Origin of the sequence: Staphylococcus sp. GDY8P57P, assembly GCF_017892585.1 — a bacterium.
Lineage (GTDB): Bacteria > Bacillota > Bacilli > Staphylococcales > Staphylococcaceae > Staphylococcus > Staphylococcus borealis.
In genome coordinates this window covers 55,616-109,008 of sequence record NZ_JAESLK010000009.1, presented here as the reverse complement: position 1 = coordinate 109,008, position 53,393 = coordinate 55,616, and the positions used below count along the sequence as shown (strand labels likewise).

Below are 53,393 nucleotides of genomic sequence, written 5' to 3'. Positions count from 1 at the left end.
GATATCGAGACCGTAAGGTCTTTTTTTATGCTTAAAATTAAAATGAAAATTTAATGATATAAATGTATAATGCTTTACGAAGAGAAAGCGTTTGAAGCTGATGAGTTGAGAAAATTGAGAAGCGAGTTTAGTAGAGCTAAAAGAGCAAGCAATTTTAGAAAAGGAAGAAAGATGTGAGCGCTTGCCTCGAAGTAAAGTAAGGTTCTTAGCGCCGATGGTAGCCGATTTACGTTCCGCTAGAGTAGGACGTTGCCAGACAAATCGTAAGGATGCGATGAGCCGATATCGAGACCGTAAGGTCTCTTTTTTTATGCTTAAAAATCAAACCGAAGGTTTAATGATATATATATAATGGCTTAACGAAGAGAAAGCGCTTGAAGCTGATGAATTGAGAAAATTGAGAAGCGAGTTTAGTAGAGCTAAAAGAGCAAGCAATTTTAGAAAAGGAAGAAAGATGTGAGCGCTTGTGTTGAACTAAATGTACACAAATAACACTCCCATACAGATCAATGGGAGTGTTATATCATTAAATTAAAAGTGAATACAGCATCTTATTTTCATTAATATAAATATTTGATGGATCAAAATTATGAACATTAGATTTGAGTTGATTAAGGTCATCGTGATTTTTCAGCTGAATGCCAATAATAACAGTACCCGTATTTTGAGAAGTTTTCTTTAAGTATTCAAACTTAGTAATATCATCTTGTGGTCCTAAAACATCATTTACAAATTCTTTGAGTGCACCAGGACGTTGAGGAAAGTTAAGTATAAAGTAATGTTTCATTTCCTCATAAAGTAATGAACGCTCTTCGATTTCTTTCATACGATTAATATCGTTATTACCACCACTAATGACGCATACTACAGTCTTACCTCGAATTTCTTTTTTATAATTCTCTAATGCTGCTACACTTAATGCACCTGCAGGTTCTGCAACAATGGCTTGTTTTGAGTACATATCTAAGATAGTTGAACAGACTGCTCCTTCATCTACTTGAATATAGTCGTCAACATATTGCTTAGCAATATTAAATGTGATATCACCTACACGTGCTACAGAAGCGCCATCTACAAATTTATCAATATGGTCGAGTGTAACAACTTTATTTTGTACAACTACTGATTCATACATGCTGCTAGCGCCAGTAGGTTCAACACCAATTATTTTAGTTTGAGGGCTATATTGATTTAAATACGTACTTATACCTGAAATCAAACCGCCACCACCAATTGCAGCGAATAAATAGTCAAAAGTGATAGCATCATGATTTGACTGATTCAAAATTTCTTTTGCAAGCGTGCCTTGACCAGCGATTGTGTTGACGTTATTAAAAGGATCAATGAAGGTCATATGATTTTGTTTAGTATAAGCTAAAGCTTCTTTTAAACAATCATCAAAGGTGTCTCCAGTTAGCACTATTTTAACATTTTTTGAACCAAAGAATTTAACTTGATTAACTTTTTGAAGAGGTGTGGTCACTGGCATAAATATGACTGCTTGTAAATTTAGTGCTTTAGCAGTATATGCCACACCTTGAGCATGATTTCCGGCACTGGCACATGTAATACCTTTTTCTTTAGCCTCATCAGTTAATACCGAAATGGCATTATATGCACCTCTAAGTTTAAATGAACGTACCCATTGTAAATCTTCTCTTTTTAAATAGACGTTACAATCATATTTTTGCGAAAGATAGAGATCATATTGTAGTGGTGTCTCTTTAACAACATCTTTAATTCGTAAATATGCATTATCTACATCTTTAGCATTTACTGTTGTCTTTACAGTCATAGTATCTCAACCTTTATTTTTATTTTCATATTGTTCTATTAAATCTTCATACGCCAACGTAATGGCGATATCATCTAGTCCATTTACTAATTTATGTTTCCACGTTTCATCGATTTTAAATTTGAATGATTTATTATTTGCTGAAACTGTCTGTTGTGGTAAATCCACTGTAATTTCTTTCTGAGATGCTAAATATTTTCTTTCATCTTCATTCAAAGTTATCGGTAGCATGCCATTTTTTGTACAATTCATATAAAAGATGTCACTAAAACTTCCAGCTATAATAATATTAAATCCATAATCTTTTAAAGCCCATGCAGCATGTTCTCGACTTGAGCCACAACCAAAATTATCTCCAGTTATTAAAATAGAAGCACCTGCATATTCAGGTTTGTTTGGATTAAAATCTGGATTATCTGAACCGTCTGGTAGATATCGCCATTCATCAAACGCAAATGGTCCAAATCCACTTTTAGTAATGCGTTTAAGATGAGCTTTAGGAATAATTTGATCGGTATCTATATTGTCGTTAAATAATGGTACAACTTTACCTGTGTAGGTTGTAATAGGTTGAATATCCATTGTTAAACAACCACCTTTCTAACATCTACAAATTTTCCTTTGATAGCGGCAGCAGCTGCCATAGCAGGGGATACAAGATGCGTTCTCGCACCTTTACCTTGTCTTCCTTCAAAGTTACGATTACTTGTAGAAGCACAATGAATGCCTTCTGGTACTTGGTCAGGATTCATACCTAAACACATTGAGCAACCAGGTTCTCTCCATTGGAATCCAGCCTCTTTGAAGATTTTATCTAAACCTAACGCTTCAGCTTCTTTTTTAACAGAACGAGAGCCTGGTACAACGATTGCAGTAATCTTAGGATGAACTTGATTACCTTTAACGATGTGACTAGCTTCTATTAAATCCGATAGTCTTGCATTTGTACAAGAACCTAAGAAGACATAACCTAAATCAATATCTTCTGCTTTTTGGCCTGGTTTAAGACCCATGTATTGGTAGGCACGCTCATCATTAATATTTTTAATTTGTGGAAAAGGTGTATTAAAACTAACACCCATTTCTGGATTTGTGCCCCATGTCACTTGTGGTTCGAGATGTGTGACATCGAGTTGAATAACTTTATCAAATTGAGCGTCTTCATCAGTATATAATTTACGCCAATCATGAATAGAACGTTCAAAATTTTGAGCATACCTTCTACCTTTGACGTAATCGAATGTTGTTTCATCTGGTTGCATTAATCCATATTTAGCGCCAGCTTCTATAGCCATATTGCAAATCGTCATTCTAGCTTCCATGGATAACGCTTTGATTGTTTCACCCGTAAACTCTATAGCATAGCCTGTGCCAAAATCCACACCATATTTACTAATAAGATACAAAATAATATCTTTGGCGTAGACACCTTTTGGTAGTTGACCTGTGACATCTATTTTTAAGTTTTTAGGTTTCGTTTGCCAAAGCGTTTGAGTAGCAAATACATGTTCTACTTCACTTGTTCCTATGCCAAAGGCGATTGCACCAAAAGCACCATGTGTAGCAGTATGTGAATCACCACAGACAATTGTTTTTCCTGGTTGAGTAAGACCAGTTTCTGGACCAACCATATGAACAATACCTTGTTCGTCTGAACCCATGTCAAAGAGGTGAACGCCAAATGCTTTTGCATTTTTTTGAAGTGTTGTGATTTGTTTATTTGCAATTTCATCTTTAATATTAAAAATATCAATGGTAGGAACATTGTGGTCTAACGTTGCGAATGTTAAATCAGGACGTCTTAATTTACGGTTCTGTAGTCTCAATCCTTCGAAAGCTTGAGGAGAAGTCACTTCATGAATTAAGTGCAAATCTATATATAATAATTGAGGCTCACCTTCATTACCGGTTAAAACATGTTTATTCCAAACTTTATCGAATAACGTTTGTCCCATAAAAGTACTCCTCCTTATTCATAATTCTTTTTTAGTTCGTTAAAAATATCTGACGTAGTATATTGGCCATTTAAATCTGGTGTTGTTTTTCCTTCTTTAATTAACTGATATACCAATTGTTCTAGTTCTGATGCGGCATCTTCAAAGTTAAAGCTTTCACGCAAACACATTGCTAAAGAAAGAACCATACCAAATGGATTAGCTATATTTTGATTTGCAATATCAGGTGCTGTACCATGAATAGGCTCATATAATCTTGGCCCTTCTAAACTAAAACTAGCAGAAGGGGATAAACCTAGAGAACCAGGTATAGTAGAAGCTTCATCACTTAAAATATCTCCAAATAAATTTTCGGTTACAATTACGTCGAAATCGGTAGGTCGCGTAATTAAGTGCATACTACACGCGTCAACTAATAAATGGTTTACTTCTACTTCTGGATAATCCAAGCTAACTTCATCGATTGTTTGACGCCAAAGCTTACTCGAAGATAGTACATTTTCTTTATCAACTGATGTTAATTTTTTCTTTCGATTTAATGCTAATTCAAATGCAACCTTCGCAATACGTTGAATTTCATCTTTAGTGTAAGTTAATGAATCTAATGCACTAAGGTCATCAAGATGTCGAGGTTGACCGAAATATAATCCGCTAGTTAACTCTCTTACTATAATAAGATCAGTTCCTTTGACACGTTCTTCTTTAATTGGAGAGAAGTGGCTTGTACCGTCTGTAACTTTAGTAGGACGTATGTTAGCGAATAATCCTAATGATTTCCGCAATGCCAATAAGCCTTGTTCAGGTCTATTTTTAGGGTTTGTCCATTGTGGACCACCTACAGCTCCCAGTAAAATTGCATCTGCATTTTTACACGCTTCTAAAGTATCATCTGGTAGGGGAACACCCTGCGAATCTATGGCTGCACCACCAAAGTCATACGACTTCAACTGATACTCAAATTGATATTTTTTACTTATTTGTTCTAATAGTTCTAACGTTCCACTTAATATTTCTGGACCTATGCCATCACCGGGTAAAGCTACTATTTTAAAAGGCATGATGATTACGCTCCTTATTTTGAATTTCACTCGCATATTTTGCATGCGCTTCTACATGGCATATAATACATCATGGTCAATACCGATACCATTAACGGGATGACCCTCTATATTTAATGACACATGAACTTCAGCTTGAGCATCAGTACCTTCAGTGACTGAATCAATTCGATATTCAATGAGTTCACTCTTATGCTTGAAAATTCGATCAACTGCATTATATATAGCCACAATTGATCCCGTACCAATACTTGAATCTTGATATAACTTACCATGTTTATCTTTGATAACGACGACAGCACTTTGTAAACCGTTTGACACAAATTGTAATTGCAGTGTTTCGACTTGATATATTGCATTTTGTTCATGTTCAGAACCTTGAATCAGTGCGTGTATATCACGATCTGTAACACTTTTCTTCTTATCAGCTATAGCTTTAAATTGTTTAAATAATTCAACTTGATTTTGAGGTTCAATATCATATCCTAATGATTTTAATTTTTCAGCAAAAGCGTGTTTACCTGATAATTTGCCAAGCGGTAAATCATTTTTACGTATACCAACAAGTTGTGGTGTCATAATTTCATATGTTTCTGGATTTTTTAGAACGCCATCTTGATGAATACCAGATTCATGACTGAAAGCATTTTGACCCACAATGGCTTTATTTCTTGGTACACGTATACCAGCATAGCGTGATATAATGTCGGATGTGTTTTTGGTTTCTGATAGATTTAATCGCGTTTCATTACCATAATGGTCTTTTCGTACATATAGCGCTAACGCTAATTCTTCTAGCGCAGTATTGCCTGCTCGTTCACCAATGCCGTTAACTGTTCCTTCTATTCGAGTAGCACCATTTTCAATTGCAGCTAAGCTATTTGCAACTGCCATTCCTAAATCGTCATGACAATGTGCACTATAAATAATGTCTTGGTTCGTCTTTATGTGCTCAATTAAGGTTTTAAAAATTTGACCATATTCATTCGGATAACTGTAACCAACAGTGTCTGGAATATTAATTATCGTTGCACCAGAGTCAACTGCCATTTGTACACATTTGATTAAGAAATCTGATTCTGTTCTAGTCGCATCCTCTGGTGAAAATTGAACGACATCGAAGTATTGTTTAGCATACGTAACATGTTCTTTAATTGATTCCAATACTTGTTCTTGAGTCATTTTGAGTTTATGCGTTAAATGAATAGGTGAGGTAGCTATAAACACATGAATTACTGGTTTTACAGCATCTTTCGTAGCCTCATAAACAGCATCAATATCTGATTTCTTACAGCGCGCTAATCCACATACAGCTGTTTGAGTTAATGTATTTGAAATTGCTTGAACAGACTTAAAACTACCAGTACTAGAAGCGGGAAACCCAGCCTCTAGTATATCTACACCCCATGTCTCTAACTGTTTAGCTATTTTTAATCTTTCATCAAAAGAGAAATTAACGCCTGGTGTTTGTTCACCATCTCTTAAAGTCGTATCGAAAATTTGAATATGGCTTTCCATCTTTAACAACCCCTTAGCTATTATTTTTGAATGCTTTTAGATTTAATGAATGGCATCATTTTTCTTAACTCACGACCAACAGCTTCAATTTCATGACCGTGTTGTTGTTCGCGTAATTTATAAAATTCTTTAAAGCCATTTTCATTATCTTTAACAAAACTATTTGCAAAATTACCATTTTGAATATCTTTTAATACAGCTTTCATATTATCTTTGACATCCGGTGTAATGATTCTAGGCCCTGAAACATAGTCGCCATATTCTGCAGTGTTTGAGATTGAATAACGAACGTTTTCCATTCCGCCTTCATACATTAAATCAACAATTAATTTCATTTCGTGTAATACTTCGAAATAAGCTAATTCTTTTTGATAACCCGCTTCAACAAGTGTTTCAAAACCGCTTTGGATTAATTTATGGATACCACCACAAAGTACAGCTTGCTCACCGAATAAATCAGTTTCTGTTTCTTCTTTAAATGTTGTTTCAATGACACCCGCACGCGTAGCACCAATACCTTTTGCGTAACTTAAAGAAATATCGCGTGCTTGACCAGTAGCATCTTGTTGTACACCGAATAATGCCGGCACTGCAGTTCCTTCAACAAATGTACGTCTTACTAAGTGACCAGGTCCTTTAGGTGCTACTAGGAAGACATCGACATCTTTCGGTGGTTTGATAACTTCAAAGTGAATGTTAAATCCGTGTGCAAATGCTAAGGCATTTCCTGCTTCTAAATTAGGTTCAATTTCGTTTTTATATACATTGCCTTGAATTTCATCTGGTAATAATACCATGATGACATCAGCTTGTTTAACGGCTTCTGCGACTGGATATACATCAAATCCGTCTTCTTTAGCTTTGTCAAAAGAATGACCAGGGCGGATACCTACAATAACGTCATAGCCATTGTCTTTAAGATTTTGTGCATGTGCATGTCCTTGTGAACCGTAACCTACAATTGCGATTTTTTTACCTTGTAATGCATCTTTCTCAACTGATTGATCATAATAAACTTTAGTCATAATACATTCCTCCAAAAATTTAAAATTTCAATATTTTGAATATTCTCAAAATTATAGATATACTATTATCTATAAAATGTGATGTTAGTCATGTTTTGTTTATTTGTACTAGCGCATCAATGTAGAATTTACTTTATTGCTGGTTGATAACTTGAACTTCTAATACACTGACTTGTTTTTTTAATTTGGCTACTAATATTTTAAAAATTGCTTCATCTTCAATATCAGCAATAATTTGCATATTAGAAATGCCGTTGTCTTCTGATGGCTTAACTGTCAGTTCGTTTATATTATATTGTAGTCGAACGAAGGCGCTCGTGATTCTATTTAACGTACTTACTTGGTCTGTGACTTTTAACTGTAAAACGCGTTTCATTCTAATCCCTCCATTTCATGGTTCGCTTTGCCACTTGGAATCATAGGATTAACTGGTTCGGTAGGTGAGATTCTAACTTCAATTAATGCAGGCCCTTGATAATTAAATGCTTCATCAAGTGTCGCTGTTAATTTATCGGGATGATCAATTAAGTAACCTTTGACACCATAAGCTTCCGCCATTTTCATGAAGTCAGGTTGATCATTAAATACAGAATGAGAGAATCGATGGTTAAAGAATTTGTCTTGCCACTGTTTGACCATACCTAAGGTTCCGTTATTAATAAGAACGATCTTTACATTAAGTCCGTATTCAGGAAGTAATGCCATTTCCTGATTCGTCATTTGGAACCCACCATCACCAACGAAACAGATAACAGTTTTGTCGGGTTCAGCTAATTGAGCACCAATCGCAGAAGGAATACCAAAGCCCATCGTACCTAATCCGCCACTTGTAACCCATTGACCATGATGTTTGAAAGGATAGAATTGAGCCGCCCACATTTGATGTTGCCCAACATCAGTAGTAACGATGGCTTCACCGTGTGTAATTTGCCCAATATATTCAATCGCCTTTTGGGGCTTACAAAATGTGTCATCAGCCACTGTATATTTAAAAGGATGTTTGCTTTTATTTTCAAGACAATGTTGAACCCATTCATCATGAGAAGTTTCATTTTTAAACTTATGAGACAAAGCTGTCAATACCTGTTTACAATCAGCTACAATTCCCAAATCAGTGGCAATTACTTTATTGATTTCCGATTCATCAATATCCACATGAACAACAATAGCATTCGGTGCAAATTCATCCGGTTTGCTTGCAAGTCTATCATCGAATCGACTACCCAAATTAAGTAATAAATCACATTCAGTTAAAGCCATATTGCTAGCGTAAGATCCATGCATACCCCCCATACCTAGAAATAATGGATTATCGTATGGAATCGCACCTAAGCCTAATAGTGTAGTTACTACTGGAATTTGATGTTTCGTTACAAACTGCGTTAATAAATCGTTGGATTGCGAATGATTTATCCCTGCACCTGCTAAGACTACTGGTTGTTTGGCCTTAGATAGATAATGAACTAATTGATCAATGTCTTTATTCTGAGGTTCTTCAGTAACTTTATAGGCTGGTAAATTCACGTCACTTACAAGTGGTGCAGTTGTTTTTAGCACACCCATATCTTTAGGGAAATCTATAACGACTGGGCCTTTACGACCTGAATTAGCTAAGTAAAATGCTTCATGAATAATTCTAGGAATATCGTTTACATTTTTAACTTGGAAATTCGCCTTCGTGATTGGTGTTGTCATAGAAAGTAAATCTGCCTCTTGAAAGGCATCTTTACCAATACCTGGCGTTGCTACTTGTCCTGTGAATACCACCAAGGGGAGGGAATCACAATAAGCATCTGTAATTCCTGTAATTGCATTTGTAGCGCCAGGACCACTTGTAACTACGACTACACCAGTTTTGCCAGATACTCTAGCATAGCCTTCAGCAGCATGTGTCGCACCTTGCTCATGTCTTGCCAAAATGTGTTTAATTTTACCATCATAAAACGTGTCGTATAAAGGTAAAACTGCACCACCAGGGTAGCCGAAAATAAAGTCAACATCTTCATGTAATAGGGCTTCAACTAAAAGTTCTGAGCCAGCTCTTAGTGTGTGATTCTCGTTACTATTGACGTCTGCTTTCAGATTAGATTGATTTGAATGTGCCGTAGTTGATGAACTAACGACGTTACTTTCCATTTTATTTGCCATGATGAACAACTCCTTTAGTTAGATAAGATTTTCGGGAACTTGCATTATGCCACCAGTGTTCGCACTCGTTACCAAAGCGGTATATCTCGCTAGATAACCTGATTTTACTTTTGCTTTAAAAGGTTGTAGTGCTTTTTTGCGTTGATTAAGTTCTTCTTCAGTTTGATTAACATCTAAAGTGCGATTGATTAAATCAATCGTAATTTCATCACCGTCTTTAATGAGGCCAATAGGACCACCTGATGCGGCTTCTGGTGAAATATGTCCAACAGCAATACCTCTTGTTGCTCCAGAAAATCTACCATCAGTAATTAATGCAACGTCTTTACCTAATCCTCTACCTACAATTGAAGAGGTAGGTGCTAACATTTCAGGCATTCCTGGTCCTCCTTTAGGTCCTTCGTAACGTATAACAACGACGTGACCTTCACGAACGATTTTGTTATCAATGGCCTCGACTGCTTCATCATGTGAGTTGAAACAGATTGCCTTACCAGTGAATGTTTTGATAGAAGGGTCAACACCACCAACTTTAATTACGGCACCTTTAGGCGCAATATTTCCGAATAAGATAGAGAGACCACCTTGTTTATCATATGGATTGTCAAGTGAGTGAATGACCTCAAAGTTTTTAATCTCTTTACCTTCATTATTTTTACGAAGTGTTTGTCCAGTCACTGTAAGTCTATCCGGGTGTAGAGTGCCTTCTTTTTTCATTAATTCATTTATGATAGCTGGACAACCACCAGCTTCGTGTACATCGTGCATTGAATATGATGAACTTGGTGCAATCTTAGATAAATAAGGTGTTCTCTTAGCAATTTCATTGATACGCTCTAAGTCATAATCAATGCCAGCTTCATTTGCTATCGCTAAAGTATGTAATACCGTGTTAGTGGAACCACCCATTGCCATGTCTAGTGCGAATGCATCGTCAATTGCTTCTCTAGTCACAATATCAAGTGGCTTAATATCCTTTTTAATATTATCAACTAATTTAAAGGCCGCTTCACGAATCATTTCTCTTCTTTGTTCACTAACTGCTAAAGCTGTACCGTTATAAGGTAGTGCTAAACCTAACACTTCCATTAGGCAATTCATTGAATTTGCTGTAAACATGCCTGCGCATGAGCCACAAGTAGGGCAAGCATTTTGTTCCATATCTAAAAATGCTTCTTTCGAAAGTTTACCTTCTTTAAAAGCACCAACTGCTTCAAACATGGATGATAATGTTAATGCTTTCCCTTGTGCAGATAATCCAGCTTTCATAGGGCCACCTGAACAGAATATTGCTGGTACATTGGTTCTTACGGCAGCTAATATCATACCAGGTGTGATTTTGTCGCAATTAGGAATGTAAAATACACCATCGAACCAGTGCGCATTAATAACAGTTTCAGCAGCATCTGCAATAAGTTCTCGAGAAGGGAGTGAGTATCGCATTCCAATATGTCCCATAGCGATACCGTCATCGACACCAATCGTATTAAATTCAAAAGGAATTGCGCCTGCCTCACGTATTGCTTCTTTCGCGATGTCAGCCAGTTCTCTTAAATGGACATGTCCAGGTACAATGTCGATATAAGAATTACAAATCGCTACGAAAGGTTTATTCATATCTGTTGGATTTTTAAGTGCGCCCGTGGCGTGTAAAAGACTTCGAGCAGGTGCTTGTTGATCACCTTTTTTTATCATGTCACTTCTCATAAATAATTCCCCCATAAAACACATTAAGTTTGTTACACATAAAAAGACGTCCCAATTTGTGATTGGGACGTCTACAAGTCCCATTCAATGAGAAATAGGACTTAAACATTTAGTAATTGAAAGATACTAAAGTTCCAGCCCTTGAGAGTATAATAAAATAATTAAATTGTCAGTTGGATTATATGCTTGATGTGTCATTGTAGTCATTTTAATATACTCCTTCCTTGAATGGTTATATTTAAATAGTTAGAATTGTTTAAAAATTCGATAAACTTAATTTACTACACAGTGTTTATTAAGTCAATATAATTTTTAAGAATTTTCTAACATCAATCCTTTTTCAAATTTATGTTCCTTATAGGGAAATTGCTAGAGGAATTTGTTATACTTATTAAGTTAAATTGTTATGGCTTAATTCAATTGTGTTAGGAAAATTAAGTCATTTAAAATCAAAAATATAGCAATATAATTTAGTTAATAAAATAAGTAGAGAGAGTGGGACTAATGATAACGATTAATAACTTGGATGAATTAGATCAATTCGCTAATGTGTTAGTTCGACACTTAAAGCCTGGTGATGTCATTTTATTAAATGGTGATCTTGGTGCAGGTAAAACAACGCTAACTCAATTTATAGGTAAACATTTAGGTGTTAAACGTAATATTAATTCTCCGACATTTAATATTATAAAATCTTATAGAGGTAGTCATTTAAAGCTACATCATATGGACTGCTATCGTTTGGAAGATTCAGATGAGGACTTAGGTTTTGAAGAATATTTTCAAGATGAAGGCATCACTGTTATTGAGTGGAGTCAATTTATTTATGATTTATTACCTGAAGAACGATTAATCATTAATATAGAGACTGTTAACGAAACGCAAAGAACGATTGAATTAAATGGCATAGGGACACATTATTTGAACGTTAAGGAGGAAGTTGAAAGTGAATTTATTACTGATTGATACATCAAATCAACCGATGTCAATCGCAATCATGCAAGATCATACCGTATTGTCTGAAATGACTACCGAAAATAAAAAAGATCATTCTAGTCAACTTATGCCTGGTATTCAACATTTATTTGAAGAAGCGAAAATTGATAAAAGCGAGATTGATGGTATTGTAGTTGCTAAGGGGCCAGGTTCATATACAGGTGTAAGAATTGGTGTTACAACTGCTAAAACGTTAGCATATGCATTAAATGCAAAATTATATGGCGTATCGTCTTTATTAGCATTAGCTGCCACAATGGATGAAAGCGACCAAAGGTTATTGGTTCCTATTATTGATGCACGTCGAGAAGCGGTTTATACAGGTGTTTATCAATATGAAGAAGGAAAATTAAAGACAATTTTAGAAGATCAATATTTACCAATTCAAGAATTAAAACAACAATTGACTGATTTCAAACAACCATTTGTCTATATTGGTAAAGATGCTGATAAATTATCAAACTATCTTGATGGAGAAATACAAAGTCACTTACCATATGCACCTGCAATGAAACCACTTTTAACTGAAAGTGAAGATATTCATACATTTGTTCCAAATTATATTAAATTATCAGAGGCAGAAAGAAATTGGCTAAACCAACAGAATCAGAATTAACAATTAGAGCGATGCAAGTTGATGATGTTCCTAATGTATTTGATATAGAACGTGACAGTTTTAATGATAGTTCATGGACGATAGATGCATTTTATCATGAATTAAATGAAAATAACTTTGCGAAATATTTTGTAATTCTTTTTGAAAATGAAATTATCGGATATCTAGGGCTATGGATTGTTATTGATCAAGCTCAAATAACAACGATAGCTATTCGTAAAGATTACAGAGGATATGGGCTGGGACAATTATTGTTAAAATATGTTATGGATTATGCTAAGCATACATGTGAAGTAATGAGTTTAGAAGTTAGAGTTGATAATGTCATAGCACAACACGTTTATACTAATTTGGGTTTTCAATTTGGTGGTAAACGTAAAAATTATTATGGAGAAGGCGAGGATGCAATGGTTATGTGGGTGAACTTAAATGAATAAAGAAACATTAATATTAGCAATTGAAACAAGTTGTGATGAAACAAGTGTAAGTGTCATTAAGGATGGCAACACAATTTTATCCAATATTGTACTTAGCCAAATTGAGAGTCATAAGCGTTTTGGAGGTGTTGTGCCAGAGGTTGCCAGTCGACATCATGTGGAAGGTATTACAACAACTATTGATGAAGCGCTAATATCTGCAAACATCACGATGCATGATATAGATGCAATAGCTGTAACTCAAGGTCCAGGATTAATTGGGGCATTGCTGATTGGTATTAATGCAGCAAAAGCACTAGCCTTTGCTTACGATAAACCACTTATTCCTGTACACCATATTGCTGGTCATATTTACGCTAATCATTTAGAAGAACCATTAACATTTCCTTTAATCGCGTTAATCGTATCTGGAGGTCACACTGAACTCGTGTATATGAAATCTCATATGCATTTTGAAGTTATTGGAGAGACAAGAGATGATGCAGTGGGTGAAGCCTATGATAAAGTGGCACGAACAATTGATTTACCATATCCGGGTGGACCACAAATTGACAAATTAGCACAACAAGGTCAAGATACGTATGATTTTCCAAGAGTATGGTTAGAAAAAGATAGTTATGATTTTAGTTTTAGTGGTTTGAAAAGTGCTATAATCAACAAACTGCATAATTTAAGACAAAAAAATGAAACGATTGTTAAAGAAAATGTGGCAACTAGTTTTCAAAATAGTGTCGTAGATGTATTAAGTACTAAAGCGATGAATGCATGTAAGGCATATAATGTGAATAGACTTATCGTTGCTGGTGGCGTTGCAAGTAACAAAGGACTTCGTCAACGTTTACAACATTTATGTGAAGCAAATAATATCCATTTGTCTATTCCAAGTCCTAAATTATGTACGGATAATGCAGCAATGATCGGCGCAGCGGCATACTACTATTATCAAGCAGGCGTTACAGCTCATTTAGATTTAAATGGTGAAAATAACATGGACATAGAAGAAGCAACAATAGATGCTTAAATGATTTTAAAAATTTATTTTACGATAAGAAACCTCTTATGAACGTTAGCATTGTAATGCTTATGTTATAAGAGGTTTTATTTTTGAAGAAACATCATTTGATAAAGGTCAATAGGGAACATTTGTACTTATCAACATTAAGTGTATAAGTTGTGGATAAAAGGTTCTTAACAATGTGGATAGCAGATTAATTTTGTGTAAAAAATTGGTAAATGAATCAAAAATATCTTGTGGATAAGTAGGATAACTTTGTGGATAGTTGGTATTATCACATTTTAACTGTTTATAACTTTTATTGAAATTGATTCAAAAAAATAGCTAAAAAGTTATAAAATACTTTCTAGCTATTTTAAGATTAATGCGTTTTAAACATTTTCTTGTAAATTTTCCCATTCGGTCATAACTTGTTCTAATTTCTGTTCGGTTTCTTGTTTTTGATTCGCTAATGATGAAGCTTTTTCAGGATTATTAAATACATCAGGTTGCGTCAGTTGTTCATCAATTTGAGCGATTTCATTTTCATAGGATTCAATTTTAGATTCACATTCTTCAATGAGACGTTCTAATTTACGTTGCTCACGGCGTTGTTGTTTTTGTGAATCATACGTATTGATGGTGTTATTGTTTACGTTTTGATTGGAAACATCATTCTTGCTATCATCATTACGTTCATTTTCAAATGCTTCTAATGCAGCTGCTTCCTCTGTTTTCTCAATATAATATTGATAATCTCCAAGATACATCTGACCGCCATCTATATTTAAATCAAAGACTTTATTAGCTAATTGATTAATAAAGTATCGATCATGGGAAACGAATAGAATCGTTCCTTCAAAATCTTTTAATGCTTGTTCAAGCATTTCTTTAGAATCAATATCTAAATGGTTTGTAGGTTCATCAAGGATTAAGACGTTATCTCTTTGTAACATAAGGAGTGCTAATTGTAATCGTGCTTTTTCGCCACCAGATAAATCGTTAATAATTTTTTTAACATCATCTTGTACAAATAAGAAACGTCCTAATACAGCGCGTATGTCTTTTTCGTTCATAGTTGGATATTGATCCCAAACATAGTCGAGAATTGTTTTGTTGGATTTAAATTCTGCTTGCTTTTGATCATAATAGCCAATTTGTAGATTAGCACCAAAGGTAATATTACCGTCTATTTGATCTTGTCGTTGTGCGATTGTCTTAATTAGCGTCGTTTTACCTACACCATTAGGACCTATGATTGCGATATGATCGCCTTTCGTGACTTCTATGTTAATTGGAGATGTTATAGGCGCATCATAACCAATTTCAAGATTGCGAATATGCATCACGTCATTTCCTGTATTTCGATTGAACCCAAATTGAATATTGGCACTTCTTGCGTCTAACATTGGTTTGTCGATACGTTCCATTTTCTCTAATGTTTTGCGACGACTTTTTGCCATACCACTTGTTGAGGCACGTGTAATATTTTTTTCTACAAAGGTTTCCAATCGCTTAATTTCATCTTGTTGACGTTCATATTCTTGCATGCGACTTTCATAATACTTATCACGTTGCTCGATAAATTGCTCGTAATTGCCTACATAACGTTTAACATCACCAAGTGCCACATCATAGATTTGCGTGACAATCTTGTCTAAGAAGTATCTATCGTGACTGATGATGACGATGGCACCTTTGAAGTATTTTAAATAATCTTCTAACCACTTTGTTGTTTCTAAATCTAAATGGTTTGTAGGTTCGTCTAATAGTAATAAATCTGGCTCATTTAATAACATTTGTGCTAATGATAATCGTGTTTTTTGACCACCACTAAAATCGTTAATAGGTTTATCAAAATCATCTTCGTTAAAATTTAAACCATGTAGAACTGTCTTGATTTTACTTTCATATTGATAACCATCGAGTTGTTCAAATTGATTGGTTAATGATTCATAACGTTCCATATGTTGTTGATAGGCATCAGAATCATAGTCAGATGCATGATCAGCGAGCCAGTTCGTTTCTTCTTTAATTAAGCGTTCCATCTTTTTGAGATGTTCAAATGGTTTAGACATTTCTTCAAACACTGAAGCGGATGAATTAAGCGTCATTTGTTGGGTCAGGTAACCCATTCGTAAATTTTTAATTTTAGAAATATGGCCGCTATCGTAATCTTCAACACCGGCAATAATTTTCATTAAGGTTGATTTTCCAGCACCGTTACGACCTACGACTCCGATTCGTTCGCCTGTCTTTACTTCGAAATTCACACGTGTGAAAATATCATCACCATCAAATGATTTCGAAATGTCATTTAATTGCAAGAGTATCATTCAGGTTTCACCTTTCTATTTGTAAGTTTATTACTCGAAATTAAGTTGTATATTACTCTATATTTTACCATATTACTTAGTTTCTTGAAACTAAGTTATTTATTTTTAAAATGCGTTAAGGTATAATATTCCAGTATTCATAATAGGACATAAGAAAATTTTAAAAATTTAAAACGTATAGCACTCAAAATAGTTTGGATACATAGATTATAAAATTCAAACGAAAGGGGGGCATTTTAAATGGCTCAAAATAAATCTAAAATTCCACGGGCAACTTTGAAACGATTACCTTTATATTACAGATTCGTTAACACGTTAAAATCAAAAGGCATAGACAGAGTGAATTCAAAAGCGATTAGCGAGGCATTAAATATTGAATCAGCAACCATTCGTAGAGATTTCTCATATTTTGGAGAATTAGGGAAAAAAGGTTATGGTTACAATATAGATAGTTTATTAGAATTCTTTAAAACGGCACTTAGTGATAGCGATAATATACACATTGCATTGGTAGGTGTTGGTAATTTAGGTAGAGCACTTTTAACGTATAACTTTTCAATTCATGATGAAATGACCATTACAGAGGCTTTTGATGTTGATGAGCACATTGTCGGAAATAAGATTGGTGATGTGACTGTCCATCATATGAACGACTTAAAACAAGTTCTTGCTGACAAAGATATTAATGTTGTTATTTTAACGACGCCAGAAAGTGTAGCGCAACGTGTGGCAAATGAGTTAATTGAAGCAAATATTAATGGTATTTTAAATTTCACACCAACTAGAATAGAAGTACCTAATAGTGTACAAGTTCATCATATTGACTTAGGTATAGAATTGCAATCATTGCTATTCTTCATGAAAAATTATTCCAATTAAATAACGTCACTTTTATTACAGCACTCTGGGACATAAATAATATAATCATGCTATTTAGCAAATTCGCAGTTGCTGACTGAACTGATAAGGGGCTTAAACCAAGCTTTTCTCAGTTCTAGTCATCCTTGCGGGTGGGGACCCAACTAAGAGAATTTCACTAAAAAATTCTACAAGCAAAGCAAGTTGGGAGTCGGGGCCCCAACAAAGAGAATTTCACTAAGAAATTCTACAAGCAAAGCAAGTTGGGAGTGGGACGACGAATTCAAAAGAATTCTGTCCCACTCCCGTTTTGTTAGCCAACATTGAGTGAATCCAATGCAATAATTTATAGGTCGTGTGAAAAATCGCTAGAAGCATTTTATTTTAAGAAGTTGCCAAATTTAGTACAATTGATTATAATACCTTAGTAAAATAATCGGGAAAGGATGAATTAATAGTGATATGGATGATTATTAGTGGTCTTATCGTTGGAATATTATTAGGGTTTGTTATGCAACGTACACGTTTTTGTCTAGCTGGTGGCTTTAGAGACATGTATGTTCAAAAAAATAACAAAATGTTTTATGCTTTATTAGTAGCTATTACAGTCCAAAGTATAGGACTACTTATTTTAACTGGGTTAAATCTTATTTCAATACCTGATAGTACATTTCCAATTATTGGTACCATCATTGGTGCGTTTATATTTGGAATAGGTATTGTATTAGCAGGAGGCTGTGCTACAGGTACATGGTATCGTGCTGGTGAAGGTTTAATTGGAAGTTGGGTAGCACTCGTGTTATATGCAGTAACTGCGGCAATTACTAAAACAGGTGTGCTGCTTCCAGTGATGACGTGGATAAATCAACCTACAAATATCAATGCCAATATGTCTCAGACAACGGGTATTCCAATGTGGGTATTTACGTTAATATTAACGATCATCACGATTATTTTTGTAACTAAAACGTTACGCAAACCTAAACCCAAATTTGCGGTTCCAAAGCTTAAGCAAAAATATAGTGGCTTGAGACATTATTTATTTGAAAAACGATACCACCCATTTGTAGCTGGTATAGCAGTTGGTTTGATAGCATTAATTGCTTGGCCGATGAGTATGTCAACTGGTAGAGATTATGGTTTAGGCATCACAACACCATCAGCAAACTTAATTACGTTTTTAATTACAGGAGATACTCAGTTAATAGATTGGGGTGTACTATTAATATTAGGTATCTTTTTAGGGTCATATATCGCTGCTAGAGGATCGCGTGAATTCAAATGGCGATTACCTGATAAGAAGACGATTCGTAATAGTGCTATTGGTGGTATTTGCATGGGATTCGGTGCCTCAGTAGCAGGTGGTTGTTCAATTGGTAATGGCTTAGTAGAAACAGCTATTATGTCTTGGAAAGGCTGGATTGCACTAGGTTCTATGATTTTAGGTGTATGGTTTATGAGTTACTTTATTTTCATTAGACCAATGAAAAAGTTAGAAAAACAAACATCACAATCTCAAACTACTGCAGTTCCAAAACAAACACAAACAACATAATTAATTGGAGGAATAACAATGTTATATGAATTAGGTACAGTAGGTATGGTATGTCCATTCCCACTTATCGAAGCACAAAAGAAAATGCAAACATTAGATAATGGTGATGAACTTAAAATAGATTTCGATTGTACGCAAGCAACAGAAGCTATTCCAAATTGGGCGGCTGAACAAGGTTATCCAGTTACGAATTATGAACAATTAGATGATGCATCTTGGACAATTACAATTCAAAAAGCTTAAAACGAAATAAGTGATTAAAACACTGTTATATTATGTAACATATTGTGTCATTTTATCTTACGTATTTTTGCTATTTCTTTGAAGTATCATTATGATATTTTCAAAGGAAGTGGTAATTATGAAGATGGATGACACAATTTTTTTATTTCTTTGCACTTTACTTGTTTGGGTAATGACCCCTGGGCTTAGCTTGTTTTATGGTGGGTTAGTTCAATCAAAGAATGTCCTAAACACAGTTATGCAAAGTATGGCAGCAATGATTATCGTGACGTTTACATGGGTTACATTAGGTTTTTCATTAAGTTTTGGAACAGGCAATGCTTTTATAGGTAATTTCGATTTGATTGGCCTACAACATGTTGGTTTTGCAGTCAATGACCAATTAAGTCCACACATCCCGTTTGCATTATTTATGTTGTTCCAAATGATGTTTTGCACAATAGCAGTTTCAATACTCTCAGGTTCAATTGCTGAACGTATGAAATTCTTTCCGTTTATTATTTTTATATTCTTGTGGGTGATTTTGATATATAGCCCAGTTGCGCATTGGGTATGGGGCGGAGGATGGATACAACAACTTGGTGCTTTAGATTATGCTGGTGGTACAGTTGTACATATCACATCTGGTCTCTCAGGCCTTATTTTAGCGATTATGATAGGTAATGGTAAAAAAATTGAAAAAATACAGCCACATAATCTTTTAATCACTTTAATTGGTGGTATTTTAGTTTGGATCGGTTGGTATGGTTTTAACACAGGAAGTGCATATACGTTAAATGATGTTGCACTAACATCATTTGTAAATACAATTATTGCGGCAAGTGGTGGTGCGTTTAGTTGGTTAATCATTGAGTACCTTATGACTAAGAAAATAAGCCTACTAGGTTTATTATCAGGTGTCTTAGCTGGCTTAGTCGCTATTACACCTGCAGCAGGCTATGTGAATTATTTCAACGCATTTGTTATTGCATTTGCGGGTGGCATCGTTTGTTATTTCGTTATTAATGTGATTAAAGTGAAATATAAATATAACGATACACTTGATGCTTTTGGTATTCATGGTGCAGGAGGTATCGTTGGTGCTATTCTTACTGGCGTGTTTCAATCACAACATGTTAATCATGATATATCAAACGGATTTATCTATAACGGAGACATTCACTCAGTGTTGATTCAAGTTATAGCTGTGCTCGTGGTTTTATGTTACACGGTGGTTTTAACTTGGATTATAGGTAAGATTTTACAAAGTATCATGCCTATTGCAACCACTGAAGAAGAAGATAAGACAGGATTGGATCAACTTGTTCATGGTGAGAAAGCGTATTTTTATGGTGAATTAAACAAACTGAATAAAAGATATTGATAGTTTTATTAGTGATTCATATACTAAACAGTATTTTATAAGAATAGTTATGTGATAAAATAATGCTTAAATGACAGTTAATTTAGGTGATTAATCTAATGAAAAATATATCAGATATCGCAAAATTAGCGGGAGTATCTAAAAGCACGGTCTCCCGCTTTTTTAAATGACGGCTCAGTTAGCCCGCATACGAAGGAAAAGTTAAGTCGTATCATAGCTGAGCATGATTACCAACCAAATCAATTTGCGCAAAGTTTAAGAGCCAAGCATACACATATGATCGGTGCTATTATACCAAGAATGAATTCACATGCAGTGGATGAGACAGTTAAAGGCATTGTATCGGTATGCCATCAACATCAATATCAATTATTACTTAATTATACTGGTTTAGATGTTCATGCTGAGATTGAAGCACTTGAGACCTTTTCAAGAAGTAAGGTAGATGGCATCATATTAATGGCTACTACTTTAACAAATAAACATTTAGAAGTGATTCAGAAATTAGATGTACCAGTTATTCTAGTCGGTCAGTCGCATCCTGAATTACATAGTATTATTCATGATGATTATCAAGCAGGATACATTGTAGGTGAACAAATAGGGCATCAACAATTTCGAAACGTCGTATTCTTTGGAGTTAGTGAAGAAGATGTTGCTGTGGGTATACAACGAAAGCAAGGTATTATTGATGCTTTAAAACAATATGATATTCATCCTCAAATTTATGTAACATCTTTTAAATATGAAGAGGCTAAAAATGATGTTGCTGAAAAGTTAAATCATACATGTAATATTGACGTATTAATTGGTGCAACAGATCCTATAGCATTAGCAATTCATAAGTTTTATTCTCAACACCCCAATACACCTGAGAACTATCAAATTTATGGTTTTGGAGGAGACCCAATGACGCAACTCGTCACGCCTACGATTACGACTGTTAAATTTAATTATTATAAAGCTGGCACGCATGCTATGAAACAATTAAATGAATTAATTTTTTCTAAAAATGTCGTGTCAAAAACCATAATCCCGGTTGAAATATAGACACTTTAAATTACATAAATCTATGGAACCGATACCATAGTCGATGATAGAATAATAATAAACTTAGATTTAATTTATCAATGATGGAGGAATAATATGGCTGAATGGTCAAGAGAAGAACGTTATCGTCGCATTGAAGACGTAGATAAAAAGTACCTAGAGCATCTTAAACGGCAAGTCGAAACGTCAAGATTTCGTCAGACATTTCATATCCAACCTGAAACAGGTTTGCTCAATGATCCTAATGGTTTAATTTATCATAATGGCAAATATTATGTTTCACATCAATGGTTTCCACTTGGTGCTGTACATGGATTGAAGTATTGGTTTAATTATACGAGTGACGATTTAGTGACGTTCGAACCACAGGGTGCCGTATTAAAACCAGATACATATTATGATAGTCACGGTGTTTATAGTGGCAGTGCTTTTGAACATGAAGGTGACTTATATTACATATACACAGGTAATCGTCGTGATGATCAATGGGAACGTTATGCTAGTCAGATGATTGCGAAAGTAGAAAATGACGGTACAATTACAAAATTTGATAAACCCGTTATCGCTTCACAACCAGAGGGATATACAAGTCATTTTAGAGATCCTAAAGTGTTTGAATTGAATGGTGAATATTATGCGATAATTGGTGCCCAAACAAATGATGAACAAGGTCGTTGTTTAATTTACAAGACGAAAGATAAACAATTAAAGCAATGGTCTTTTTGTGGAGAACTTGAAACAAATTTAAAAAACTTTGGCTATATGTGGGAATGTCCTGACTATTTTAATTTGAATTCTAAAGATATCATACTTTTCAGTCCCCAAGGAATTGAAGCACAGGGTAATCAATTTAGAAATATATATCAATCTGGATATTTGATAGGGGATATAGATTTCGACACATTATCATTTGAACATGGAGACTTTATAGAGCTAGATAATGGTTTTGATTTTTACGCGCCACAAACATTTTTAGATGAAAATGGTAATAGAATATTAATTGGATGGATGGGGTTACCTGAAATCAATTATCCTACCGATGATGAAGGATGGGCACATTGTTTAACAATACCTAGGGTGCTGACAATTGAGGATAATCAACTGCGACAACGTCCGTTTAAAGGGCTTGAAAAGTTACGTAAAAATAAAGAAACAGCACTAGGTTATGCTAATAAATTTAATCGAAAATTACATCCATATGAAGGTACACAGTATGAACTGATTATTGATATTCTTGAAAATGATGCGTCAGAAATTTATTTTGAATTACGTACATCAAAGTTAAATAACACCAAAATTATCTATAATACAAGCGAGCAAAAGCTTACATTGGATCGCACGGAAAGTGGATTATTGCCAGATAATGTTCAAGATTTAACAAGAAGTACAATTTTAAAATCTCCATTGAGCCAATTACAAATATTTGTTGATACATCAAGCATTGAGATATTTTGCAATGACGGCGAACGTGTTTTAACTTCAAGAATATTTCCAGATGAAAATGCTACAGGTATAGAAACATCAACAGAAACAGGACAAGTTTATTTAAAATTCACTAAATATGAACTTAAGGATGATTAAAAAATGAGAAAGTTATACGGAATAGGTGAAGCATTAATAGATTTTATACCAAATGTGAAGAACTCTGAACTTAAAGATGTTGAACAATTTAGTCGACAAGTTGGGGGTGCACCTGCAAATGTAGTAAGTGTAGCACGTAAAATGGGAGCATCTACTGAAATGGTGACGCAATTAGGTAATGATGCATTTGGTGATATTATAGTTGAAACTTTAAGCAATCTAGGTGTAGGTACTCAATTCATTAGAAGAACAGATGTAGCAAATACGGCATTAGCATTTGTAAGCTTAAAAGAAGATGGACAAAGAGATTTTTCATTTTATCGTAAACCTTCTGCTGATATGCTTTATAAAGCGGACTATTTAGACGAAATATCAATTAATCCAAATGATATCCTACATTTCTGTTCTGTTGATTTAGTTGAAAGTGATATGAAAGAAGCGCATCAAGCTATGATTGATAAATTTAAATCAGCTAATGGCACCATCGTTTTTGATCCTAATGTACGTTTACCGCTTTGGCATAGTGCTGAAGCATGTAAAGAAACGATACAGGCGTTCATTCCTAAAGCGAATATCATAAAAGTTTCAGATGAGGAACTTGAATTTATTACTGGCGAAGCGGATGAAGAAAGTGCAATTCAGTCATTATTCCAAGGATCGGTTGTAGCAGTTATTTATACACAAGGTCCAAATGGCGCTAGTATTATTTTAAAAGATGGAACTAAGATATATCATGAAGGATTTAAAGTAAAAGCCGTTGATACGACAGGCGCAGGAGATGCCTTTATTGGAGCAGCAATTAGCAGAATATTATTAAGTGATGAAGTGAATATGACTAAATTGCTTAAGGAAGAAGGGCAAGCCATACTGCAATTCAGTAACTTCGTAGCAGCAAAAGTTACAACAAAATGTGGTGCCATTGAGAGTATTCCAACACTTGAAGAAGTTACGTCAGAATTAAAATAATGAGAAAAGAAGCGGGACAGTGATAAATTCATTGTCCCGCTTCTAAATTAATCTACTTATAGAATATTTTGATTGTGTATATTCAACTATATTTTTTTAACATTACGAACAGATGCAAAACAGTGCTCGCCATTTTTAAAGTTAACAATACGTTCTTTTGAATCAATAGATTCAATATTATGACGGTTAACAACGAAACTGTTATGACATCTAAAGAAACGATCATCCAATTGTGCGAGTTCTTTTAAGTTACCATAAAACTCAATTTGACGATTATCTAGGTGTGCAATCAAACGATGTGATTTTGTAGATGATTCGAAAAACATGACGTCATCATATTGAACATAGATAGAATTACTACCTCGTTTTAATTCTATCGTCTCAACATTACTTTCTTTAGACAATAATTTTAAGCGTGTATGCGCTGTTTCTAAACAATCAATAATTCTCGATTGCAACTGACTAGGATCATCTTTAAAGATAAAATCCATTGCTGAAACTTTATATACAAACGTTAAGTATGTTAACTCGCTATGACTTGTAACAAAAATGATGTTTCCAATAGGGTCATATTTACGAATTTCACTACCTAATTTTATCCCGTTGATATCAGCCTCTAATTGAATGTCTAAAAAGTAGCATCCAACATCATTCATTTCTTTAGATTTTTCAATGACTTCATAAGGATCATCTGTTGCCAGCGCAATTTCCATTGGTTTTTCTTCAATCATTATATAATTGTTAATAATTGAAACCATATTTTCGCGTTGTTTTACATCATCTTCACAAATGAATATTTTCATGATTACACATCCTTATGACTAATTATTTATGATTTCTACTTTTTGCACAAAGTAGCCATTTTCTATCGTCGTATCGAGTAACACATTGTCAGTAGAATCAGTGATTTCTTTCAACGTGCTTAATCCTAGACCTCTGTTTTCTCCTTTAGTTGAAAAGCGTTCTTGGAATAATTCGTGAATACGAGGCATATCTTCTTGGCACTTATTCATAACAATAAACATAACAGACGTCTCAGTATTAATAAATGCTATACGAATCAATGCATCTTCAAGCGTCTCTGATGCTTCAATTGCATTATCCGTAATGATTCCAATGATACGACTAAGATCAATCGTGTTCATTTCTATATGTTCTACTAACTCAGGCACCTCTATACTGATAGGAATGTTCTTCTCTTGAGCTTGTAAAATCTTAGTGGTAACTAAGCCTTTAATCGCACGTACTTTTAAATTCTCAGTACCATTAATTTTAATTGATTTCATTTGAAGATTATCTTTCATAGGTACAATATTTTCATTGAAGTATTGTCTTAGCCCAGGCATGTCATCTTCACGAATATACTCAGACATTGTAGTTAAAATATTTACATAATCATGTCTAAACTTACGCATTTCATTGTTAATTGATTCAATTTGTAAAGTATATTCATAATATGTTTCAATCTCTTCCATATTACGTTTATAACGAAGTTCTCGATGAGTTGTATATGTAATTATGATTATACAAAGTATTAAAAAGAATAGAATCCCTAAAAATACATAAGCGAATAATCTTAATCCTTCTGAATCCAAATAGAATTTTTGAGTATAAAGATACAATGAAATGATTGAAAAAATTAGAAAAACAGAGATAAGAATTATATATATATTGTTAAAAAATAAATATGTCTTTTTTAGCTTTTTCAATAGAAATCTAATGGAATAGGCGCATATCATTGCGATTATAAAAAATGAAACCATATAGACAACAATTTCAAGAAATCTAATTTTCATATTGTTATTAGTTATCACATATATAGTAAGCGTGAAAAAATTACTAATATACATTATAAGTGTTGATAATAAAACTGATAATATGGACCATAAACCCGACTTCAGACAGAAGAAAAGCATGACAGAAATTATAAGAACTAATACTGATTTTCTATCTACATAATAAAATAAAATAGTACAAGGGATTATAATACTTATACAAGTTAAATAATCCCTCTTACTAAATTTAATATCTATAATAATTTTTGAGACCAAGATTAACATTACTGATTGAAAAATTGATAATGGAACAAAGTCTAAAAGATTCATTTCTAACACTTTCTTTAATTATTTTTTAGATAAATCTTGTAATTCTTTAGGTACTTCTGGTTCATCAAAATAAAAACTGCACACATCTTGAACAGAGAATGTTCCTACTAACCCAAAGATAAAGCTAAATACTTTTGCGAATAACATAGTTAATAAATTCATATTAATTATCCTCCTCAGAATAAAAGATTGGTAATAACGTTAAACTTTCTAAAAATATCCCTAATACAATAAGTTCTTTGAAAGGCACTGGTAAAACTATAGAAATAGTTATTAATACCATTGCTAAAATAACAGAGTATAATTTTTTTCGTTTTACTAAGTGTAGTGGTATTGGTTGTTTCTTTGTGGCTGATGGAGCAAATAGTACTATTAATACAAAAGCCACAATACTAGCCAAATATATTATACCCACATTTAGATTAATGTAGACAACTACCCAAGGTAAAGCGACAAAAAATATTAAATTTTGAACATGACATAACAATGATGATTTTGCATGTGCCCCATGTGCATAACGTCTAACTAAAAAATAACTAACATGTGTAAATAAAGTGTATAGAAATGTATGGAAGATAAGTGCAACACCATAGGTCACAATTGTTTTAGCAAGATTGCTTACAACGACTTGTAATCCCAATTTCACTTTTAAAAATTGAATATGATCTAGGTTGTTTTTACGTTGCAAGTATAATGCGAATTGCTCAATCTTTTTATCAATTGCTTTCAATAGCGTGCCACTCTCCTTATATTGATTATACAATTTAGCGCAATTGGTCTGGGGGGTTATGCGTAACTGTTCAAAATAAATACTTAACTGTTATATTGAAATTACAAGTAATATTTTAACATATAAAATATTACAGTTATGTATAAAAACATGCGATTTAAGAAATAATTAAAAATAAATTGGAAGGTTATGTTTAAATAGACTCATATCACTTACGAGTGATAAAAACTTAATAATCTTAGTCTTTAAATTTAATAGTTATTGTTTTGGTAATCGAGGTAAATGGTTTTGTTTGTAGTTGCAAAATCATTAATCCTATTACCATATGTTGTAAGTGTTGTGAATGGTTTTGGTTAACCATTTCAATATTAGTAATGTCCCATCGAACATTATTAATAAAGAAGCTTCTAATTTATTTAGAAGTTATCTTAATTTGTTTTCTTCGTGTAGTTAAACGTATTCATTAATAAGCCATCCCAACTTATTAATGAAACAAGCAAAGTTACTGAAGTTGAAACTCAGTGGAAGGTATTTAACTTAGCTATTGTATGATATAGAAGTTAAATATTTTCAGGATGTAAGCTATTGTAGAATTTTCATAATTAATAACATCCCCAAAGATTGAAATAACTGTAAAAAACATTCCCTTAATATGAAAGTCGCGAGTTCCTCCCAAGCTCGCGACTTTTGTCGTTAATAAAAACTGTACCCAAACGATTGGATACAGTATGTTGCACTATTTATATAAATTTGGTTTTAAATTTTTAAATACAGGGATAGTCTCGCGTTGAATATCAACTTCTTTAAGATCGATATTATGAGCAATAGTATCTTCTTCGTTACCCAGTTCAGCTAAAATCTCACCATTTGGATTGATAATCATAGAATGACCAGCATAGTCTGTATTACCATCGTTTCCCGTTCCATTACATGCAACAATAAACATATCATTTTCAATTGCACGTGCTTGAAGCAGGGCTTTCCAATGATTTAACCTTGGTGTAGGCCATTGTGCAACATAAAATGCAACTTGTGTACCATTGCGCGCTGGATATCGCAATAACTCAGGGAAACGTAAATCGTAACAAATAATTTGTGTTGCTAGCGTACCTGATGAAAGTGAAAATGGCTCTGGGACTGCTTTACCATCTTCTAAATATGTCGGTTCATCCAACATAGGGACTAAATGAACTTTATCGTACTTATTAATTCGATGTCCTTCTCTAGAAACAGTAAATGCAGTATTATAAACTTTACCATTTCTAATATTAGAAACGGAACCAGCGACAATATCGACATGATATTGTTGTGCTAATGATTGAATGAATGGGAAACTGCGGCTAAGTTCTCTATCAGCTTTTTGGTTCAACTCATTTAATGCATAACCGTTATTCCACATTTCCGGCAGAACAACGACCTCTGTATCTGCTTCTAATTTATTTTCAAACCAACTTTTAATTTTATTTTCATTTTTTTCAACGTTACCGTATTCAACATAAAATTGAAATATTTGTACTTTCATTTTAAAATCTCCTCATCCCAAGATTAACTCTAATTTACTAAATTAAAAAAAGAAAATCAAAAATTGAGCGAGTTTCTTAATCTATGCAGATGCTATAGAAAAATACGTTAAAAAAGACTCAACTTCAAATAGAACAAAGTGTCTAAGTAGAAATTGAGTCTTTAATGATTGATTTAACTAAGTAAGTTATAGATAAATTATTTTTTAACGATGAATCTGTTGTCAGTAGGTTGAATTTCTTTCTCGCCAGCTTGTTCACGGATATCTCCGAACGGCATTTGAGCTACAAGTTTCCATGAAGCTGGGATATCAAATGATTGTGTAGTAATTTGATCAACTAATGGATTGTAGTGTTGTAAAGAAGCGCCAATACCTTTTGAACTTAAAGCAGTCCAGATAGCAAATTGGTGCATTGCATTCGTTTGAACTGACCAGTTTGCAAAGTTATCAGCATAATTTGGCATTTGTTCTTGCAAGCCTTTAATAACATCTTCGTCTTCAAAATAAAGAATTGTACCATAAGCATGTTTGAAGCCATCAATGCGTTGCTCGGTTGGAGCGAAATCACGATCAGGACCCATAACATCTTTTAATACAGTTTTAGTATTATCCCAGAATTTATGATGTTGATCATTTAATAATAATACAATTCTTGTAGATTGAGAGTTAAAAGCTGAAGGTGTGTATTTAATGATATGTTCAATCATATCTTCGAGTTCTTTGTCACTAATTGAAATGGTAGTTTCTGTACTATAAATTGTACGTCTATCTTCAATCTCTTGTAAAAATGGTTTCGTTTTCGATTTGCTAAATAAGCCCATGTAAAATCTCCTTTGTTTGTATAAGTTATATCCTAAGTATAAATATTATACTAGTATTTGTAAAATGTTTTTTTACAAAAAATGTCAAAAGTATTAATATTTTTTATCATTAATCATATATCCATGCATAATAGATAAATATTCTTTATACTGAAAGTGTTATAAAACACAAGGAGGTGGAAGATTGATGAAAAAGAAATTAGCCCAAACTAGCCTGATTTTAGCATTGAGTACATCTGTGATAGGTCATGAGAACGAGGTGAAAGCTGCAGATAAAAATCAACCGGCTACAGATGAGGTTAATCAGAATGCGGTTACTACAGATACACGTACACAAAATGATTTAAATAATCAGAATGACCATTATGACAATCATCAATCTGATACCCAAAATACTGCTGCTTCAGAAAAAAACTCAGATAGTCAAAACCATGGAGAGATGAAACCATCTACTGAAGATAATGGTGATACGCAGTCAGATCATGACAATACTATGAATCATGATAATTCAACTGAAAACAGTCAACCGGAGAACGATGATGGCAATGATACCGAGGAAAATTCAAGTAAACCAGGAAATAGTCATCCAGGTAACCAAGAAGGAGAAATCAATCCCGGAAATCAAGATGTAGACAATCCAAATGAAGAACACAAACCCGGTGAGAACGAAACGAATAAACCAGATGAAGGCAACAACTCTGATGAGGACGATACAACGCATCCTGGTGATAAAGATCAACCTGGGGAAAATAACTCAGGTAATCAAGAAGGAGAAGGCCAGCCCGGGGATAGTGATACAGACAAACCAGACGAAGGAAACAAGCCAGGTGAGGGCGAATCAAATCAACCAGGCAATCAAGAAACGGATAAACCAGGTGAAGAAGACAAACCTGGAGCGTCTGGAAAGGATCAACCTGGTGAAGGAAGTAAGCCAGGGAATGATGATTCAGGTCAACATAATGGAGGAAGCAAGCCAGGCAATCAAGGAACAGATAAACCAGATGAAGGAAATAAGCCAGGAGAAAGTGGTAATCCTCAGCAACCACCAAACCATGATGGGATTACACATTCTGGCTCTAATCAAGGTGAACACAACACAGGTTCTGGACAAAACGGTTCAAACAATGGTTCGCAAAACCATTCCAATGGTAGTTCTAACAATCATAGTTCAAATAATCACGGAAATCACCAGGATGAACACTCAGGACATTCAAATCCAAATGAAATGACAAATCATAATCCACAAGAAAATAATTATGGAACTGATCAAGGACAACAACCGACTTGGTCACATCACGATCATAATGTGTCTGATTCAATGATTCATCATATATATCCGAATAAACGCCAAAATCAATCAGAAATGAATGGTTCAACTACGACTAATCAATGGTATTATGGTGGACGTTTACAACATCATCATAACCAAAATGATACGGAAGTCTATACAAATAATGATCATAGACAAAATCAATTTCCATTCTATAGTCAATCGGCACTTTTAAACAGATTAAATGATTTGGCTAATGGTTCATATAAATATAACCCATATATCATTAATCAGGTTAATAGGTTAGGCAATAATAATGAGTACATTTCAAATCAAGATTTTTATAGACTTTTTCGCAAACAATCATTTAATAATCAATATTTAGATTACTTGCAAAAAGGCTCAAACTACTTTAGATTTGAGTATTTTAATCCATTAAACTCAAAAAAATATTACAAAAATTTAGATGAGCAAGTATTGGCACTCATCATGGGTGAAATTGGCTCAATGCCAGACTTGAAAAAACCAAGTGATAGGGATAAAGAAGAAGAGGCTGATATTCAGAGTCACGATGAAGATAAAATTATAGATAGTAAAGAGGAGAGTAAAGAAGCGGAAAATAATGATAAATATAAAAACATTAATATAGCTTTAATCACATCTATAATTGTGATTTTCATAGGCGTCACTGGTGGATTTATTTATAGAAAAATTAAAAACTAAAAGAAAAACAGGAGTGGGACAGAATTCTGTCCCACTCCCGTTAACTTTTACATAAATAAATGAACAATAAAATTACTTTGTTCTTGTAACTGCTTAACCGTATCACCAAAGAAAAATTGGACTGCAACTACAAAACCATTTTGTAGCATGTGGATAATAATTGGAACTGCAATGCGTTTAGTCAAGACATAAGCAAGCGAGAATAACATGCCCATTCCAAAGTATATGAAGAAAAATTTAACATCATTATGTGCGATTGCAAATAAAATTGAACTTACAATAGAAGCAATTAAAAATGCGACAATTCGGTTTCCTTTAATTTTATTATAAATTTCACCGAATATAACTTTTCTGAATATATATTCTTCTAGTATTGGACCGACAATTGAGATTAATAATATGAATACTGGAAGCTGTTTAGCAATTGCCATTATTCTCTCAGTATTAGGACTTTGCTGTGGTTGACCGACTAACCACATAGTGATTAGACTAGCTACCATTTGGTATATCATAACTACAACAAATCCTAGTAAAGCCCATGGTAAAATGTAGCGTTTAGGTTCTTTATATCCTTGCTCTAATCTAGTTGGATTTTTAATGATACTGTTTAACCAAATAATTAATAAAGCCGCGATTACAAATAAAATCACTTGAGTATAAACGCCAGCTTTTGCAAGTTCCATCCCTTTTAAATTACTAAAGAAAGGTAAATGCTGTATTAATAAGGGTAAGAACTGTGCTAAAGCATAAATAACAATGGTAAGAAATGCTACCCAAATTCTCTTCATTCTATTCCTCCAAAAATAATAATCAACATTAGTTAGTTTATCGTAAATTTGTATGTTATACAAAATATAGATAATCCTTTCGCTTGAAAAATTGACCAAATTTGATTAATATAAGATGTAGATTAGCACTCAATTATTTCGAGTGCTAAAAAGGAACCTGTTAAGGAGGAACGATCATGCTTAAACCATTAGGAAATCGTGTGATTATTGAACGCAAAGAACAAGAACAAACAACAAAAAGTGGCATTGTACTTACTGACAGTGCGAAAGAAAAGTCTAACGAAGGTGTAGTAGTAGCTGTTGGAACTGGACGAGTTCTAGACAATGGTGAAAGGGTTGCTCCAGAGGTTAAAGAAGGAGACCGAGTAGTATTCCAAGAATACGCTGGTTCAGAAGTTAAACGTGGAGATGAAACATACTTAATTTTAAATGTTGAAGATCTACTTGCTATTATTGAAGACTAAAATTTTATAAATAATCAACATTAAATTTATTGACATAATGGAGGTACATTAAATGGCTAAAGACTTAAAATTTTCTGAAGATGCAAGACAAGCAATGTTACGTGGTGTAGATAAATTAGCCAATGCTGTTAAAGTTACAATTGGACCTAAAGGACGTAATGTAGTTTTAGATAAAGAGTATGTCGCACCATTAATTACAAATGATGGTGTTACAATTGCCAAAGAAATTGAATTAGAAGATCCTTACGAAAATATGGGTGCGAAATTAGTTCAAGAAGTAGCGAATAAAACAAATGAAATTGCTGGTGATGGCACTACAACAGCAACTGTATTAGCTCAAGCCATGATTCAAGAAGGGTTAAAAAACGTCACAAGTGGTGCGAACCCAGTAGGACTGCGTGAAGGTATCGATAAAGCTGTAAGAGTAGCGGTACAAGCACTACACGATATCTCTCAAAAAGTAGAAAATAAAAATGAAATTGCGCAAGTTGGTGCTATTTCAGCAGCAGATGAAGAAATTGGCAAATATATTTCTGAAGCAATGGATAAAGTGGGTAATGACGGTGTTATTACAATTGAAGAATCAAATGGACTAGATACAGAATTAGAAGTTGTTGAAGGTATGCAGTTTGATAGAGGATATCAATCACCATACATGGTTACAGATTCAGATAAAATGATTGCTGAATTAGAAAGACCATATATTTTAGTGACAGATAAAAAAATCTCTTCTTTCCAAGATATCTTACCTTTATTAGAACAAGTCGTGCAATCAAGTCGTCCAATTTTAATTGTAGCTGACGAAGTTGAAGGTGATGCTTTAACTAATATCGTATTAAACCGTATGCGTGGTACATTTACTGCAGTTGCAGTTAAAGCACCTGGTTTTGGTGATCGTCGTAAAGCGATGTTAGAAGACTTAGCAATCCTAACTGGCGCTACAGTTATTACGGATGATTTAGGTTTAGAATTAAAAGACGCATCTATTGATATGCTAGGTACTGCCAACAAAGTTGAAGTAACTAAAGATAATACTACAGTTGTCGATGGCGATGGAGATGACAATAGTATTGATGCACGTGTCAGTCAAATCAAAGCACAAATTGAAGAAACGGATTCTGATTTTGATAGAGAAAAATTACAAGAACGTTTAGCTAAATTAGCTGGCGGTGTTGCAGTAATTAAAGTCGGAGCTGCATCTGAAACTGAATTGAAAGAACGTAAATTACGTATTGAAGATGCTTTAAACTCTACACGTGCTGCAGTTGAGGAAGGCATCGTTGCCGGTGGTGGTACGGCATTAGTAAACATCTATAATAAAGTAGAAGAAATAGAAGCGGAAGGTGATGTGGCAACAGGCGTGAATATCGTACTTAAAGCGTTATCTGCACCTGTACGTCAAATTGCTGAGAATGCTGGTCTTGAAGGTTCAGTTATTGTTGAGAGATTAAAACATGCAGATGCCGGTGTTGGATTCAATGCCGCAACGAATGAATGGGTAAATATGCTTGAAGAAGGCATCGTTGACCCTACAAAAGTAACGCGTTCTGCATTACAACATGCTGCAAGTGTTGCTGCGATGTTCTTAACTACAGAAGCAGTAGTTGCAACTATCCCTGAACCAGATAATAATGACAATCCAGGTATGGGTGGCATGCCAGGCATGATGTAAAACGACAAATATATTATGATAGAATAGGAAAAGGGTAGCTGAATAAGCTACCCTTTTATTGTACTTAAAAAGGGGTTGGTATTTTTAAGATTTACTTTAAAACGATATATAAAATATGACTAATAAAACATGTTAAAATGGCTTTGAAACAAATTTAAAGGATTTTAGGGTTGTTAATGTTTTCTAAATATTGCATTATGACCTTCTCCGCCATCTAATTTGATAGTTTCACCATTTTCTTCAACTTTATAATTTATACTTTCTTTATCATTACCATCTGAAAATATCATTTTTCCACCTTTTATTGTAACTTTTAATGTTTCGCCACCATATGTTAATTTAGCTGTATTGGCATTATCTTTTGGAACCTCCAAAACCATGTCACTATTTAAATAGTCAATACCACTACTCTGTGCAAAATTATATTTTCCTTCTTTTAGTCCATTACCACATGCAGCAAGTAATAATACTAAGCAAGTAATTGAGATAAAATAAATTAATTTACGTTTCATAAATGATCCTCCGAATAAGTAATGTTAATATCTTATGATAATAATTATTTAGATATAGAAAGTCGCCCATATGCTAATAAAGAACCAGCGGCTAATAATATAGAAGCGACAATAGAAATTAAATTAGAATTAGATTGCTTACCTGTTTCTGGTAAAGATTTACTAGTTGGTTTAGATTCATTTAGGGAATGTCAATTCCATTTGTTATATTTCTGTTGTCGTTAGTTGATGTAGTTTTTTTAGTATTTTGAACTGATTGATAATTATTGTTAGATAGCTTTTGGCTATTCAAAGATTTGTCCAAATCATATTTGCCAATATAAGTGAAGTTACCTTTGTCAATAGTAGCATTGTATCCACTTTCTTTAGTTACATCGCCGTTTTTATAAACCCTTATAGCTCCAGTTCCAGCACCAGATTTATTACCATACTGAACTAAATAGTAATTCCCTTTATTTTCTACATCATAATAATTTTCTAATCTAGGGCCATCATTACCATTTTTATTCATAACTTCAATAGCGATATTAGTCGCATTGTTAGTGTTTACTACACTATCAGCTGCATGTACATGTTGACTTGCTCCACCCCCTATAAATAATATTGGTCCTGCTAATGCTGATGTTAATAAAATTTTAGATTTCCTCCTTGATAATTATTAAAACTACTTTTTTAAGTAGTGCTCAATACAAATTAACAAATAGAAAAGACATATTATGTCTTTAAATAAGATTTTTGAATAATGTTAGTTAGTAGGAAATAAGATAAGACTATTAAACTGAAGCCCTGTATTAAGAAGATTATTAAAAAAATAGTAATTTTGATTTTGAAAAATGAAAGACATGGCAAAACATTGATGCTGTCCATGGACATGTTATTTCTTATAAAGCAGAGGATTACTGGTTCACAGATCCAAGCATATTAGAAAATTAAAGAAGCAGGTTAAATGAAGAAATTTTAAATGAATCTTATTAACTACAAATTAAATCAATAATTATACAATAAAATGGTTTGAATCAAACTACATTATAAGCTAATTTGATTTAGTAACATAAGCGCTTTTCAAAAGATGACTTCTTTTGAAAAGCGTTTTTTGATAGATGAAAATATTTTAATAATAAAAATATTAAATTTAGGTTTAAATTATAGTTGATAAATACATATTTTAATTGGATGGAATATTATATAATAAGTATATAAATAATTGGTGGTGATGAGATGCAAACTTATGCGGATAAAGATGCTTTAATAATTGAAATTAGGAAAAGAGCCGATTTATTTATTCACGAATTTAGTGATGTATCAGAAGCAGAAAAGGATATATATAAAACTGGTATTGATAGGACACCAGCGCAAATGATTGCATATCAGTTAGGATGGTTAAATTTAATTCAATCTTGGGAAAGGGATAATAAAAATAATATATCCGTTGTAACACCTAGCCCGAATTATAAGTGGAATAATTTAGGGGGACTATATCAAGAATTTTATCAAACCTACTCAAATTACACATTAGAACAACTTATTAATCAGTTTAATGAAGAAGTAGATAGCATGATTGAATTAATTAAAAGTTTAGATGATAAAACATTATTTGAGAGTGATAAAAGGCAATGGGCTTCATCAACGCCTTCCAAATGGCCAGTTTGGAAGTGGATTCATATTAACACAGTAGCACCATTTAAGACATTTAGAACCAAAATTAGAAAGTGGAAGAAAACAGAATTAGATAGATAACTTTTATAAGATGATAACTTTATGAAAAACGATACTATCTAGAATAAAAACGAGTCTTGGCATTATAACCAAGACTCGTTTTTTACATTACTTAAGAATGATAATAGAAAAAATTATAATAAATCTAGTAACCATGCTCCAAATAGAATAAATAAAATGAGTGATCCTATGAAAAAATATAAATTTTTGGGCACGTGTCCAGTTGACGTAAATGCGTAAAGATACAAATGATATGACGTTGAGATAAAAGTAATAATAAGCAATATTGAAAAAATAATTACCATTAAGATCACAGTTTTCGAGTTGTTTTGTCGTTCTGAAAGAATGAATTAATCGAATATGAGAACTTTTTCTTAACATCATAATTACATTACTTCATTTTATCAATTGTTTACTTTAAATCATCTATTGCTTTTGCGATTGATTCAAACACATGCGGAATATCATCTTTTTCAATACAACTAAACGCAATTCGGATATCAGAGTCATTTAAAGCAATGATTCCAATTGAATATTCATTGATTAAATGCGTACGAAGTTCTTCAGGATTTACGCCATTGACTTTGACTGCCATGAAATAACCTGAGTTAAAATCATATGCTTGCCAATGATTTTTGTATTTATCATCATATACAACTGACTTAGTTACTTCATATCGTTGTTGTAAAGTATCAATATTTTGTTGAATTTCTTTGTCAAATTGGTCATGATGTTCTAAGACGTATTTAATAGCACTTTGTGAAGGCATTGGTCCACTTGAAATATTACTTCGTATTAAACCTTTAACTTTCGCCTCTAACACTTCTTTAGCTGTATGATTGCTTAGACCAAATGTAAGGAAACCAACACGTAGTCCCCAAGCAAAGAATTCTTTAGTAGCGCCATCTAAACGAATCGGTAATATATTATTTGATTCAATTTGATTTAACGCAGTAAATATAGATTGGCGATACACATCTTCATAAAATAAACCGTAGTAAGCATCGTCAACAACAGCTATCACTTTTGTGCCCTTTTCAGCAAGTGAACGAATAGTTGATACTATAGTTGCAACTTCATCTTTGTTCGGTGTATAACCAGTAGGATTGTTAGGGTAATTCAGAATGAGAACGACTTTATCTTGATTGTAGTTGTCTAAAGTAGTTACTAAATCATTTGTTGTATAGTGACCTTCTTGATTAAATATTGAATATGTCTCAATATTTGCTGAATGACGTGTTTCATATATTAATTTATAGTTACCCCAATTGTGTGTAGGTACTAAGATCGTATCGCCACTTTCTACAAATAAATCAGCAATTAGAGATAAACCATGAGTCAACGCATTAGTGACAATTGGTCTACTAATCGTTTCTTTTGATAAATCAGGATTTTCTTTGAGCATTTTATCTTGCCATAAATCTCTTAAAGCTTCTAATCCTTGTGGTGGTGCATATGGAAATACGTCATCAGGTGATAGATGATTATAGACATCAAATAACGTATCAGCATACATTTTTCCATCTTTATTTGTAGCCATACCAATTGTCGCATTGTATTTTGTTTTTTTAGCATCAGCCGATTGAGATAATATACCTTTTGGATAGTACATAGATTGGCCTAGCGTTGAAAGCATACTTAAAATTTCAGGACAATCATCAACAAGTTGATTATTTAAGTTTTGAGCTAATGGGTTCATTTATTTAACCTCACTTTTTTTAGTGTTTAATAATATATTATCTTTAAATGTCATAAAGATAAAGTGTTCCTATTATGATTACATAGAATTGATAGTTAAGATTCTTATAAATCGAACATTTGTTCGCTTTTTGTGTTAAAATGATGACAGGTCATCATAAGATATGACACTTTTCATTTGGAGGTGTAGTGTAATGTCGTGGCTATTAGAGGGTATGGTGACACTGATTACGGGTGGTATACTCGTCATATTTCGTGTTTGGTTAGAATCTAAGTGGAAAGATAAGTAGATGACCATACACAAAGGCCCCTAACTTGCCGTTACAAGTTAGGGGCTGTGTAATGTAATTCGTGGATACACTTAAATTTTAACATATGGAAGCATATTTTCAATTTTAAATATCTATTGAAACCGTAATATTTCTTGATGTTTGTTATAATACGGTTATTGAGGTGTTAATTATGATGAAACATTTAACTAAGATTTTCGTGACCTTGGCAATTGTCTTATTTGTTATTGGTTATTACTTACAAGCTTCAGGACATGAAGATCAAGGCGTTAAATTATTATTAGCTGCAATCATGTTTATGATATGTGCTTTTATTAATCGTAGTAATGATAGAAAGAAAAATAAAAAATAGCACTTTAAGAATCTCAGACATAAATAATATACTCATGCTATTTTGCAGATTCGCAGTAGCTGACTGATTTGAAAAAGCGTTTAAGTCAAGCGTTTCTCAGTTTTAGTCAACCTTGCGGGCGGGGCCCCAACAAAGAGAATTTCACTAAGAAATTCTACAAGAAAAGTAAGCTGGGAGTGGATGACGAATTTAAAAGAATTCTGTCCCACTCCCACTTTTTTATTGTATCTATTATATATATACAATTTATCTTAATAACTTTGTTTTATAGGGATATTTACGTATATGACTTTACAAACGTGTATATAGTGTGTATATTATGTATATACAGTTATTAAAGGGGGACATCAATGAAAATTATTCTAAAAAACACCAGTGAACAACCCATTTATGAACAAATCAAGCAACAAATCAAAGAAAATATTTTAAAAGGCTATGTTGAAGCTGGTAGCCACTTACCTTCGATGCGGGAGCTGGCAAAAGATTTGCAAGTGAGTCTAATCACGACTAAGAGAGCTTACGAAGATTTAGAAAAAGATGGATTTGTTACAACTGTTCGAGGTAAAGGCACCTTTGTTAAAGAACAAGATAGTTCAATATTAAAAGAAAAGCAATTCTTTGTAATAGAAAACCTTGCTCGATTAATGATCAAAGAAGCTAAAACAATCGATATGCCTCTGAAAGAATTAAAAGAAATATTAACTTTAATTTATGAGGAGGAAGAAGAATGAATGTCATTGAAGTAAAAAATGTATCGTATCAAAATAAAGCATTTTCAATTAGCAATCTTTCATTCAATATTCCTCAAGGATTTGTAACTGGGTTCATTGGGGCTAACGGCGCAGGAAAAACGACAATGATTCGGTTGATAATGGATATATTAGAACCTAGTAATGGTGATATTTTCATTTTCGGTGAACGAATTACAAATAAACCGAAATGGATTAAAAATAAATTAGGTTTTGTTTATTCTGAAATTTACTTTAATCAACAATGGACTCCAAAAAAACTAGAAAAAATGGTATCACCATTTTATAGTGATTGGGATTCAGAAACGTTCAAATATTACTTAGAGAAATTTAAACTACCTTTTAATGATAAAATTAAGCATTTCTCAACAGGTATGAAAATGAAATTGTCACTAGCGCTTGCTTTGAGTCACCATGCAGAATTATTCATTTTGGATGAGCCAACTGCAGGTTTAGACCCAATCGTTCGCAATGAAGTGTTAGAAATATTACAAAGTGAACTACTCGATGAAAATAAGACATTATTTATTTCAACGCATATCATTTCAGACCTAGAAAAAATTGCTGACTATCTTGTACACATAAAAAATGGAGAAATTATCATGCAAGGATTCCGCCATCAATTACAAGAACAATACGCAATAGTACAAGGTGATAATGAAGATTTAGACGAAGAATTAAATCGTTTATTTCTTTATAAAGAAGTGAAATCGACTGGATTTAAAGGATTTACGCAACATGCTCAAGTGTTTAAAGAATTGTTTGCAAACAACGTTAATATTCAACAACCTACAATAGAAGAACTAATGATTTATATCGAAAAATCTCATCTGCGTGACAATCAACAAGAATTTCAGCAAAGTAGGTTGGTAAAATGAAGCAATTATTAATTAGAAATTTTAAATGTCGAAGTGTAACAATAGTCATTTATCTTGCGTTATTGCTCTTTAATCCACTATATGCATTGGTACTTTCTAAAACCGAACTTTATTTTCTGTTCTATGCACCCATTGCTATCACATTAATGGTTGTCAGCATTTTAGATTCTGGACATTTATTTAGACTGCATAGAAGGTTAGGTGGAAAAAGTTCGTATTTATTTTACGAAAGCTTACCTGTTTCTAAGAAAGATATGCTCAACGCAAATTATATTACATGTATTGTGTTAACGTTATTTGGTGGATGTATTATCGCATTATATAATTTTCAATCGTCCAATATAGATTTTGGAGATTTAAGGTATTCAACTGCAATAGCTTTTATATTCGTGAATTTTTTCAGCATTCCAATTGCATTTAGTAGGAACACTGAAAGAAAGCGTGAAGGCATAGCTTATGCACCATATATTATGATTATGATGTTGGCTATACCATTTGCAATAACAACGGTATTCGCAGTTATTAATATACTCGTGTTCCAACACTACTATACCTATAATGTGTTAGACGTCTATTACAATTACGGTTTATTGATTTTAAGTATTATTTGGATGATTATAAACTATTTGATTCAATTAAAACGTATCAATCAGCGTGAAAATAAAGGAGGGCTTACATGAAATTAGAAAACATTACAAAAACATATGGAGATAATGATGTTTTAGATAATATCAATTTTGATTTTGGAGATAGTCAAATTGTAGGTTTAATTGGTAAAAATGGTGTTGGTAAAACAACATTAATGAAAGTAATGAATGGTAATATTATTAATTTCAAAGGAAAGGTTCAATTAAACGATAGCGAGAACGTAGGTTATCTTATTGAACATCCAAAGCTCTATGATAATAAAACAGGTTTAAATAACTTGAGATTATTTGCTCAGGTTCTAGGAAAAGGTTTCGACAAAGATTATACAGATAAAATTATAGACGCATTTGGTATGAGACCATACATTAAGAAAAAGGTAAAAAAATATTCAATGGGTATGAAACAAAAACTAGCGATTGCTGTTTCATTAATGAATAAACCGAAATATTTAATACTAGATGAACCAACCAATGGTATGGATCCAGATGGTTCGATTGATGTCTTAGAAACGATTCAATCATTAGTGAATGATTTAGGAATGAAAATATTAATTTCAAGCCATAAATTAGAAGATATAGAATTGATTTGTGATAGAGCTGTCTTCTTACGTGACGGTAACTTTGTACAAGACGTTAATATGAAAGACGGTAGCGCTCAAGATCATACATCACTTAAATTCGAAGTTGAAGAATTTAACACAGCGCTTGACTATTTAACAGCACATTTCAACGTACTTCAATCTCATAAAGATAGTGGAGAAATCATGATTAAGGCGCAAAAAGATTACAAACAATTACTCAAATCTTTAGCACAAAAAGATCTATATCCTAAGTATATTGAAACAAGAAAAAGCTCGCTTCGTGATACGTACTTTAATATTAATCAAAGAGGTGACAAATAAATGAGAAGTTTACAATTAGTTAAATATGATATATTGAGTTTTTGTAAAAGTTATCTAACTTACATTGCATTACTATTAATCTGGTTAGTTTTAGGATTAATAACATTCTTAATGGCACGAAATAATGATCAAGTAAATTATTCGTCAATTTTATCTATGGCAAATTGGATGTTCTTATTCTTTGGCTTGCTAGTAGTGATTAAGACGATTACTCGTGATTATTCTCAAGGTACGATTCAACTGTATATGAACAAAGTGAAGAATAGAATTGGTTATATCATTGCTAAAACAATTTCAATTGTGTTAATTTCTTTTATTTTTGCACTTATCACATATATTACTTTAATGTTAGTACAAGCATTTACTGATGGAAAAAATTTAGACGGAGATAAGTTCTTAACGAACATATGGTTCTATCTTATCTTCTTACTATTCTTTGGTTTACTATTATTCTTAGTTACATTAATAGTTCAAAAACCAGCAGTTATTTTCACGTTAGGCATCTTCTTAGTATTTATCGTACCGTTTATTCAACCTTTTATTGGTTTGATTCCTGATTGGGGCGAAAAAATTCAAAAATCACTAAAATATATTCCTTTCAGTTATTTAACTGAGAAATCTCAAACGGATAGCATTAAATTTTCAAATTGGCAATGGTTTATCTCATTAGCATCAATTGTTGTTTTATTCATTGCGAATATTGCTTATGCAGCTAAAAGAGATATATAAGACAAGCATAGGAAGTTGTTCCTAAATAAAGAGGGTAGTGGAGCAGAAATAAAATAATATCTGCTTCACTACCCAATTTGTTTTTATTTGCGTTTATAGCATTAATTTACTGATAATGGAATCATAAACTTGATTCCATAATTCAGAATCTGATTTATATTTAGTAGCGATTTCGTGGTGAACCTCTTTCTCCTTGTCATTATAATCAGGCGCTTCTTTATTAGGTAATTTCTCAGCTCTTAGTTGCGTAACATAGTCTTGAGCTTCACGCGCTCTTGGTCCCCAAACACTAACTTGTTCAAATTGATCATTCATAAAGATAAAGATTGGAATCGAACGTGCAGTACCATTTGTTAAATACTGGTCAATTAGATCTGTATCTTCATCTCTATGGAATACACGAACTTCTAGCTGAAGAGACTCACTAATATGCTTTAGTATAGGCAAGTTCATCATAGCGTCGCCACACCAATCTTCACTTATAACTAACACTTTCGAATAGGGACGGTCTTTAAGTTGACCGATTCTGTCGTCAGTTGAAGGTGGCGTGAATGCATTGTAAATCGATAATACGTTGTCTTTATTTACAGTCATGTTTTCGATATAGTCATCTAGTGGTTGACTCTTTTTAAAATACGTTTCTAAATTAGCCATAAGAAATACCTCCCCATTAAATTTATATTATTATAACAATTTTCACTGAAAATGGATAATTATAAAACTCAAAATATATTAGTATGACTGTGTTTCTTATAATGATAAATTAACGTTACAATTGTGTAAGAAACGATTCTTCGTGGATAGATGTTTCTTAGTAAGCGGTTATGATATATTTAAGTTATTAAGAATAGAAGTGGTGGTACATTTGCGTATACAAAATAGATGGGTAATTTTTATTATCTTTACAATCATAGCTTTGATAGTCGTTATTTGTCTTACAATCTATAAAAATGAAAAAACTATTGATCTTACAGAAGTGAAAATTAATGGTATTCAAATGAATCAACAATTTAATGATGATAATTACGAGATTAATCGTAATATTAAGTTGGACAGATATAAATTTTACAATGATAAAAATCATAAAAATCTAACGGTGAAAGTCAAAAATAAACACCAGAAGGTAAAAGGAATAGTGCTCATTAATGATCAGGACGTGACAACTAATTTTGGCATTAAAATTGGAGACAACGTTGATCATGCCATTAACTACTTGGGTGAGAACTATCGTAAGGACAAAGTTGGTAGGGGGTATGATGCATTAATCTATGTTGATAAAGATCATCATATGAAACTATCCATTTTGTATAAAGATAATGTGGTTAAACGAATTGAATTTTTTAGTCGTTAACAGTGATCCGCGTATAATTCAATTTTAAGCAAGCTACTTTTTCAATGAAATAGAGATAATTCAATTAAGAAAGTATGTGAAAAAATGGATAAGATTACCTTTTTAAATGAACTTGAATTAGAACTAGATCAATTGCCAAGAGAAGAAAAAGACAAACTTATGGATGATTATGAAAATCATTTCTATGAACAAGAAACAAAAGGGAAATCAGAAAAAGACATCATATCAGACTTGCGTGAACCACATGATATTGGTAAGGAAGTCAAAGCGAAAGAAGCGATTTCTTATGCTAAAGTTACCCCTAACCTTCAAAATATTGTTAGAGCAATAATGGCGTCATTGAGTCTCGGTGTACTTTCATTTTTCTTTATTATTATTCCTATAGTGATATTTTTAGTGATATTATTTGGTGTGTTTTTATTTTCAGTCTTTTTAATTTGTCTTCCATTAATCATTATTTCGATGAGTATCGTCAAGGGGATTGTTGATTCGTTTAGCAATTTCTTATTTAGCATTTCATATGCAGGGATTGGTATCGTTTTATTTGTACTCACAATGAAAATCACGCAAAATATATATCGACTTGTATTAAAATATTTAACTTGGTATATCCAAACAGTTAAAGGAAGAATTAAACAATGAAAAAGGCAATGATAGCTGGCATAGTAATATTTATAGGTTTTTTCTTGGCTGCAACTTTAGTCTGGTTTGTACACGACAAAGATGAATTTAAAAAACTCAAATATGATAAAGCTTACAATCATATGAAAATGACTAATTTAAATGTTGAGAGTTACAATTCAGAAGTCACAATTAAACAAGGTAACCATTGTGGTGTTAAATATTATGGGGATAATGATGTTAAGGTATATCACACAAATGATACCTTAAATGTAAAAGAGCATAGATCAAACAAAAGAGGTTATAGCATCAATATTAACCCTTTTAATCAGAGCAAATCTGAAATCGAAATTACAATTCCTAATAAAAATATAAACAATTTAGATATACATTCAAATTTTGAAAATATAATTTTAGATGGGATTAATATTAAGAATGGTTTGATTTACCAAGGTACTAAACATTTAAAAGTTAACAACTCTAAATTAAATAACCTTATTTTTAAGAGCGATTCTGGTAGTGTAAACATTAAAAATAGTGAAATCCACAACAGTAAATTTAAGACGCATTTAGGTGCCATTAAAGTAAACAAGACAATACTTCAAAACGCCCTGTTTGTGACTGAAGAAGGTCATTTGAATTTCACAGATATGTATAGTGAAACGGATGTTAGAGGTTCAAGTAAACATGATTCTATTTATTTGGACTATAAAGATAAACCGAAAAATACGTTATTAAAATTACATCCAGGTACTGGTGAAGCTAAAGTTGAGAATAAAGCATTTAACAACGGTAAGGTAGGAAATAGTGATAATGTGGTTGAGTTTTACACTGTTAAAAAAGATATTAAAATAAAATGATTGCCTACATAACAAGAGGCAATCATTTGTCATGTAGGGAGTGGGACAGAATACTTTTAAATTCGTCGTATCCCCAACCTGCTTATGTTGGGGCCCCGCCCGCAAGGGTGACTAGAACTGAGAAAAGCTTGATTTAGGTGCCTTCTCAGTTCAGTCAGCTACTGTGAATTTGCAAAATAGCTTCGTTATATTATTTATCTCCCAGCCTCTTTTTTAATAATTAGCGAAAGTTAAATCGGTATCAATTTGACCTTTAAATTGCTGAATGTCTAGTTCATGTCCATCAAGCCATGATTGAAAATTAATTGAAGTCGGAGCTTGATTTTCACCTAACGTCATCCAAGCGGTTAAGTTTTGTGGTTCATACATTGACGTATGTATTGTACCTGACCAACTTCTAAATAATTTGCTATAAATTTCAAACTTCGGATCATTAAATAATTTAAAGGCTGTATGTTTATCTAGGGATTGTGAAGTTTGAGAAATCGTCCGTTCTAACCGTTCACGTGATTCTTTCGTGTAATTTCGATTCTCATGTGTTAAGATTTCGAAATGATTTGTACATACTTTATCATATCTAACATCAAATGAACGTGGTGTCACTTCAACGATGGCGTGATTAAGCTTTTTATCCATTAAAATATAACTAAATGAGCTTCTATGTGGAAGTTCGTTTAAGAATTTAACAGCTTCATCTACATCTCTGCAATATTCTAAAACAAGGCGTCCAATCATATAACATACAAAGCCATTAGCAGGATGTTTACGATGCATAAAGTTATATCCCATCGTCAAACCAGCTTCATTCATGCCATCCATACGACCTGTCACTCTAGACGTAGGTCCAATTTGCGCTAGACCACCGTCATTGGGTTGGAATAATAAGTATCTTCCATCATATGTGGCAGGATGATAATCATAATTACGAATCATATAATCTGGGCCTTGGAATACAGTACAGCCACTTTCTTTTAAATCTGTGAAACGATAATGTGCAAAATTTAATATCATTTGTTTTGTAGGTAGATTCAGTATTTCTTGCATTCCCATAATTTCTTCCCAAATTTGGGGTGCATATGTTTGAAAAACTGAATAAGTTTCATTAACATCTATATCAAAACGAGGCATACGTTTTTTCCATTCACGTTCACGATTTTCTAGTAAAGGCGTTTGTTTAAGCCATTGCGCTGTTTTAACACCTAAATCAAAATGTGACCCTCGAAACGTCATGATATCTGATTTCACTTGTTGCATGAGAAGGCCTCCTGAAAATTCAAAATATTGTAAAATAGCATTAATTGAAAACTAATATAATTATTACTATACTAAACATAATAGCAAGAAAATTTTAAAAAACAAGGAGGGGTACTATGTTTCAGGACGCTTATTTAAAAGTATATAACAAAGTAAAAGCTTGGTGGATGTATTAAACTAATGTACAATTGAAAACTTATGAAGTTTTTGAAATTCAATTTTTAGTGATTATTATAAGACGAAAAAAGGTATCTATTTAATGATAACAGTAAGTATGATAATATATAATATTGTAAACATACTTATTTCTATTTAGAGGTGAAACATACATGTGGGATTTAATTAAAGGTTTATTCAAATTCTTATTAAGCTTAGTAGTTATTACATCAGTAGTCGTTGGTGTTGGTGTTGTAGCATTTGCTTACATCTTCAAAAAAGACTTTGAAGATATCGAAAGAAAAACGAAAGAAATCGTTTCAGATATTGAAAGTAATAACGCGTAATTTGCGTAATAGTACCAGTAACTTCAATTTTGAGGTTACTGGTTTTTCTTTTTAATTAATGGGTTAGAGCGATTAAGAATAATTGTCATAGTGCCCCTTCTTTTAATAAAATAAAGATAACTAGAACTTAGGAGGTATACTGATGACAACTAAGGGTTATATCGGTTCATATACGAAAAAAGAGGGTAAAGGGATTTATTTATTCGAATTAAATGAAGATAATGGTCACATTAGTGCTGTTACTACGGGTTATGAAATTGAAGCATCAACCTACCTTGCGCAAACCGACGATTATTTATATGCCATCACGAAAGAGGGAACACATTGCGGAGTAGCAGCATTTAAAAAAGACCATTCAGGTGCACTAACATTAATCAATAAATGCTTAGCTTCTGAAGCGGGTACAGGCTGTTATATTTCAGTATCCACAGATCATAATTTCTTGTTTGAAGCGGTGTACGGCGCGGGTATCGCTAGAATATATCAATTAAATAAAGAGACAGGTGAAATTGTGAAGTTAATTCAAGAATTGCACCACGACTATCCACTTGGTAGTCACGAACGCCAAGAGCATTCACATGTCCATTATTTAAATGAAACACCTGACGGTAAATACGTTGTAGCTACGGATTTAGGTACTGATCGTGTTGTCACGTATGAATATAGTAGTGAAGGCTTAAAAGAGTATAAAGTGTCTCAATTTAAAGATCAAGATGGTCCTAGACACATTGCTTTTCATAATAATGGCGAATATGCATACATTGTTCATGAATTATCTAATTATGTAAGTGTTGCTAAGTATGAGGATGGCAAATTTAAAGAAATAGAACGTCATTTAACGATTCCAGAAGATTTCAATGAAGATACTAAACTAGCTGCTGTCCGATTATCTCATGATCAACAATCGCTATATATTAGTAATCGCGGTCATGATAGTATTGCTGTCTTCACGATTACAGATGATGGTGCTGGACTAAACCCAGTAGAAATTGTTAAAAGTGGAGACCAATTTCCTAGAGATTTTAATATAACTGAAACAGATAACTACTTAGTATGTGCCCATCAAGAAGGAAATTACGACATTACCGTATTCAAAAGAGATACACATACAGGTAAATTAACGCCAACAGATAAGCAATACAATGCACCTGAGGGTGTACATGTTAGCTTTATTTAATAAACTATATAAATAGCCAGGCTGGGACATAAATAATATAATAATGCTATTTTGCAAATTCGCAGTAGCTGACTGAACTGAGAAGGCACTTAAATCAAGCTTTTCTCAGTTCTAGTCATCCTTGCGGAGGTGGGCGGGGCCCCAGCAAAGAGAATTTCATCAAGAAATTCTACAAGCAAAGCAAGCTGGGAGTGGGACGAATTTAAAAGAATTCTGTCCCACTCTCTTTTTTCGAATGAATTTATAAATTTTTAAAAAAGGTTCTAATATATTTAAATTTACCTTTATAGGGTGGATACATTACGCTTGAATCTAATCGTGTAGATTTAAAGATATATGACTTACTGTGGCTAAAAGTTTCAAAAGTATATTTACCGTGATATTGACCGATACCAGACATTCCAACACCACCAAATGGTAGTTTAGGATTTGCTAAATGCATTAATGTATCATTGATTGCGCCACTGCCGAATGATAATTCATTTAACACACGGTGTGTGCTATTCTCATCCTCACTAAATAAATATAGACTCAATGGTTTAGCTTTACTTTGCACAATATCGATTGCTTCATTGAAATCATCGTAAGTAATGATAGGTAAAAGTGGACCAAAAATTTCTTCCTGCATAATTTTAGAGTTAGGTGTGATGCCATCTAATAAAGTTGGTTCTATATAGCGCGTTGATGCATTTGTATGGCCACCGAAAATAATATGTTGTTGATGTACGTTAAGTAATTCATTTAAGCGATTAAAATGTTTATCATTGACGATGCGACCGAAGTCAGGGCTTTCCTCAATCGTGTGACCATAAAATTCTTGAATACTTTGTTTAAGCGCCTCAATCAATTCGTTTTTAACTTTCTTATTTACTAATATATAGTCTGGTGCTACGCATGTTTGACCAGCATTTGTAAATTTACCAAAACTAATACGATCACTTGCAACTTTGATATTAGCTGTGTCATCTACAATAACAGGAGACTTTCCACCTAATTCAAGCGTAACAGGAACTAAATTTTTACTAGCAGCTTCATATACAATTTGACCAACTTTGTCACTACCTGTAAAGAAGATATAGTCGAAAGGTAGTTGAATTAATGTTTGTGTCTCAGAAATACCTCCTTCAACAACAGCTATATAATCTGGTGTAAACACGTCTTCAATAATTTGACGAATGACTGTGGCAACATGAGGTGTTAATTCAGATGGCTTAACAAGCGCTGTATTTCCAGCTGCGATAGCGCCAATTAAGGGTTCAAATACCAATTGAACTGGATAGTTAAATGGACCAATGATTAGTACTGTGCCATAAGGTTCCTGCTTAATATAACTTTTTGCAGGAAACATAAATAGAGGGGTGTCAACTTGTTTTGTTTTAGCCCAATTTTTCAATTCTTTACGTGCTGTTTTAATACTTTTTAAAGTGAATCCAATTTCTGTAGCATAGGCTTCAACAGGACTTTTTCCTAAATCTGTTTTAAGCGCATCAAGTAAATCGTTTTCATGATTTTTAATGCTTTTACTTAACAGTTTTAACTGATGCTTTCGAAATTTTAAATCTTTTGTTTTATGTGTTTTAAAAAAAGCTTTACTCTCTACGAATTGTTGCTCGATGGTCGGCAATATATGATACCTCCTAATGAATCCTTTTTAAATTAAAAAACTTTATTAAAATGTATGATGTCATTCATCATATCTATACCCTAAATTTATTTCAATAAAAATGAAGCGGGACTGAATTGTTTTAAATTCGTCGCCCGCTCCTAGCTTGCTTTGCTTGTTGAATTTCTTGATGAAATGCGCTTTGTTGGGGTCTAGCTCGCAAAGATAACTAAAACCGAGAAAAGCTTACGCCCTCTCGGTTCTGTTAGCTACTGCGCATTTGCAAAGTAGTATTGTTTAATGATTAATGTCATAGCCTTACATATATAGGCGGTTAATTAAAAACCTAAATGTTTTATTTAGTTAAAGCTTCTGTAATTTGAGGTACCACTTGTTTTTTACGAGAGACAACGCCTGATAAGAATGCCATGCCATCGTCTAGTTGAACTTTAAATGCTTCGCCAACTTTGTCTTTTTCAGCACCTACGACTAAAATTTTAGAGTCACTATTAATAATATCAGTTACGACTAATACAAATAAGTCGTATTTTTCATTTGCACTTGTTTCTAACATTGCTTTTTCAAGATCTTCTTTGCGATTTAAGACTTCGTCAATGTCAACCGTGTTAACTTGTGCAATACGTGTAACATAGTCACCCATATTGAATGATTTAGCGTCCATATCTAATAATTCTTCAGCAGATTTATCCGTTGTAGATGCACCAGCTTTTAACATATCTAAGCCATATTCATCTAAATCAACATTTGCAATGTCTTTTAAATCTTTAGCAGCATTTACATCTTCATCTGTACAAGTAGGTGATTTAAATAATAAGCTATCAGAAATGATTGCTGAAATCATTAATCCAGCAATGTGTGGTTTAATTTCAAATCCACGTTCTTTATACATTTTATAAAGAATTGTAGCTGTACAACCAACTGGTTCTGCTCGATACCAAAGTGGTGAAGCAGTTTCAAAGTTTGCGATTCTGTGATGGTCTACAACGTGTTTGATCTCAGCATCAGAAATTGTTTCAGCACTTTGTTGGAATTCGTTATGATCGACTAAGATAACCTCTTGGCCATCTAGGTTATCACTTAATAATTCTGGTGCTTTAACTTCAAAGTGATCTAAAGCATATTGAGTTTCAGGATTAATATCTCCTAAGCGATATGGCGTCGCTTCAGAGTTACCAGTTAATTGTTCAAAATCAGCCATGATTATAGCTGATGCGATTGCATCTGTATCTGGATTTTGATGTCCAAAAATATAAGTTTTTGCCATTGTTATTATCCACCCTTATCATTTGATTTTTCATCTTATTTTATCATGTTTTATTTAGGAACATCTACCTCTGCGCCTAATGAGTTTACAAAATGTCCTAAAGCCCACACATGACCATTTTCATTGAAAGAAGCAACACCATCTTTAGGAATAGTGATGTGATATCCTAAATTATATGCTGATACGGCAGTATGGAGAATGCAAATATCTGTACATACACCTACAATTTCAATATCTGTGATATTTCTTTCACGTAATAGGCTATCTAAAGGCGTACCGTAGAAAGAATCATAGCGACGTTTATCTAGATAATGAACATTCTCGCATTCTTTAAAGTTATCATAAAACGATTTAACCTTACCATACAGTTCGCGCCCTGATGTGCCCTCAATATTATGAGGAGGGAATAACTGCGTCTCAGGGTGGAAAGGATCATTTTCATAGTGCAAATCCATCATAAAGAAAATATCTTGGTCATGTGTCTGATACGTTTCAAGACGGTTTAGGATAAACGTTTCAATATCTTGGCCGGGTTTACCACATGTTAAGCGGCCATCATCTGCAATAAAATCATAAGAATAATCGACAACGATAAGTGCTTTTTTAGTCATGAGCTATCATCCTCTCGAATTAATGTTTGAGGTATTTAAAAATTGTATAATTATATAGAAACGATTAAATGATTACCTCATTAATCATTACATATATTATAGCTAATCCCATTCTAAAATGGTACATAGCCTATAGATTTAAAGATTGGAAAGTTGAGATAGGGGATACGATATGTTAATTAATGCTCAAGATTATGGACTAAAAGGACATAATAAACGTAAAGACACGAAAGCAATACAGCGCGCATTGAATAAAGCAAGATATGGTGAACACACTGTGTTTATACCGAGTGGTACGTATCATATTTCGAAAGCACTCATTATTTACGGTGCAACGACACTATTACTTGAAGATGATACCACATTGCTAAGATGTGGTAAGGATGCCCTTTTAAAAAACGGACATCGCTTTGGCTTTTATAAAGGATATCAAGGAAATAGTCAGATTTATATTAAAGGTGGAACATTTGATATGAATGGTGGTCAATTTCCGTATAACAATACTGCAATGTCAATTGGACATGCGGAAGACATCCAATTGATTGGTGTAACGGTATTAAATGTCGTAGGTGGACATGCTTTAGATGCCTGTGGTATTAATGGCTTATATATCAAGAACTGTCATTTTAAGGGATTTAATGATTTTGATGGCGACCGCTCATTTTCAGAAGCGATTCAATTGGATATTCAAGTCCCAGGTGCATTCCCTAAATTTGGTACGACAGATGGAACCATTACTAAAAACGTTGTTATCGAGAATTGTTATTTCGGTGATTCTGAAGACCAACACATGCGCCCATGGAATAGAGCGATTGGCTCGCACGCAAGTAGATATAATAAATTCTATGACAATGTGCATATTAAAGATAATTGTTTTGATGGAATGGAAGATTATGCATTAACACCTCTTAAAGCTAAAAACATGATTATATCACGCAATGAATTCAAAAATTGTAAAGGTGGTATTCGATTTTTAGGTGTGAAAGATGGAAAGAATGCTGCTGACCCTAACACAGGCTTGGTTATGCCAACTCAAGCAGGTGAAAACTTCAGTGTAATTAGTAATCATTTTAGTGGGAAAATGAAAAAAGATGCCATTCATATTAGAAGTTATAATGATGTAAAACATCAGCAAGTATTTATTGCAGGGAATACGTTTGATGATACATCACAAACGATACATTTAGAGGATATAGCTGACCTGACTTTAAATCAGGATGAGGACGTCACAATTAGGAAAATAAATATAGAATAAAACAGTTTGCAAGTAGGACAAAATGGGAGTGGGACAGAATTCTTTTAAATTCGTCGTCCCACTCCCAGCTTGCTTTGCTTGTAGAATTTCTTGATGAAATTCTC

General features: G+C 33.1%; 51 protein-coding genes and 4 pseudogenes. 29 read left to right on the top strand and 26 right to left on the bottom strand.

Translation table 11 applies throughout. The features are described from left to right. Positions 1-526: 526 nt before the first annotated feature. The 9 genes and pseudogenes from ilvA to ilvD form a co-directional block, all read right to left on the bottom strand. Positions 527-1,795: a threonine ammonia-lyase IlvA gene (gene ilvA, locus KA878_RS04370; RefSeq protein WP_193839120.1), complete on the bottom strand. Its 1,269-nt coding sequence runs from the start codon at positions 1,793-1,795 to the stop codon at positions 527-529. Positions 1,796-1,801: 6 nt separating this feature from the next. Next, complete coding sequence (gene leuD / locus KA878_RS04365; RefSeq protein WP_053030463.1) at positions 1,802-2,377, bottom strand: 3-isopropylmalate dehydratase small subunit; 576 nt, start codon at positions 2,375-2,377, stop codon at positions 1,802-1,804. Between the two features lie 2 nt (positions 2,378-2,379). Further along, the gene (gene leuC, locus KA878_RS04360) at positions 2,380-3,750 is read right to left on the bottom strand and encodes a 3-isopropylmalate dehydratase large subunit (RefSeq protein WP_075109113.1); all 1,371 of its coding nucleotides are present in this window, start codon (positions 3,748-3,750) and stop codon (positions 2,380-2,382) included. 14 nt (positions 3,751-3,764) lie between these two features. Then, positions 3,765-4,808, bottom strand: a complete 1,044-nt coding sequence (gene leuB / locus KA878_RS04355; RefSeq protein WP_193839121.1) for a 3-isopropylmalate dehydrogenase — start codon at positions 4,806-4,808, stop codon at positions 3,765-3,767. Further along, a pseudogene (locus KA878_RS04350) lies at positions 4,798-6,326 on the bottom strand (2-isopropylmalate synthase). The gene leuB and the pseudogene KA878_RS04350 overlap by 11 nt, the downstream one beginning before the upstream one ends. 20 nt (positions 6,327-6,346) lie before the next feature. Then, positions 6,347-7,351, bottom strand: coding sequence for a ketol-acid reductoisomerase (ilvC, locus tag KA878_RS04345; protein ID WP_053030454.1), 1,005 nt, complete (start codon positions 7,349-7,351; stop codon positions 6,347-6,349). Between the two features lie 133 nt (positions 7,352-7,484). Beyond that, positions 7,485-7,727, bottom strand: coding sequence for an ACT domain-containing protein (locus KA878_RS04340; RefSeq protein WP_193839122.1), 243 nt, complete (start codon positions 7,725-7,727; stop codon positions 7,485-7,487). Continuing rightward, positions 7,724-9,499 carry a biosynthetic-type acetolactate synthase large subunit gene (gene ilvB, locus KA878_RS04335; RefSeq protein WP_228480642.1) on the bottom strand — a complete coding sequence of 592 codons (1,776 nt, stop codon included), beginning with the start codon at positions 9,497-9,499 and terminating at the stop codon, positions 7,724-7,726. The genes KA878_RS04340 and ilvB overlap by 4 nt, the downstream gene beginning before the upstream one ends. A gap of 18 nt (positions 9,500-9,517) precedes the next feature. Then, positions 9,518-11,206 carry a dihydroxy-acid dehydratase gene (gene ilvD / locus KA878_RS04330; protein WP_193839123.1) on the bottom strand — a complete coding sequence of 563 codons (1,689 nt, stop codon included), beginning with the start codon at positions 11,204-11,206 and terminating at the stop codon, positions 9,518-9,520. A gap of 504 nt (positions 11,207-11,710) precedes the next feature. On the opposite strand from ilvD, the gene tsaE reads away from it, so the two are divergent. From tsaE to tsaD, 4 genes are read left to right on the top strand one after another with little or no spacing between them, the layout of a single operon-like run. After that, entirely contained in the window at positions 11,711-12,172 is a 462-nt protein-coding gene (tsaE, locus tag KA878_RS04325; protein WP_070855057.1) for a tRNA (adenosine(37)-N6)-threonylcarbamoyltransferase complex ATPase subunit type 1 TsaE, read from the top strand. Next, the gene (gene tsaB, locus KA878_RS04320) at positions 12,153-12,818 is read left to right on the top strand and encodes a tRNA (adenosine(37)-N6)-threonylcarbamoyltransferase complex dimerization subunit type 1 TsaB (RefSeq protein WP_193839124.1); all 666 of its coding nucleotides are present in this window, start codon (positions 12,153-12,155) and stop codon (positions 12,816-12,818) included. Before tsaE ends, tsaB begins: the two co-directional genes overlap by 20 nt. After that, a complete protein-coding gene (gene rimI / locus KA878_RS04315; RefSeq protein ID WP_053030439.1) occupies positions 12,791-13,255 on the top strand; it encodes a ribosomal protein S18-alanine N-acetyltransferase in 465 nt (154 codons plus the stop codon). The genes tsaB and rimI overlap by 28 nt, the downstream gene beginning before the upstream one ends. Beyond that, positions 13,248-14,276, top strand: a complete 1,029-nt coding sequence (gene tsaD, locus KA878_RS04310) for a tRNA (adenosine(37)-N6)-threonylcarbamoyltransferase complex transferase subunit TsaD (protein ID WP_193839125.1) — start codon at positions 13,248-13,250, stop codon at positions 14,274-14,276. Before rimI ends, tsaD begins: the two co-directional genes overlap by 8 nt. A 365-nt stretch (positions 14,277-14,641) precedes the next feature. Here the strand turns inward: tsaD and abc-f are convergent, their stop codons facing one another. Continuing rightward, entirely contained in the window at positions 14,642-16,585 is a 1,944-nt protein-coding gene (abc-f, locus tag KA878_RS04305) for a ribosomal protection-like ABC-F family protein (protein ID WP_193839126.1), read from the bottom strand. Between the two features lie 240 nt (positions 16,586-16,825). Between abc-f and KA878_RS04300 the strand changes: the two genes are divergently transcribed. The 7 genes and pseudogenes from KA878_RS04300 (at position 16,826) to KA878_RS04270 (ending at position 24,201) form a co-directional block, all read left to right on the top strand. After that, positions 16,826-17,464 carry a redox-sensing transcriptional repressor Rex gene (locus tag KA878_RS04300; RefSeq protein WP_107629948.1) on the top strand — a complete coding sequence of 213 codons (639 nt, stop codon included), beginning with the start codon at positions 16,826-16,828 and terminating at the stop codon, positions 17,462-17,464. 436 nt (positions 17,465-17,900) lie between these two features. Beyond that, positions 17,901-18,998, top strand: a complete 1,098-nt coding sequence (locus KA878_RS04295; RefSeq protein ID WP_053030430.1) for a YeeE/YedE family protein — start codon at positions 17,901-17,903, stop codon at positions 18,996-18,998. An 18-nt stretch (positions 18,999-19,016) separates the two neighbouring features. Then, a complete protein-coding gene (locus KA878_RS04290) occupies positions 19,017-19,241 on the top strand; it encodes a sulfurtransferase TusA family protein (protein ID WP_011275296.1) in 225 nt (74 codons plus the stop codon). Positions 19,242-19,359: 118 nt separating this feature from the next. Continuing rightward, on the top strand, positions 19,360-20,604 hold the full coding sequence (locus tag KA878_RS04285) for an ammonium transporter (RefSeq protein WP_070855052.1): 1,245 nt from the start codon (positions 19,360-19,362) through the stop codon (positions 20,602-20,604). 98 nt (positions 20,605-20,702) lie between these two features. Then, positions 20,703-21,654 (top strand): annotated as a pseudogene (locus tag KA878_RS04280) (LacI family DNA-binding transcriptional regulator). 96 nt (positions 21,655-21,750) lie between these two features. Then, the gene (locus tag KA878_RS04275) at positions 21,751-23,235 is read left to right on the top strand and encodes a sucrose-6-phosphate hydrolase (RefSeq protein WP_193839127.1); all 1,485 of its coding nucleotides are present in this window, start codon (positions 21,751-21,753) and stop codon (positions 23,233-23,235) included. A gap of 3 nt (positions 23,236-23,238) precedes the next feature. After that, positions 23,239-24,201 (top strand): carbohydrate kinase family protein, encoded by a 963-nt coding sequence (locus tag KA878_RS04270; protein ID WP_193839128.1) that lies wholly within the window; start codon positions 23,239-23,241, stop codon positions 24,199-24,201. Between the two features lie 86 nt (positions 24,202-24,287). Here KA878_RS04270 and agrA read toward each other — a convergent pair whose 3' ends face one another. From agrA to KA878_RS04240, 6 genes are all read right to left on the bottom strand, one after another. Then, positions 24,288-25,004 (bottom strand): quorum-sensing response regulator AgrA, encoded by a 717-nt coding sequence (agrA, locus tag KA878_RS04265; protein ID WP_053030422.1) that lies wholly within the window; start codon positions 25,002-25,004, stop codon positions 24,288-24,290. Positions 25,005-25,022: 18 nt separating this feature from the next. Then, complete coding sequence (gene agrC, locus KA878_RS04260; RefSeq protein WP_193839129.1) at positions 25,023-26,306, bottom strand: quorum-sensing sensor histidine kinase AgrC; 1,284 nt, start codon at positions 26,304-26,306, stop codon at positions 25,023-25,025. Between the two features lie 18 nt (positions 26,307-26,324). Further along, positions 26,325-26,468 carry a cyclic lactone autoinducer peptide AgrD gene (gene agrD / locus KA878_RS04255; RefSeq protein WP_070855048.1) on the bottom strand — a complete coding sequence of 48 codons (144 nt, stop codon included), beginning with the start codon at positions 26,466-26,468 and terminating at the stop codon, positions 26,325-26,327. Position 26,469: 1 nt separating this feature from the next. After that, a complete protein-coding gene (locus KA878_RS04250) occupies positions 26,470-27,036 on the bottom strand; it encodes an accessory gene regulator AgrB (protein WP_193839962.1) in 567 nt (188 codons plus the stop codon). 736 nt (positions 27,037-27,772) lie between these two features. Then, positions 27,773-28,558 (bottom strand): carbon-nitrogen family hydrolase, encoded by a 786-nt coding sequence (locus KA878_RS04245; RefSeq protein ID WP_193839130.1) that lies wholly within the window; start codon positions 28,556-28,558, stop codon positions 27,773-27,775. 197 nt (positions 28,559-28,755) lie between these two features. Beyond that, a complete protein-coding gene (locus KA878_RS04240) occupies positions 28,756-29,379 on the bottom strand; it encodes a nitroreductase family protein (protein WP_053030418.1) in 624 nt (207 codons plus the stop codon). A gap of 187 nt (positions 29,380-29,566) precedes the next feature. Here KA878_RS04240 and KA878_RS04235 point away from each other — a divergent pair, with 187 nt between their 5' ends. Further along, complete coding sequence (locus KA878_RS04235; RefSeq protein WP_210142065.1) at positions 29,567-31,372, top strand: SdrH family protein; 1,806 nt, start codon at positions 29,567-29,569, stop codon at positions 31,370-31,372. Positions 31,373-31,419: 47 nt separating this feature from the next. Here the strand turns inward: KA878_RS04235 and mroQ are convergent, their stop codons facing one another. After that, entirely contained in the window at positions 31,420-32,160 is a 741-nt protein-coding gene (gene mroQ / locus KA878_RS04230; RefSeq protein ID WP_193839132.1) for an intramembrane glutamic endopeptidase MroQ, read from the bottom strand. Positions 32,161-32,336: 176 nt separating this feature from the next. Between mroQ and groES the strand changes: the two genes are divergently transcribed. Both groES and groL read left to right on the top strand, forming a co-directional pair. Then, the gene (gene groES, locus KA878_RS04225; RefSeq protein ID WP_053030415.1) at positions 32,337-32,624 is read left to right on the top strand and encodes a co-chaperone GroES; all 288 of its coding nucleotides are present in this window, start codon (positions 32,337-32,339) and stop codon (positions 32,622-32,624) included. A 52-nt stretch (positions 32,625-32,676) separates the two neighbouring features. Continuing rightward, positions 32,677-34,296 (top strand): chaperonin GroEL, encoded by a 1,620-nt coding sequence (gene groL, locus KA878_RS04220; protein WP_075109233.1) that lies wholly within the window; start codon positions 32,677-32,679, stop codon positions 34,294-34,296. Positions 34,297-34,469: 173 nt separating this feature from the next. On the opposite strand, the gene KA878_RS04215 is transcribed toward groL, so the two are convergent. The 3 genes and pseudogenes from KA878_RS04215 to KA878_RS04205 all read right to left on the bottom strand — a co-directional run bounded on the left by KA878_RS04215 (position 34,470) and on the right by KA878_RS04205 (position 35,319). Then, positions 34,470-34,808, bottom strand: coding sequence for a hypothetical protein (locus KA878_RS04215; protein WP_193839133.1), 339 nt, complete (start codon positions 34,806-34,808; stop codon positions 34,470-34,472). Between the two features lie 44 nt (positions 34,809-34,852). Further along, positions 34,853-34,972, bottom strand: a pseudogene (locus KA878_RS14630) (LPXTG cell wall anchor domain-containing protein); the annotation flags it as partial. A gap of 17 nt (positions 34,973-34,989) precedes the next feature. Continuing rightward, positions 34,990-35,319 (bottom strand): hypothetical protein, encoded by a 330-nt coding sequence (locus KA878_RS04205; protein ID WP_193839134.1) that lies wholly within the window; start codon positions 35,317-35,319, stop codon positions 34,990-34,992. A gap of 308 nt (positions 35,320-35,627) precedes the next feature. On the opposite strand from KA878_RS04205, the pseudogene KA878_RS04200 reads away from it, so the two are divergent. Then, positions 35,628-35,741: pseudogene (locus KA878_RS04200) on the top strand (iron-hydroxamate ABC transporter substrate-binding protein); the annotation flags it as partial. A 285-nt stretch (positions 35,742-36,026) separates the two neighbouring features. Next, positions 36,027-36,545 carry a ClbS/DfsB family four-helix bundle protein gene (locus tag KA878_RS04195; RefSeq protein ID WP_193839135.1) on the top strand — a complete coding sequence of 173 codons (519 nt, stop codon included), beginning with the start codon at positions 36,027-36,029 and terminating at the stop codon, positions 36,543-36,545. 391 nt (positions 36,546-36,936) lie between these two features. On the opposite strand, the gene KA878_RS04190 is transcribed toward KA878_RS04195, so the two are convergent. After that, the gene (locus KA878_RS04190) at positions 36,937-38,223 is read right to left on the bottom strand and encodes an aminotransferase class I/II-fold pyridoxal phosphate-dependent enzyme (protein ID WP_193839136.1); all 1,287 of its coding nucleotides are present in this window, start codon (positions 38,221-38,223) and stop codon (positions 36,937-36,939) included. 193 nt (positions 38,224-38,416) lie between these two features. Between KA878_RS04190 and KA878_RS14285 the strand changes: the two genes are divergently transcribed. From KA878_RS14285 to pmtD, 7 genes are all read left to right on the top strand, one after another. Then, positions 38,417-38,512, top strand: coding sequence for a Trp-rich small protein (locus tag KA878_RS14285; protein ID WP_228480641.1), 96 nt, complete (start codon positions 38,417-38,419; stop codon positions 38,510-38,512). Positions 38,513-38,687: 175 nt separating this feature from the next. Then, positions 38,688-38,864 carry an SE1626 family protein gene (locus tag KA878_RS04185; protein WP_107629928.1) on the top strand — a complete coding sequence of 59 codons (177 nt, stop codon included), beginning with the start codon at positions 38,688-38,690 and terminating at the stop codon, positions 38,862-38,864. Positions 38,865-39,214: 350 nt separating this feature from the next. Further along, the gene (gene pmtR, locus KA878_RS04180; protein ID WP_053030410.1) at positions 39,215-39,595 is read left to right on the top strand and encodes a PSM export ABC transporter transcriptional regulator PmtR; all 381 of its coding nucleotides are present in this window, start codon (positions 39,215-39,217) and stop codon (positions 39,593-39,595) included. Then, entirely contained in the window at positions 39,592-40,491 is a 900-nt protein-coding gene (pmtA, locus tag KA878_RS04175) for a phenol-soluble modulin export ABC transporter ATP-binding protein PmtA (RefSeq protein WP_193839137.1), read from the top strand. The genes pmtR and pmtA overlap by 4 nt, the downstream gene beginning before the upstream one ends. Further along, positions 40,488-41,171 (top strand): phenol-soluble modulin export ABC transporter permease subunit PmtB, encoded by a 684-nt coding sequence (gene pmtB / locus KA878_RS04170; RefSeq protein ID WP_193839138.1) that lies wholly within the window; start codon positions 40,488-40,490, stop codon positions 41,169-41,171. Before pmtA ends, pmtB begins: the two co-directional genes overlap by 4 nt. Continuing rightward, on the top strand, positions 41,168-42,040 hold the full coding sequence (gene pmtC, locus KA878_RS04165) for a phenol-soluble modulin export ABC transporter ATP-binding protein PmtC (protein ID WP_193839139.1): 873 nt from the start codon (positions 41,168-41,170) through the stop codon (positions 42,038-42,040). The genes pmtB and pmtC overlap by 4 nt, the downstream gene beginning before the upstream one ends. Further along, complete coding sequence (gene pmtD / locus KA878_RS04160) at positions 42,041-42,769, top strand: phenol-soluble modulin export ABC transporter permease subunit PmtD (RefSeq protein WP_075109318.1); 729 nt, start codon at positions 42,041-42,043, stop codon at positions 42,767-42,769. A gap of 93 nt (positions 42,770-42,862) precedes the next feature. On the opposite strand, the gene KA878_RS04155 is transcribed toward pmtD, so the two are convergent. After that, positions 42,863-43,423, bottom strand: coding sequence for a thioredoxin family protein (locus KA878_RS04155; RefSeq protein ID WP_053030405.1), 561 nt, complete (start codon positions 43,421-43,423; stop codon positions 42,863-42,865). Positions 43,424-43,634: 211 nt separating this feature from the next. Here KA878_RS04155 and KA878_RS04150 point away from each other — a divergent pair, with 211 nt between their 5' ends. The 3 genes from KA878_RS04150 to KA878_RS04140 all read left to right on the top strand — a co-directional run bounded on the left by KA878_RS04150 (position 43,635) and on the right by KA878_RS04140 (position 45,601). Continuing rightward, on the top strand, positions 43,635-44,120 hold the full coding sequence (locus tag KA878_RS04150) for a hypothetical protein (protein WP_193839140.1): 486 nt from the start codon (positions 43,635-43,637) through the stop codon (positions 44,118-44,120). Between the two features lie 84 nt (positions 44,121-44,204). Next, positions 44,205-44,762, top strand: a complete 558-nt coding sequence (locus KA878_RS04145; protein WP_053030403.1) for an HAAS signaling domain-containing protein — start codon at positions 44,205-44,207, stop codon at positions 44,760-44,762. Then, the gene (locus KA878_RS04140) at positions 44,759-45,601 is read left to right on the top strand and encodes a DUF4097 family beta strand repeat-containing protein (RefSeq protein WP_193839141.1); all 843 of its coding nucleotides are present in this window, start codon (positions 44,759-44,761) and stop codon (positions 45,599-45,601) included. Before KA878_RS04145 ends, KA878_RS04140 begins: the two co-directional genes overlap by 4 nt. A 213-nt stretch (positions 45,602-45,814) precedes the next feature. On the opposite strand, the gene KA878_RS04135 is transcribed toward KA878_RS04140, so the two are convergent. After that, on the bottom strand, positions 45,815-46,855 hold the full coding sequence (locus KA878_RS04135; RefSeq protein ID WP_193839142.1) for a C45 family autoproteolytic acyltransferase/hydrolase: 1,041 nt from the start codon (positions 46,853-46,855) through the stop codon (positions 45,815-45,817). Between the two features lie 329 nt (positions 46,856-47,184). Here KA878_RS04135 and KA878_RS04130 point away from each other — a divergent pair, with 329 nt between their 5' ends. Both KA878_RS04130 and pglS read left to right on the top strand, forming a co-directional pair. Beyond that, a complete protein-coding gene (locus tag KA878_RS04130; RefSeq protein ID WP_011275337.1) occupies positions 47,185-47,358 on the top strand; it encodes a hypothetical protein in 174 nt (57 codons plus the stop codon). A gap of 142 nt (positions 47,359-47,500) precedes the next feature. Next, positions 47,501-48,535 (top strand): 6-phosphogluconolactonase, encoded by a 1,035-nt coding sequence (gene pglS, locus KA878_RS04125; RefSeq protein ID WP_193839143.1) that lies wholly within the window; start codon positions 47,501-47,503, stop codon positions 48,533-48,535. A gap of 241 nt (positions 48,536-48,776) precedes the next feature. On the opposite strand, the gene KA878_RS04120 is transcribed toward pglS, so the two are convergent. The 3 genes from KA878_RS04120 to KA878_RS04110 form a co-directional block, all read right to left on the bottom strand. Continuing rightward, positions 48,777-50,159 carry an aldehyde dehydrogenase gene (locus KA878_RS04120; RefSeq protein ID WP_193839144.1) on the bottom strand — a complete coding sequence of 461 codons (1,383 nt, stop codon included), beginning with the start codon at positions 50,157-50,159 and terminating at the stop codon, positions 48,777-48,779. A 334-nt stretch (positions 50,160-50,493) separates the two neighbouring features. Continuing rightward, positions 50,494-51,423: a manganese-dependent inorganic pyrophosphatase gene (locus KA878_RS04115; RefSeq protein WP_193839145.1), complete on the bottom strand. Its 930-nt coding sequence runs from the start codon at positions 51,421-51,423 to the stop codon at positions 50,494-50,496. Between the two features lie 50 nt (positions 51,424-51,473). Further along, positions 51,474-52,034 carry a cysteine hydrolase family protein gene (locus tag KA878_RS04110; protein WP_075109421.1) on the bottom strand — a complete coding sequence of 187 codons (561 nt, stop codon included), beginning with the start codon at positions 52,032-52,034 and terminating at the stop codon, positions 51,474-51,476. A 172-nt stretch (positions 52,035-52,206) separates the two neighbouring features. Between KA878_RS04110 and KA878_RS04105 the strand changes: the two genes are divergently transcribed. Then, on the top strand, positions 52,207-53,289 hold the full coding sequence (locus KA878_RS04105; RefSeq protein WP_193839146.1) for a glycosyl hydrolase family 28-related protein: 1,083 nt from the start codon (positions 52,207-52,209) through the stop codon (positions 53,287-53,289). Positions 53,290-53,393 lie beyond the last annotated feature (104 nt).

Excerpts from the sequence above, each read along its gene's own strand:
- ilvA (WP_193839120.1), bottom strand. The coding sequence starts at position 1,795 with ATGACTGTAAAGACAACAGTAAATGCTAAAGATGTAGATAATGCATAT.
- leuD (WP_053030463.1), bottom strand. The coding sequence starts at position 2,377 with ATGGATATTCAACCTATTACAACCTACACAGGTAAAGTTGTACCATTA.
- leuC (WP_075109113.1), bottom strand. The coding sequence starts at position 3,750 with ATGGGACAAACGTTATTCGATAAAGTTTGGAATAAACATGTTTTAACC.
- leuB (WP_193839121.1), bottom strand. The coding sequence starts at position 4,808 with ATGCCTTTTAAAATAGTAGCTTTACCCGGTGATGGCATAGGTCCAGAA.
- ilvC (WP_053030454.1), bottom strand. The coding sequence starts at position 7,351 with ATGACTAAAGTTTATTATGATCAATCAGTTGAGAAAGATGCATTACAA.
- KA878_RS04340 (WP_193839122.1), bottom strand. The coding sequence starts at position 7,727 with ATGAAACGCGTTTTACAGTTAAAAGTCACAGACCAAGTAAGTACGTTA.
- ilvB (WP_228480642.1), bottom strand. The coding sequence starts at position 9,499 with ATGGCAAATAAAATGGAAAGTAACGTCGTTAGTTCATCAACTACGGCA.
- ilvD (WP_193839123.1), bottom strand. The coding sequence starts at position 11,206 with ATGAGAAGTGACATGATAAAAAAAGGTGATCAACAAGCACCTGCTCGA.
- tsaE (WP_070855057.1), top strand. The coding sequence starts at position 11,711 with ATGATAACGATTAATAACTTGGATGAATTAGATCAATTCGCTAATGTG.
- tsaD (WP_193839125.1), top strand. The coding sequence starts at position 13,248 with ATGAATAAAGAAACATTAATATTAGCAATTGAAACAAGTTGTGATGAA.
- abc-f (WP_193839126.1), bottom strand. The coding sequence starts at position 16,585 with ATGATACTCTTGCAATTAAATGACATTTCGAAATCATTTGATGGTGAT.
- KA878_RS04300 (WP_107629948.1), top strand. The coding sequence starts at position 16,826 with ATGGCTCAAAATAAATCTAAAATTCCACGGGCAACTTTGAAACGATTA.
- KA878_RS04290 (WP_011275296.1), top strand. The coding sequence starts at position 19,017 with ATGTTATATGAATTAGGTACAGTAGGTATGGTATGTCCATTCCCACTT.
- KA878_RS04285 (WP_070855052.1), top strand. The coding sequence starts at position 19,360 with ATGAAGATGGATGACACAATTTTTTTATTTCTTTGCACTTTACTTGTT.
- KA878_RS04275 (WP_193839127.1), top strand. The coding sequence starts at position 21,751 with ATGGCTGAATGGTCAAGAGAAGAACGTTATCGTCGCATTGAAGACGTA.
- KA878_RS04270 (WP_193839128.1), top strand. The coding sequence starts at position 23,239 with ATGAGAAAGTTATACGGAATAGGTGAAGCATTAATAGATTTTATACCA.
- agrA (WP_053030422.1), bottom strand. The coding sequence starts at position 25,004 with ATGAAAATATTCATTTGTGAAGATGATGTAAAACAACGCGAAAATATG.
- agrC (WP_193839129.1), bottom strand. The coding sequence starts at position 26,306 with ATGAATCTTTTAGACTTTGTTCCATTATCAATTTTTCAATCAGTAATG.
- agrD (WP_070855048.1), bottom strand. The coding sequence starts at position 26,468 with ATGAATTTATTAACTATGTTATTCGCAAAAGTATTTAGCTTTATCTTT.
- KA878_RS04245 (WP_193839130.1), bottom strand. The coding sequence starts at position 28,558 with ATGAAAGTACAAATATTTCAATTTTATGTTGAATACGGTAACGTTGAA.
- KA878_RS04240 (WP_053030418.1), bottom strand. The coding sequence starts at position 29,379 with ATGGGCTTATTTAGCAAATCGAAAACGAAACCATTTTTACAAGAGATT.
- KA878_RS04235 (WP_210142065.1), top strand. The coding sequence starts at position 29,567 with ATGAAAAAGAAATTAGCCCAAACTAGCCTGATTTTAGCATTGAGTACA.
- mroQ (WP_193839132.1), bottom strand. The coding sequence starts at position 32,160 with ATGAAGAGAATTTGGGTAGCATTTCTTACCATTGTTATTTATGCTTTA.
- groES (WP_053030415.1), top strand. The coding sequence starts at position 32,337 with ATGCTTAAACCATTAGGAAATCGTGTGATTATTGAACGCAAAGAACAA.
- groL (WP_075109233.1), top strand. The coding sequence starts at position 32,677 with ATGGCTAAAGACTTAAAATTTTCTGAAGATGCAAGACAAGCAATGTTA.
- KA878_RS04215 (WP_193839133.1), bottom strand. The coding sequence starts at position 34,808 with ATGAAACGTAAATTAATTTATTTTATCTCAATTACTTGCTTAGTATTA.
- KA878_RS04205 (WP_193839134.1), bottom strand. The coding sequence starts at position 35,319 with ATGAATAAAAATGGTAATGATGGCCCTAGATTAGAAAATTATTATGAT.
- KA878_RS04195 (WP_193839135.1), top strand. The coding sequence starts at position 36,027 with ATGCAAACTTATGCGGATAAAGATGCTTTAATAATTGAAATTAGGAAA.
- KA878_RS04190 (WP_193839136.1), bottom strand. The coding sequence starts at position 38,223 with ATGAACCCATTAGCTCAAAACTTAAATAATCAACTTGTTGATGATTGT.
- KA878_RS14285 (WP_228480641.1), top strand. The coding sequence starts at position 38,417 with ATGTCGTGGCTATTAGAGGGTATGGTGACACTGATTACGGGTGGTATA.
- KA878_RS04185 (WP_107629928.1), top strand. The coding sequence starts at position 38,688 with ATGAAACATTTAACTAAGATTTTCGTGACCTTGGCAATTGTCTTATTT.
- pmtR (WP_053030410.1), top strand. The coding sequence starts at position 39,215 with ATGAAAATTATTCTAAAAAACACCAGTGAACAACCCATTTATGAACAA.
- pmtA (WP_193839137.1), top strand. The coding sequence starts at position 39,592 with ATGAATGTCATTGAAGTAAAAAATGTATCGTATCAAAATAAAGCATTT.
- pmtB (WP_193839138.1), top strand. The coding sequence starts at position 40,488 with ATGAAGCAATTATTAATTAGAAATTTTAAATGTCGAAGTGTAACAATA.
- pmtC (WP_193839139.1), top strand. The coding sequence starts at position 41,168 with ATGAAATTAGAAAACATTACAAAAACATATGGAGATAATGATGTTTTA.
- pmtD (WP_075109318.1), top strand. The coding sequence starts at position 42,041 with ATGAGAAGTTTACAATTAGTTAAATATGATATATTGAGTTTTTGTAAA.
- KA878_RS04155 (WP_053030405.1), bottom strand. The coding sequence starts at position 43,423 with ATGGCTAATTTAGAAACGTATTTTAAAAAGAGTCAACCACTAGATGAC.
- KA878_RS04145 (WP_053030403.1), top strand. The coding sequence starts at position 44,205 with ATGGATAAGATTACCTTTTTAAATGAACTTGAATTAGAACTAGATCAA.
- KA878_RS04140 (WP_193839141.1), top strand. The coding sequence starts at position 44,759 with ATGAAAAAGGCAATGATAGCTGGCATAGTAATATTTATAGGTTTTTTC.
- KA878_RS04135 (WP_193839142.1), bottom strand. The coding sequence starts at position 46,855 with ATGCAACAAGTGAAATCAGATATCATGACGTTTCGAGGGTCACATTTT.
- KA878_RS04130 (WP_011275337.1), top strand. The coding sequence starts at position 47,185 with ATGTGGGATTTAATTAAAGGTTTATTCAAATTCTTATTAAGCTTAGTA.
- pglS (WP_193839143.1), top strand. The coding sequence starts at position 47,501 with ATGACAACTAAGGGTTATATCGGTTCATATACGAAAAAAGAGGGTAAA.
- KA878_RS04115 (WP_193839145.1), bottom strand. The coding sequence starts at position 51,423 with ATGGCAAAAACTTATATTTTTGGACATCAAAATCCAGATACAGATGCA.
- KA878_RS04110 (WP_075109421.1), bottom strand. The coding sequence starts at position 52,034 with ATGACTAAAAAAGCACTTATCGTTGTCGATTATTCTTATGATTTTATT.
- KA878_RS04105 (WP_193839146.1), top strand. The coding sequence starts at position 52,207 with ATGTTAATTAATGCTCAAGATTATGGACTAAAAGGACATAATAAACGT.